49 protein-coding genes (1 of these 49 only partly in view) are annotated in these 57,093 nt (G+C 69.3%); 22 read left to right on the forward strand and 27 right to left on the reverse strand.

The annotated features are described in order from the left end of the window. The 6 genes from bamA to lpxB all read left to right on the forward strand — a co-directional run. A partial coding sequence (gene bamA, locus NVS83_RS13370; protein WP_258739781.1) for an outer membrane protein assembly factor BamA occupies window positions 1–1,141 on the forward strand: 1,141 nt, incomplete at its 5' end. Between the two features lie 90 nt (window positions 1,142–1,231). Then, the gene (gene lpxD, locus NVS83_RS13375) at window positions 1,232–2,305 is read left to right on the forward strand and encodes a UDP-3-O-(3-hydroxymyristoyl)glucosamine N-acyltransferase (protein WP_258739782.1); all 1,074 of its coding nucleotides are present in this window, start codon (window positions 1,232–1,234) and stop codon (window positions 2,303–2,305) included. Continuing rightward, complete coding sequence (gene fabZ, locus NVS83_RS13380; RefSeq protein ID WP_258739783.1) at window positions 2,302–2,787, forward strand: 3-hydroxyacyl-ACP dehydratase FabZ; 486 nt, start codon at window positions 2,302–2,304, stop codon at window positions 2,785–2,787. Before lpxD ends, fabZ begins: the two co-directional genes overlap by 4 nt. After that, window positions 2,787–3,614 (forward strand): acyl-ACP--UDP-N-acetylglucosamine O-acyltransferase, encoded by an 828-nt coding sequence (lpxA, locus tag NVS83_RS13385; protein ID WP_258739784.1) that lies wholly within the window; start codon window positions 2,787–2,789, stop codon window positions 3,612–3,614. The genes fabZ and lpxA overlap by 1 nt, the downstream gene beginning before the upstream one ends. Next, window positions 3,589–4,479 (forward strand): LpxI family protein, encoded by an 891-nt coding sequence (locus NVS83_RS13390; protein ID WP_258739785.1) that lies wholly within the window; start codon window positions 3,589–3,591, stop codon window positions 4,477–4,479. The genes lpxA and NVS83_RS13390 overlap by 26 nt, the downstream gene beginning before the upstream one ends. Further along, window positions 4,476–5,657 carry a lipid-A-disaccharide synthase gene (gene lpxB, locus NVS83_RS13395; RefSeq protein ID WP_258739787.1) on the forward strand — a complete coding sequence of 394 codons (1,182 nt, stop codon included), beginning with the start codon at window positions 4,476–4,478 and terminating at the stop codon, window positions 5,655–5,657. Before NVS83_RS13390 ends, lpxB begins: the two co-directional genes overlap by 4 nt. Window positions 5,658–5,742: 85 nt before the next feature. On the opposite strand, the gene gltA is transcribed toward lpxB, so the two are convergent. Together gltA and gltX are read right to left on the reverse strand one after the other, a co-directional pair. Further along, a complete protein-coding gene (gene gltA / locus NVS83_RS13400; protein ID WP_258739788.1) occupies window positions 5,743–7,053 on the reverse strand; it encodes a citrate synthase in 1,311 nt (436 codons plus the stop codon). Between the two features lie 234 nt (window positions 7,054–7,287). Further along, window positions 7,288–8,724 carry a glutamate--tRNA ligase gene (gltX, locus tag NVS83_RS13405; protein ID WP_258739789.1) on the reverse strand — a complete coding sequence of 479 codons (1,437 nt, stop codon included), beginning with the start codon at window positions 8,722–8,724 and terminating at the stop codon, window positions 7,288–7,290. 151 nt (window positions 8,725–8,875) lie between these two features. On the opposite strand from gltX, the gene NVS83_RS13410 reads away from it, so the two are divergent. Beyond that, window positions 8,876–11,284 carry a ComEC/Rec2 family competence protein gene (locus NVS83_RS13410; RefSeq protein ID WP_258739790.1) on the forward strand — a complete coding sequence of 803 codons (2,409 nt, stop codon included), beginning with the start codon at window positions 8,876–8,878 and terminating at the stop codon, window positions 11,282–11,284. A 589-nt stretch (window positions 11,285–11,873) separates the two neighbouring features. On the opposite strand, the gene lexA is transcribed toward NVS83_RS13410, so the two are convergent. Continuing rightward, entirely contained in the window at window positions 11,874–12,569 is a 696-nt protein-coding gene (gene lexA, locus NVS83_RS13415) for a transcriptional repressor LexA (RefSeq protein ID WP_258734260.1), read from the reverse strand. Between the two features lie 194 nt (window positions 12,570–12,763). Here lexA and atzF point away from each other — a divergent pair, with 194 nt between their 5' ends. Continuing rightward, window positions 12,764–14,587 carry an allophanate hydrolase gene (gene atzF / locus NVS83_RS13420; protein ID WP_258739791.1) on the forward strand — a complete coding sequence of 608 codons (1,824 nt, stop codon included), beginning with the start codon at window positions 12,764–12,766 and terminating at the stop codon, window positions 14,585–14,587. Between the two features lie 25 nt (window positions 14,588–14,612). On the opposite strand, the gene NVS83_RS13425 is transcribed toward atzF, so the two are convergent. From NVS83_RS13425 to NVS83_RS13465, 9 genes are all read right to left on the reverse strand, one after another. After that, window positions 14,613–15,278: a GntR family transcriptional regulator gene (locus NVS83_RS13425; RefSeq protein ID WP_258740109.1), complete on the reverse strand. Its 666-nt coding sequence runs from the start codon at window positions 15,276–15,278 to the stop codon at window positions 14,613–14,615. A gap of 169 nt (window positions 15,279–15,447) precedes the next feature. Beyond that, on the reverse strand, window positions 15,448–15,846 hold the full coding sequence (gene hpxZ / locus NVS83_RS13430) for an oxalurate catabolism protein HpxZ (RefSeq protein ID WP_258739792.1): 399 nt from the start codon (window positions 15,844–15,846) through the stop codon (window positions 15,448–15,450). Window positions 15,847–15,923: 77 nt separating this feature from the next. Next, the gene (locus tag NVS83_RS13435) at window positions 15,924–17,141 is read right to left on the reverse strand and encodes a molybdopterin molybdotransferase MoeA (RefSeq protein ID WP_258739793.1); all 1,218 of its coding nucleotides are present in this window, start codon (window positions 17,139–17,141) and stop codon (window positions 15,924–15,926) included. 24 nt (window positions 17,142–17,165) lie between these two features. Beyond that, window positions 17,166–17,654 carry a cyclic pyranopterin monophosphate synthase MoaC gene (gene moaC, locus NVS83_RS13440; protein ID WP_258739794.1) on the reverse strand — a complete coding sequence of 163 codons (489 nt, stop codon included), beginning with the start codon at window positions 17,652–17,654 and terminating at the stop codon, window positions 17,166–17,168. Between the two features lie 14 nt (window positions 17,655–17,668). Next, window positions 17,669–18,484: an indole-3-glycerol phosphate synthase TrpC gene (gene trpC / locus NVS83_RS13445; protein WP_258739795.1), complete on the reverse strand. Its 816-nt coding sequence runs from the start codon at window positions 18,482–18,484 to the stop codon at window positions 17,669–17,671. Between the two features lie 11 nt (window positions 18,485–18,495). Beyond that, the gene (gene trpD / locus NVS83_RS13450) at window positions 18,496–19,515 is read right to left on the reverse strand and encodes an anthranilate phosphoribosyltransferase (RefSeq protein ID WP_258739796.1); all 1,020 of its coding nucleotides are present in this window, start codon (window positions 19,513–19,515) and stop codon (window positions 18,496–18,498) included. Between the two features lie 17 nt (window positions 19,516–19,532). Beyond that, window positions 19,533–20,141, reverse strand: a complete 609-nt coding sequence (locus NVS83_RS13455) for an anthranilate synthase component II (protein WP_258739797.1) — start codon at window positions 20,139–20,141, stop codon at window positions 19,533–19,535. Window positions 20,142–20,302: 161 nt separating this feature from the next. Then, on the reverse strand, window positions 20,303–21,832 hold the full coding sequence (gene trpE / locus NVS83_RS13460; RefSeq protein ID WP_258734252.1) for an anthranilate synthase component I: 1,530 nt from the start codon (window positions 21,830–21,832) through the stop codon (window positions 20,303–20,305). 12 nt (window positions 21,833–21,844) lie between these two features. After that, entirely contained in the window at window positions 21,845–23,770 is a 1,926-nt protein-coding gene (locus tag NVS83_RS13465) for a peptidylprolyl isomerase (protein ID WP_258739798.1), read from the reverse strand. A gap of 186 nt (window positions 23,771–23,956) precedes the next feature. Here NVS83_RS13465 and tpiA point away from each other — a divergent pair, with 186 nt between their 5' ends. The 4 genes from tpiA to NVS83_RS13485 all read left to right on the forward strand — a co-directional run bounded on the left by tpiA (window position 23,957) and on the right by NVS83_RS13485 (window position 27,858). Beyond that, window positions 23,957–24,712, forward strand: a complete 756-nt coding sequence (tpiA, locus tag NVS83_RS13470) for a triose-phosphate isomerase (protein ID WP_258739799.1) — start codon at window positions 23,957–23,959, stop codon at window positions 24,710–24,712. Window positions 24,713–24,841: 129 nt separating this feature from the next. Then, the gene (gene secG / locus NVS83_RS13475; RefSeq protein ID WP_258734249.1) at window positions 24,842–25,237 is read left to right on the forward strand and encodes a preprotein translocase subunit SecG; all 396 of its coding nucleotides are present in this window, start codon (window positions 24,842–24,844) and stop codon (window positions 25,235–25,237) included. 106 nt (window positions 25,238–25,343) lie between these two features. After that, the gene (gene pyrG, locus NVS83_RS13480; protein WP_258739800.1) at window positions 25,344–26,972 is read left to right on the forward strand and encodes a CTP synthase; all 1,629 of its coding nucleotides are present in this window, start codon (window positions 25,344–25,346) and stop codon (window positions 26,970–26,972) included. A gap of 28 nt (window positions 26,973–27,000) precedes the next feature. Then, on the forward strand, window positions 27,001–27,858 hold the full coding sequence (locus tag NVS83_RS13485; RefSeq protein WP_258739801.1) for a VOC family protein: 858 nt from the start codon (window positions 27,001–27,003) through the stop codon (window positions 27,856–27,858). 96 nt (window positions 27,859–27,954) lie between these two features. On the opposite strand, the gene NVS83_RS13490 is transcribed toward NVS83_RS13485, so the two are convergent. Both NVS83_RS13490 and NVS83_RS13495 read right to left on the reverse strand, forming a co-directional pair. After that, window positions 27,955–30,624, reverse strand: a complete 2,670-nt coding sequence (locus NVS83_RS13490) for a glycosyltransferase (protein ID WP_374115063.1) — start codon at window positions 30,622–30,624, stop codon at window positions 27,955–27,957. 200 nt (window positions 30,625–30,824) lie between these two features. Beyond that, the gene (locus NVS83_RS13495; protein ID WP_258734245.1) at window positions 30,825–31,301 is read right to left on the reverse strand and encodes a hypothetical protein; all 477 of its coding nucleotides are present in this window, start codon (window positions 31,299–31,301) and stop codon (window positions 30,825–30,827) included. A gap of 257 nt (window positions 31,302–31,558) precedes the next feature. Here NVS83_RS13495 and NVS83_RS13500 point away from each other — a divergent pair, with 257 nt between their 5' ends. Then, window positions 31,559–33,181 (forward strand): glycoside hydrolase family 17 protein, encoded by a 1,623-nt coding sequence (locus tag NVS83_RS13500; protein ID WP_258739803.1) that lies wholly within the window; start codon window positions 31,559–31,561, stop codon window positions 33,179–33,181. On the opposite strand, the gene NVS83_RS13505 is transcribed toward NVS83_RS13500, so the two are convergent. After that, window positions 33,141–33,521 carry a hypothetical protein gene (locus NVS83_RS13505; RefSeq protein ID WP_258734243.1) on the reverse strand — a complete coding sequence of 127 codons (381 nt, stop codon included), beginning with the start codon at window positions 33,519–33,521 and terminating at the stop codon, window positions 33,141–33,143. The genes NVS83_RS13500 and NVS83_RS13505 overlap by 41 nt on opposite strands. Before the next feature lie 121 nt (window positions 33,522–33,642). Here NVS83_RS13505 and glmU point away from each other — a divergent pair, with 121 nt between their 5' ends. Further along, window positions 33,643–34,992 (forward strand): bifunctional UDP-N-acetylglucosamine diphosphorylase/glucosamine-1-phosphate N-acetyltransferase GlmU, encoded by a 1,350-nt coding sequence (gene glmU, locus NVS83_RS13510; protein WP_258739804.1) that lies wholly within the window; start codon window positions 33,643–33,645, stop codon window positions 34,990–34,992. 107 nt (window positions 34,993–35,099) lie between these two features. Next, window positions 35,100–36,926, forward strand: coding sequence for a glutamine--fructose-6-phosphate transaminase (isomerizing) (gene glmS / locus NVS83_RS13515; protein WP_258739805.1), 1,827 nt, complete (start codon window positions 35,100–35,102; stop codon window positions 36,924–36,926). Between the two features lie 39 nt (window positions 36,927–36,965). Here the strand turns inward: glmS and NVS83_RS13520 are convergent, their stop codons facing one another. From NVS83_RS13520 to NVS83_RS13555, 8 genes are all read right to left on the reverse strand, one after another. Continuing rightward, entirely contained in the window at window positions 36,966–37,691 is a 726-nt protein-coding gene (locus tag NVS83_RS13520) for an amino acid ABC transporter ATP-binding protein (protein WP_258734240.1), read from the reverse strand. Continuing rightward, window positions 37,669–38,328 carry an amino acid ABC transporter permease gene (locus NVS83_RS13525; RefSeq protein ID WP_258739806.1) on the reverse strand — a complete coding sequence of 220 codons (660 nt, stop codon included), beginning with the start codon at window positions 38,326–38,328 and terminating at the stop codon, window positions 37,669–37,671. Before NVS83_RS13525 ends, NVS83_RS13520 begins: the two co-directional genes overlap by 23 nt. Before the next feature lie 10 nt (window positions 38,329–38,338). Then, on the reverse strand, window positions 38,339–39,022 hold the full coding sequence (locus tag NVS83_RS13530) for an amino acid ABC transporter permease (protein ID WP_258734238.1): 684 nt from the start codon (window positions 39,020–39,022) through the stop codon (window positions 38,339–38,341). A 78-nt stretch (window positions 39,023–39,100) separates the two neighbouring features. Continuing rightward, a complete protein-coding gene (locus NVS83_RS13535) occupies window positions 39,101–39,889 on the reverse strand; it encodes a transporter substrate-binding domain-containing protein (RefSeq protein WP_374115071.1) in 789 nt (262 codons plus the stop codon). 18 nt (window positions 39,890–39,907) lie between these two features. Beyond that, window positions 39,908–40,693 carry a GntR family transcriptional regulator gene (locus NVS83_RS13540; RefSeq protein WP_258739808.1) on the reverse strand — a complete coding sequence of 262 codons (786 nt, stop codon included), beginning with the start codon at window positions 40,691–40,693 and terminating at the stop codon, window positions 39,908–39,910. A gap of 116 nt (window positions 40,694–40,809) precedes the next feature. Continuing rightward, the gene (locus NVS83_RS13545) at window positions 40,810–41,124 is read right to left on the reverse strand and encodes a hypothetical protein (RefSeq protein WP_258739809.1); all 315 of its coding nucleotides are present in this window, start codon (window positions 41,122–41,124) and stop codon (window positions 40,810–40,812) included. Window positions 41,125–41,200: 76 nt separating this feature from the next. Then, a complete protein-coding gene (locus NVS83_RS13550) occupies window positions 41,201–42,553 on the reverse strand; it encodes an MFS transporter (protein ID WP_258734234.1) in 1,353 nt (450 codons plus the stop codon). 171 nt (window positions 42,554–42,724) lie between these two features. Continuing rightward, window positions 42,725–42,868 (reverse strand): hypothetical protein, encoded by a 144-nt coding sequence (locus NVS83_RS13555; RefSeq protein ID WP_258734233.1) that lies wholly within the window; start codon window positions 42,866–42,868, stop codon window positions 42,725–42,727. 699 nt (window positions 42,869–43,567) lie between these two features. On the opposite strand from NVS83_RS13555, the gene oxlT reads away from it, so the two are divergent. After that, entirely contained in the window at window positions 43,568–44,866 is a 1,299-nt protein-coding gene (gene oxlT / locus NVS83_RS13560; protein ID WP_258739810.1) for an oxalate/formate MFS antiporter, read from the forward strand. An 81-nt stretch (window positions 44,867–44,947) separates the two neighbouring features. Here oxlT and NVS83_RS13565 read toward each other — a convergent pair whose 3' ends face one another. From NVS83_RS13565 to NVS83_RS13575, 3 genes are all read right to left on the reverse strand, one after another. Beyond that, the gene (locus NVS83_RS13565; protein ID WP_258739811.1) at window positions 44,948–45,754 is read right to left on the reverse strand and encodes a carbon-nitrogen hydrolase family protein; all 807 of its coding nucleotides are present in this window, start codon (window positions 45,752–45,754) and stop codon (window positions 44,948–44,950) included. Further along, window positions 45,754–46,809 carry an agmatinase gene (speB, locus tag NVS83_RS13570; RefSeq protein ID WP_258739812.1) on the reverse strand — a complete coding sequence of 352 codons (1,056 nt, stop codon included), beginning with the start codon at window positions 46,807–46,809 and terminating at the stop codon, window positions 45,754–45,756. The genes NVS83_RS13565 and speB overlap by 1 nt, the downstream gene beginning before the upstream one ends. Window positions 46,810–46,936: 127 nt before the next feature. Beyond that, the gene (locus NVS83_RS13575) at window positions 46,937–47,683 is read right to left on the reverse strand and encodes an alpha/beta fold hydrolase (protein WP_258734229.1); all 747 of its coding nucleotides are present in this window, start codon (window positions 47,681–47,683) and stop codon (window positions 46,937–46,939) included. A gap of 212 nt (window positions 47,684–47,895) precedes the next feature. Here NVS83_RS13575 and NVS83_RS13580 point away from each other — a divergent pair, with 212 nt between their 5' ends. From NVS83_RS13580 to NVS83_RS13590, 3 genes are all read left to right on the forward strand, one after another. Continuing rightward, window positions 47,896–49,284, forward strand: a complete 1,389-nt coding sequence (locus NVS83_RS13580) for an ethanolamine ammonia-lyase subunit EutB (RefSeq protein ID WP_258739813.1) — start codon at window positions 47,896–47,898, stop codon at window positions 49,282–49,284. Between the two features lie 8 nt (window positions 49,285–49,292). Continuing rightward, entirely contained in the window at window positions 49,293–50,081 is a 789-nt protein-coding gene (gene eutC, locus NVS83_RS13585; RefSeq protein WP_258739814.1) for an ethanolamine ammonia-lyase subunit EutC, read from the forward strand. Between the two features lie 107 nt (window positions 50,082–50,188). Next, entirely contained in the window at window positions 50,189–51,532 is a 1,344-nt protein-coding gene (locus NVS83_RS13590; RefSeq protein WP_258739815.1) for a nucleotide sugar dehydrogenase, read from the forward strand. Here NVS83_RS13590 and NVS83_RS13595 read toward each other — a convergent pair. After that, window positions 51,522–52,550: a polysaccharide lyase family 20 protein gene (locus tag NVS83_RS13595; RefSeq protein WP_258739816.1), complete on the reverse strand. Its 1,029-nt coding sequence runs from the start codon at window positions 52,548–52,550 to the stop codon at window positions 51,522–51,524. The two genes, NVS83_RS13590 and NVS83_RS13595, sit on opposite strands and share 11 nt — an antisense overlap. Before the next feature lie 122 nt (window positions 52,551–52,672). Between NVS83_RS13595 and NVS83_RS13600 the strand changes: the two genes are divergently transcribed. The 3 genes in view from NVS83_RS13600 to NVS83_RS13610 are tightly spaced (at most 38 nt apart) and all read left to right on the forward strand, a layout consistent with a single transcriptional unit that may run on beyond the window. Next, window positions 52,673–55,438, forward strand: coding sequence for an ABC transporter transmembrane domain-containing protein (locus NVS83_RS13600; protein WP_258739817.1), 2,766 nt, complete (start codon window positions 52,673–52,675; stop codon window positions 55,436–55,438). 38 nt (window positions 55,439–55,476) lie between these two features. Next, the gene (locus NVS83_RS13605; protein ID WP_258734223.1) at window positions 55,477–55,935 is read left to right on the forward strand and encodes a Crp/Fnr family transcriptional regulator; all 459 of its coding nucleotides are present in this window, start codon (window positions 55,477–55,479) and stop codon (window positions 55,933–55,935) included. Between the two features lie 15 nt (window positions 55,936–55,950). Further along, window positions 55,951–57,093 carry the 5' portion of an adenylate/guanylate cyclase domain-containing protein gene (locus NVS83_RS13610; RefSeq protein ID WP_258739818.1) on the forward strand. Its footprint extends 582 nt past the window's final position, so the window shows 1,143 of its 1,725 coding nt (coding positions 1–1,143); the start codon lies at window positions 55,951–55,953; the stop codon falls past the right edge of the window.

Here is a 57,093-nt window from a genome sequence, read left to right on the forward strand (position 1 = left end):
CGAGGACCAGCCGACCGGCGAGTTCTCGGTCTCCGGCGGCTACTCGACCACGGACGGCTTCATCGGCGAGGTGTCGGTCTCGGAGAAGAACTTCCTCGGCCGCGGCCAGTATGTCCGCCTCGCGGGCCAGCTCGGCGAGAACGTCGAGGGCGCCGACTTCAACTTCACCGAGCCCTACTTCCTTGACTACCGTGTCGCCGCCGGCTTCGACCTGTTCTGGAAGAACACCAACGAGACCTCGTACAGCCCGTACGAGACCTCGACGGCGGGCGGCACGCTGCGTGTCTCCCTGCCGCTCACCGACGAGCTGACCCTGGGGCTGCGCTACACGCTGTCGACCAAGGAGATCTCGGTCTCGCCGACCGACGAGTACTACAACCACATCTCCTGGGCGATCCTTGAGGTCAACAACGATCCGGCGCTCACTTCGCTGGTCGGGTACACGCTGTCCTACAACATGCTCGACAATAATCTCGAGCCGACAAGCGGTTACCTGCTCGAGCTGAAGCAGGACTTCGCCGGCCTCGGGGGTGACGTCAACTACATCCGGTCGACCTTCGACTCGCGCTGGTACCTGCCGGTCTATGGCGACGCCGTGCTCATGCTGCGCGGCCAGGCGGGCAACATCGCCTCCTGGGGCGGCGAGGACCTGCGCATCCTGGACAACTTCTTCAAGGGTCCGGACCTGGTGCGCGGCTTCGAGCCGAACGGCATCGGTCCGCGCGACCTTGCCTCCGGCATCGACGGTTCCGATCCGGACGCGCTGGGCGGCACGCTCTACTGGGGCACGACCGCGGAGCTGCAGTTCCCGCTCTCCTTCCTGCCGAAGGAGCTGGGGTTGAAGATGGCGGTGTTCGCGGATGCCGGTTCGCTCTGGGACTATCAGGGTGACACCACCTTCACCAACATTGCGGGCTGGCAGGACAACCTCACGGACTGCAGCACGATCCAGGGCTCGAAGACCCAGGGCCTGAACAATGTCTGCGTGGCCGACAGCGACATGGTCCGCTCCTCGGTCGGCGTCAGCCTGATCTGGAAGTCGCCCTTCGGTCCGCTGCGCTTCGACTATGCCTGGGCGCTGACCAAGGAAGACTACGACCAGACGCAGGCTTTCCGCTTCAGCGGCGGCACCCGCTTCTGATATAGACTGAGCCCGTACGGGAAGCGCGCGGCGGTCCGGACCTTCCGGGCCGCCGGTTCGTTTGAGCAACAGGGCGACACCCCAGCAGGCATGAACGATCCGGTCTTCCATTCCGCCCCGGCGCCGCTCGCGATCCGCGAGATCGCCGCGCTCGTCGGCGGCACGATCGCCGAGGGCGCCGACGCCGGGTGCCTCGTCTCGGGGCTGGCGACGCTGGAGGAGGCGGGGCCGTCCGACCTCGCCTTCATGGATGGTGCGCGCCACGTGCCGGACCTGCAGCGCTGCCGCGCGGGCGCCTGCCTGGTGGCGGAGCGCTTCGCGGGCCATGTGCCGCAGGGCACGGCCGCGATCGTCGTCGCCAAGCCCTACGCCGCCTTCGTCGCGCTCGCCCGACATCTCTATCCCGACGCGCTGCGACCCGGCTCGGTGTTCGGCCAGCCGGGCGTCACGGCCGGTGCCATGGTGCACCCGCGCGCGCGGCTCGAAGCGGATGTGACGGTCGATCCCGGCGCGGTGATCGGCCCGGAGGCCGAGATCGGAACCGGGACCGTGATCGGCGCCGGCGCGGTGATCGGCCCGGGCGTGCGCATCGGCCGTGACTGTTCGATCGGCGCCGGCGTCAGCCTGATGCACGCGCTGCTCGGCGACCGCGTCATCCTGCATCCGGGCGCGCGGATCGGCCAGGACGGCTTCGGCTATCTCGGCGGCGCCGGCGGCCACGCCAAGGTGCCGCAGATCCGCCGCGTGATCCTCCAGGACGACGTCGAGATCGGCGCCGGCACGACGATCGACCGCGGCGGCCTGCGCGATACGGTGATCGGCGAAGGCAGCAAGATCGACAATCTGGTGCAGATCGCGCACAACGTCGTCATCGGGCGGCACTGCGTGGTGGTCTCGCAGACCGGCATCGCCGGCAGCGCCACGCTGGGCGACTTCGTCGTGCTGGGCGGGCAGGTCGGCGTGATCGGCCATGTGCGCATCGGCGACGGGGCGCGGATCGCCGCGACAAGCAATGTGAAGGACGACGTCCCGCCGGGCGTCGAATGGGGAGGCTCGCCCGCCAGGCCGATGCGCGAGTGGTTTCGCGAGGTCATGGCCATCCAGCGTCTGGGGCGCGGCGAGAAGCCGTGGGGCGGACGGCAGGAGGCACGTGAAGGCGAATGAACATACAGTCCGACATCACTCTCGGATCCGCGGACATCCTGCGGATCCTGGCGGCGCTGCCGCATCGCTACCCGTTCCTGATGGTGGACAAGATCGTGGACATCGACGGTGACCGGCGGGCGGTCGGCGTCAAGAATGTCTCGGCCAACGAGCCGCATTTCCAGGGCCACTTCCCGGACAATCCGGTGATGCCCGGCGTGCTCATCCTCGAGGGCATGGCGCAGACCGCCGGCACCATCTGCCTGCTGAACCGCGAGGCCGACGGGCCGCCGTCGCTGGTCTATTTCATGACCGTGGACAAGGCGAAGTTCCGCAAGCCCGTGGTGCCGGGCGACGTGCTCGAATATCACATGACCCAGATGACCAAGCGGCGGAACATGTGGTGGTTCCGCGGCGAGGCCAAGGTCGACGGACAGACCGTCGCCGAGGCCGAGGTCGGTGCCATGATCGCGCAGGACGCGCAGGGACAGGCAAGGAAATAATGAGCAGCTCCGCGAAGGTCGACCCCACCGCTCGCGTCGAGGACGGCGCGCGTCTCGCCGAGGGGGTCGAGATCGGGCCGTTCTGCACGGTCGGCGCCGACGTGGTGCTGGAGGCGGGCGTGAAGCTCATCTCCCACGTCGCCATCGCCGGCCACACCACGGTGGGCGCGGGCAGCACGGTCTATCCCTTCGCCTCGCTCGGCTTCCCGCCGCAGTCGGTGCACTACAAGGGCGAGCCGAGCCGGCTGGTCATCGGCCGCGACTGCACCATCCGCGAGCATGTGACGATGAACGTCGGCACCGCCGGCGGTCACATGGAGACGCGGGTCGGCGACGGCGGCTTCTTCATGGTCGGCTGCCATGTCGCGCATGACTGCAGCGTCGGCGCGAAGGCGATCTTCGCCAACAACGCCACCCTCGCAGGGCATGTGAGCGTGGGCGACAACGTGTTCCTCGGCGGGCTTTCCGCCGTGCACCAGTTCGTGCGCATCGGCGACGGCGCCATGATCGGCGGCATGTGCGGCGTGCATTTCGACGTCATTCCGTTCGGCCTGATGATGGAGGGCCATCCGGGCCTGCGCTCGCTCAACTACACCGGGCTGAAGCGGCGCGGCCTCTCGCTGCAGCAGCGCCGCCAGCTCCAGGGCGCCTATCGCGAGCTGTTCTACGGCAAAGGAACGCTCGTCGAGCGGACCGACCGCGTCGCGGAGCTCTTCGCCGACGACGCCAATGTGATGAGCATCGTCGAATTCGTCCGCGGCGCCGGCAAGCGGCGCCTGACCGTGCCCGCCGATGCGGAACATGTCGCCGAGCCCGAAGCTGCCTGAGGCGGCGGGGTCCGCGGACGGCCCGCTCGCCATCATCTGCGGCGGCGGCGCCTTTCCGCTGGCGGTGGCCGAGGCCGCCCGCCGGGCGGGGCGCGAGGTGGTGCTGTTTCCCGTGCGCGGCTTCGCCGGGCCCGAGGTCGAGGCCTGGCCGCATGTGTGGATCCACATCGGCCGGTTCGGCCAGCTCACCGCCGAGATGCGCCGGCGTGGCTGCCGCGACGTGGTGATGATCGGCAATGTGCTGCGCCCGCGCATCCGCGACATCCGGCTCGACTGGGCGACCTTCTGGCTGCTGCCGAGCGCCTTCCGCATGCTGCGCGGGGGCGACGACCATCTCCTCACCAGCCTCGGCCGCTTCTTCGAGGAGGCGGGATTCCGCCTGCTCGGGGCGCATGAGGTGGCGCCGGAGATCCTGCTTCCTGCCGGCCGGCTCGGCCGCGTGGCGCCGGGCGCCGAGGCGATGGCGGACATCGTGCTCGGCTGCCGGGTGCTGGACGTCACCGGGCCGCTCGATATCGGGCAGGGGCTGGTGGTGATGAACAAGCACGTGGTGGCGATGGAGGCGGCCGAGGGTACCGACCTCATGCTCGCCCGCGTGGCGGAGCTGCGCGCCAATGGCCGCATCAAGATGCCCGCGCCCTGCGGTGTGCTGGTGAAGCGCCCCAAGGCCGGGCAGGACCGGCGCTTCGACCTGCCTTCGCTCGGCGTGCGCACGGTCGAGGGGGTGGCGCGCGCGGGGCTGGCGGGCATCGCGGTCGAGGCGGGCGGCGTCATCGCAGCCGAGGCCGGAGCGCTGATCGCCGCTGCCGACGCGGCGGGCCTGTTCGTCTACGGCGTCGCGCCGGGGGCGGAGGTGGCGCCTTGACGGGCGCCGGCGAGGCCGGCCGGCCGCTCGACGTGTTCGTGGTCGCGGGCGAGGAATCCGGCGACGCGCTCGGCGGGGGCCTGCTGGCCGCGCTGCGGTCGCTGCGCCCAGAGGCGAGGTTTCGCGGCGTCGGCGGTGCCCGCATGCAGGGCGAGGGGCTGGTGCCGCTCTTTCCCATGGAGGACATCACCGCCATGGGCTTCGCGCAGGTGATCGGCGCGTTGCCGCGCATCCTGCGCCGCATGGGCGAGGTCGTCGACGCCATCGTCGCCCGCCCGCCGGACGTGCTGGTGCTGATCGACGCGCCGGACTTCACGCACCGCGTCGCGCGCCGGGTCCGCGCCCGCCTGCCTCACCTGCCGATCGTCAAATATGTCGCGCCGACCGTATGGGTCTGGCGGTCTGGGCGCGCGCGAGCGATGGCGCCCCATGTCGACCGGGTGCTGGCGCTGCTGCCGTTCGAGCCGCAGGTGATGCACGATCTTGGCGGGCCGCCGACCACCTATGTCGGCCATCCGCTGCTCGGCGAGCTCGAACGGCTGCGCCCGCAGGGGGCGGAGGCCGAGCGCCGGGCGGCCGATCCGCCGGTGGTACTGGTGCTCCCGGGCAGCCGCCGGGCCGAGCTGTCGCGGCTGGGGGCCACCTTCGGCGAGGTGCTGGCGCGGCTGCATCGAGAGGTGCCGGACGCCGAATTCGTGCTGCCGACCCTGCCGCGCCGACTGGCGCAGGTCGAGGAGATGGTCGCCGGCTGGCCGCTCGCGCCCCGCATCGTCACGAGCGACGAGGAGAAGCTGGCGGCCTTCCGCATCGCCCGCGCCGCGCTCGCCGCCTCCGGCACGGTGACGCTGGAACTCGCCCTGGCGGGCATCCCGACGGTCGCCGCCTATCGCGTGCCGCGGCTGGAGGGCTGGATCGCGCCCTATATCCTCAAGGTGACGACCGCGATCCTGCCCAACCTGATCCTCGGCGAGAAGGCGGTGCCGGAATATCTGCAATGGTACATCGACCCGCCGGCCATGGCGGCGCAGCTCGCGCGGCTGGTTCAGGATGGGGAGGAGCGCGAGGCGCAGCTCGCCGCCTTCGCCCGGCTCGACGCGATCATGGGGCTGGGCGGCGATCCGCCGAGCCTGCGCGCCGCGCGGGCGGTGCTCGAGACGCTGGTCCAAGCCAGAAAATGAAAAACCCCGCCGTCCGGATGGAGGGCAGGGTTTCCCGAGAGGCGAGCGATGCCCGGCGCGATCGCTGGGTCCCGCGCGTTTGGTCCTACTTGCGGCGCGCCATCGCCACGTAGTCGCGATGCGTCGAGCCGGTGTAGAGCTGGCGCGGGCGGCCGATGCGCTGGCTCGGATCCTCGATCATCTCCTTCCACTGGCCGATCCAGCCCACGGTGCGGGCGAGGGCGAACAGCACGGTGAACATGGAGGTCGGGAAGCCGAGCGCGCGCAGCGTGATGCCCGAATAGAAGTCGATGTTCGGGTAGAGCTTGCGCTCGACGAAATACTCGTCCTGCAGCGCGATGCGCTCCAGCTCGATGGCGATGTCGAGCAGCGGGTCGTCCTTGATGCCCAGCTCGCCCAGCACCTCATGCGTGGTGTGCTGCATGATCTTGGCGCGCGGGTCGTAGTTCTTGTACACGCGATGACCGAAGCCCATCAGGCGGAACGGGTCGTTCTTGTCCTTGGCGCGGTTGATGAATTCGGGGATGCGCTCGACCGAGCCAATCTCGCCGAGCATCTTCAGCGCCGCTTCGTTGGCGCCGCCATGGGCCGGGCCCCAGAGGCAGGCGATGCCGGCCGCGATGCAGGCGAAGGGGTTGGCACCGGAGGAGCCGGCGAGGCGCACCGTCGAGGTCGAGGCGTTCTGCTCGTGGTCGGCGTGCAAGATGAAGATGCGGTCGATGGCGCGGGAGAGGATCGGGTTCGCCTTGTACTCCTCGCACGGTACCGAGAAGCACATGTTGAGGAAGTTGGAGGCGTAGTCGAGGTCGTTCTTCGGGTAAACGAAGGGCTGGCCGATGGAGTATTTATAGGCCATCGCCGCCAGTGTCGGGATCTTCGCGATCATGCGGATCGAGGCGATCATCCGCTGCTGCGGGTCCGAGATGTCGGTCGAGTCGTGATAGAAGGCCGACAGGGCGCCGACCGAAGCCACCAGCACCGCCATCGGATGCGCGTCACGGCGGAAGCCGTGGAAGAAACGGTTCATCTGCTCGTGGACCATCGTGTGGCGGGTCACACGATAGTCGAAGTCGGCTTTCTGCGCCGCGGTCGGCAGCTCGCCGTAGAGCAGGAGGTAGCAGGTCTCGAGGAAGTCACCGTTCTCGGCGAGCTGTTCGATCGGGTAGCCGCGATAGAGCAGGATGCCCTGGTCGCCGTCGATATAGGTGATCTGGCTCTCACAGCTCGCGGTCGAGGTGAAGCCCGGATCGTAGGTGAACATGCCGGTCTGGCCGTAGAGCTTGCCGATGTCGACGACGTCCGGCCCGACCGTTCCCTTCAGAATGGGCAGATCCCAGCTTTCGTTGCCGACCGTAAGAGTCGCTGTTGTCGCCGAAGTACCGTGACTGGCGTCCATGCGGGATCTCCCTTGAATTTGTGGAACCGATTGACGGAGCGCGTCTTGCGTGTGCCGCGCCGGACCGCTCGGCCTGAAGCGTTGGAAGCGGGGTTGCTTCGTCGCGACTTGGCATGGAAGTCGTAACGGTTTCGAACCGTGCTCGCAAGCGCAGCGAAGTGCAGCCCTGACGGTGCGGCGGCACCGTGTCCGTGCCGCCTTGCACCGTTCGCATATGCACCATGCGCCATACGCTTAGGCCGCGTCGGCGGCCTTCGTCTGGTCGGCGATGCGGGCCAGGGACTCGTCCTTGCCGAGCACTTCCAGCACGTCGAAAATGCCCGGAGAAGTGGTGCGCCCGGTCATGGCGGCGCGCAGCGGCTGGGCGATGGCGCCGAGCTTCACGCCCTTCGCCTCGGCCACCTGGCGCACCGCGGCCTCGGTGCCGCCGGCGGTCCATTCCCCGAGCTCGGCGAGGCTGGAGGCGGTGGCGGCCAGCAGCCGGCGCGCCTCGTCGGTGAGCAGCGCGGCGGCCTTGGGCTCCATGTCGAAGGGGCGCGATTTCCAGATATAGGCGGCGCTGTCGATCAGCTCGACCAGCGTCCTGGCGCGCTCCTTGAGCCCCGGCATGGCGGCGAGGAGCTGGGCGCGCTTCTCCGCCGTCAGGGCGGCGGCGATCTCGGTGCCGTTCGGCAGGTGCGGCAGCAGCTGGTCGATGGCCGCCATCAGCTCGTCGTCCGGCGTCGAGCGCATGTAGAGGCCGTTGATGCTCTCCAGCTTGGCGAAGTCGAAGCGCGCGGCGGAGCGGCCGACATGGTCGAGGTCGAACAGCGTGCTCATCTCCTCGGTCGAGAAGATCTCCTGGTCGCCATGGCTCCAGCCGAGCCGCACCAGATAGTTGCGCAGCGCGGCGGGCAGGTAGCCCATGGCACGGTAGGCGTCGACGCCGAGCGCGCCGTGGCGCTTGGAGAGCTTGGCGCCGTCCGGCCCATGGATGAGCGGGATGTGCGCCATCTTAGGCACGCTCCACCCCAGCGCATGGTAGATCTGCGTCTGGCGCGCAGCATTGGTGAGGTGGTCGTCGCCGCGGATGATGTGGGTGACGCCCATGTCGTGGTCGTCCACCACCACCGAGAGCATGTAGGTGGGCGTGCCGTCCGAGCGCAGCAGGACGAGATCGTCGAGCTCCTTGTTCTGGAACACGACGCGGCCCTGGACCAGATCCTCGATCACGGTCTCCCCCTCGACCGGCGCCTTCAGGCGGATGGCGGGCTTTGCCCCCTCGGGTGCCTCGGAAGCGTCGCGGTCGCGCCAGCGCCCGTCATAGCGCGGGGGGCGGCCTTCCTTGCGGGCGGTGTCGCGCATTTCCTCCAGCTCGGCGGCGGTCGCGTAGCAGGGATAGGCGCGTCCGTCCCGCAGCATCTGCTCCACCGCCTCGCGGTGCCGCTCGGCGCGGGCGAACTGGTAGATGACGTCGCCCGACCAGTCGATGCCGAGCCATTTCAGCCCGTCGATGATGGCCTCGATCGCCTCCGGCGTGGAGCGCTGGCGGTCGGTGTCCTCGATGCGCAGCAGCATCCGGCCGCCTTTGGCCCGGGCATAGAGCCAGTTGAACAGCGCGGTGCGCGCCCCGCCGATGTGCAGGAAGCCGGTGGGCGAGGGGGCGAAGCGGGTGACGACGGTCTCGGACATGTCTCTCGTCTCGCGCGCGGTGATCGGCGAGGGATCTCGCCGGGGAACGGGTCGGCATGGCGGGCGCGGACGGTGCGTGTACCATAGGTCTGTGACGGGGGAAAAGGCGCCGCGCCCGGCAGGCGTGCGAGGCGCGACGACGTGACGGGGCATGGGGACGGGGAGCGGCTCGGAAGAGGAAACGGAAGAGGGAACGGCAGGGCGGGCGCGCCCCGGGCGCGCGCGGGCGCTTGCCGTCGCCTCCGCGCCTCGCGTCCCCGCGCTCACGGCCGCCGGCGCCGCGCCGGGCCTGCCATGGCTGCGGCTGCTGGGCGGGCAGGCGGTCGGCGAATGGGTGCTGCTCGAGCTCGACGACCGCCGCGGCTTCCTGTTCTTGCCCGTCGCCTTCGCCACCGGCATCGCGCTGTATTTCGGCGCGGCGCGCGAGCCATGGGCCTATGCCGGGCTGGTGCCGGCGGGGCTGTTCGGCGTGTTCGCCGTGCTTGCCCGCGCCCGGCCCTTCGCCTTTCACCTCTGCGTGCTGCTGGCGACCATCGCCGCCGGCTTCGCCGTGGCGAGCCTGCAGGCGCGTCGGATCGCCCATCCGGTGCTGGCGCGCACGCTCCAGGCGGTGGAGGTGAGCGGCTTCGTGGAGGCGGAGGAACGCCGCGCACGCGGAAGCCGCATCACGCTGCGGGTGACCCATCTCGGCCGCGAGATCGCCGATCCGCCAGAGCGGGTGCGGGTGAGCCTCGCCTCGGGCGATCCGCCGCCGGTGGGCGCCCATGTGCGCCTGCGCGCGACGCTCGGGCCGCCGCCGGGGCCGGCCTATCCGGGCGGGTTCGACTTCGGCCGCGCGATCTGGTTCGAGGGCATCGGCGCCACGGGCTACGCGCTTGGCAAGGTGCAGCTCGTGCCCGGCCCCGAGCCGCCCGCGGGGCTCGCCTTCGCCGCCTGGCTGGAGCGCAGCCGCGAGGCGATCGCCGGGCGCATCCGCGCGGTGCTGTCGGGCGGGCAGGGCGGGATCGCGGTGGCGCTGGTCACCGGGCTGCGCGACGGCGTGCCGGAGACCGTCGAGGAGAACATGCGCGTCTCCGGCCTGTCGCACATCCTCTCGATCTCCGGGCTGCACATGGCGCTGGTGGCGATGACGGTGTTCTTCCTCGCCCGCGCGCTGCTGGCGCTGCCGCCCGAGCTGGCGCTGCGCTACCCGATCAAGAGCTGGGCCGCGGTGCCGGCGCTGTTCGCCGCCACTTACTACCTGCTGCTGTCCGGCGCGCATGTGCCGACGCAGCGCTCCTATGTGATGACGCTGCTGGTTCTGCTTGGCGTGATGATCGGCCGGCCGGCGCTGACGCTGCGCACGCTGGCGATCGCGGCGCTGGTGGTGATGGTGCTCACGCCCTGGGCGATCCTCGACCCCGGCGCGCAGATGTCGTTCGCCGCGACGCTGGCGCTGGTGGCGGCCTATGAGAGGTGGGGCCAGCGGCTGATGGCGCCTTCGGGCACGACGGCGCGGCGCTGGACGCTGCGGCCGGTGCGCTATGTCGCGGCGCTGGCGCTGACCTCGCTGGTGGCGGGGCTCGCCACCGCGCCCTTCGCCGCTTTCCATTTCCAGCGCCTCGCTCCCCTGAGCCTGCTCGCCAACCTTGCTGCCATGCCGGTGGTGTCCTTCATCGTCATGCCGATGGGGCTGCTCGGCTCAATGCTGATGCCGTTCGGCTGGGACGGCCCGGCCTGGCGGGCGATGGGCTGGGGCCTCGACCTGATGATCGGCATCGCGGATTCGGTCGCCGCGCTGCCGGGTGCGGATCGCGGCATCGCCGCCATGCCGATGGCGAGCCTCATCCTTCTCAGCCTCGCCCTGACCTGCCTGTGCCTGTTGCGCACGCGGCTCGTTCTCGCGGGACCGCTGCTGGCCGGTGCCGGGGCATGCGTCTTTCTGCTGGCACGGCCGCCGGATCTCTATGTCGATTCCCGCGCCCGCACCGTGGCCGTGCGCGGGCCGGACGGCGCGCTCTCGCTGATGGGCACCCCCTCGACGCGGATCGCCGAGCGCTTCGAGGTGGCGCAATGGCTGAGCGCCGAGGGCGTGCGCGCCGTGCCCGCCGCCGATCTGACGCAGGCAGCCCGCTGCGACGCGCAGGGCTGCACGCTGGCGGGTCCCGATGGTGCTCTCGTCACCTACTCGCGCGAGCGCGGCTCGCTCGCCGAGGACTGCCTGCGGGCCGAGATCGTGGTCACGCCCTTTGAGCCGCCGGCGGACTGTGCGGCGACGGTGATCCATATCGATGCATGGCACCAACTCGGCGGGGTGGCGGCGACGCGGACGGGGCCGGGGGAGTGGCGCCTTTCGGTGGCACGGCCGGGCGGAGAGGTGCGGCCCTGGCTGCCTCCATCTCCCGAGGCCGGCAATATCCTTCTTGCGCCCGCGCAGGGCGTCGATCCGGCGGGGCTGTCTCCCGGAAGGGGTGCATCGGCCGAGCCGGTCGCGGCCGGCCGAGCCAGTGCGGAAAGTCCGGCGAATGACAGGGGCGGCGCGTTGGATGACGAGCCGGACGATGACGGGCAACGGGAATGACGACCGCGCGCAATGAAGGCCTGCGGAGGCGGGCGCGCTGAGAGGCCCCGGAGGAATGCCTATCGAGAGCCCATGTGCGCTTGGGGTCCGCGCGTACCGAGACAATCGACTGAGCCGCGCACGAGGCGGGGGCGAAGGATCGGCGCCAGCCGGGTTCGACTCCGCAGCGCCTGCGGCGCTGTCTTGTTATCCGCCTCCCGAGGCCAAGCTGCCGCCGGAGACCAGACTGCCTCCCCGAGACCACAGGTTGCCTCCCGAGGCCAGGCCGCCGCGGGAGACAAGGCTCGCGCCGGAGGGTATGTCCACCACCCTCGCTCGCGACGTCGCGCGCCTCGCCGAGGGATCGGCTCAGAGCAAAACTGCCGAGAACCGCGATCCTTCCGCGACCAGCAACATTCCAGCCGGCCGCTCGAGCCGTTCGGAGCTTCACCAGTGAGTTCGTGCACATCCGCCCGTCAGCTCTGGCAGGTAACCCCGTTACAAATGCCGCTTCCAATCTGACCAGCCGGCGCTGCCCATCGATGCCGCTCGCCAAGGCAACCCGCCGGAGGCGCTTCGCGCCGCCGCGGCCCGCCGGCGCGAAGCGCCCTCAGTAGCGCCGGAAAAGCCCTACCAATCGTCCCTGGATGCGAACGCGGTCGGGGCCGAAGATGCGGGTCTCGTAGGCCGGGTTGGCGGCTTCCAGCGCGATCGAATCGCCCTTGCGGCGCAGCCGCTTCAGCGTTGCTTCCTCGTCGTCGATCAGCGCCACGACGATGTCGCCCGTATTGGCGGTGTCCATCCGCCGGATGAGCGCGAGGTCGCCGTCGAGGATGCCCGCCTCGACCATCGAATCGCCGCGCACCTCGAGCGCGAAATGCTCGCCGCCCGCAATCATCTCCGGCGGCATGGAGATGGTGTGGTCGCGCGACTGGATCGCGGAGATCGGCGTGCCGGCGGCGATGCGGCCCATGACCGGGATCGGCACCGAGCGCGACGCGCCATCGTCGCTCGCCGCGGGGCGGGCGCGCCCGAGGCTGCCCTCGATCACGTTGGGCGCGAAGGCGCGCGAGGCCCGTGGCGGCTGCGAATCCTCCGGCAGGCGCAGCACTTCCAGCGCCCGAGCCCGGTTGGGAAGGCGGCGGATGAAGCCGCGTTCCTCGAGCGCCGTGATGAGACGGTGGATGCCGGACTTGGACCTCAGGTCCAGTGCTTCCTTCATCTCCTCGAAGGAGGGCGGAACACCGTCCTGCTTGAGGCGGTCATTGATGAAGCGAAGCAGCTCGTGCTGTTTGCGAGTGAGCATCGATGCCTTCCGTCCGCGCGCCGCAATGAAAACAAATCACGAACAAACACTATCCGTTCTTTTTGTGTTCCACAATCGGTAAATGGATCGCTAATCCGGCACCGTGGAAACGCGGTTTCCTGCTCCTGTATGCAATGGCCTATGTGCTGCTCAAGTGTTATGCATGAGCGCGGGAGCACAGGAAGGACGATACATTGATCGGCACCATCGCGGACATCGTCGCGGCCCACCGTTCCGGGGCGGCGCGGCCGGCGGACACGGTTGCGCGCTGCTTCGAGCTCATCGAGCGTCATGGCGATCCGGCGGTCTTCACCGCGCTCAGCACGCCGCAGGCGATCGCGGCGGCGCTGCGGGCGCTGGAGGGGATCGATCCGGCCGGCCTGCCGCTTTATGGCGTGCCGTTCGCCGTGAAGGACAATATCGACGTCGCCGGCCTGCCGACCACCTGCGCCTGCCCGGACTACGCCTATGACGCGACCCGCGATGCGAGCTGCGTGACGCGGCTGCGCCGGGCCGGGGCGATCGTTATCGGCAAGACCAATCTCGACCAGTTCGCCACCGGGCTGAACGGGACGCGCTCGCCCTACGGCACGCCGCGTAACGCCATGCGGGCGGACCTGGTGCCGGGCGGGTCGAGCTCGGGCTCGGCGGTGGCGGTGGCGGCGGGGCTGGTGCCGTTTGCGCTCGGCACCGACACGGCCGGCTCCGGGCGCGTTCCCGCCGGGCTCAACAACATCGTCGGGCTCAAGCCCAGCCTCGGCCTCGTCTCGACCAGCGGCGTCGTGCCGGCCTGCCGCTCCCTCGACTGCGTATCGGTATTCGCGTTGTCGGTCGAGGAAGCGTTCGCGGTGCTGCGCGCGGCGGGCGGGTCGGACGAGGCGGACCCCTATTCGCGTGCGCTGCCGATCGGCGCGCCGGGGGACTTTCCCGCCCGGCCGCGTATCGCGGTGCCGCGCCGCGCGGATCTGGTCAGCTTCGGCGACCGGCTGGCCGAGCGGGCCTTCGCCGCCGCCGTCGCCCGCATGGAGCGGCTGGGCGCCGAGGTCGAGGAGATCGACATGGCGCCGTTCCACGACACGGCGAAGCTGCTCTATGAGGGCCCCTGGGTCGCCGAGCGCCTCGCCGCAGTGGGCGCGTTCCTGGAATCGCGGCCGGCCGCGTTCCATCCCGTGGTGCGCTCCATCGTCGAGCAGGGACGGGGCCTCAGCGCGGTCGACGCGTTCCGCGGCCAGTACCGGCTCGCCGAGCTGAAGGTGCAGGCGCGCGCGGCGCTGGCCGGTTTTGACGCGCTGATGGTGCCGACCATGCCGACCGTCTACACGGTCGAGCAGATGCTGGCCGAGCCGGTGCGCTACAACAGCAATCTCGGCGTCTACACCAACTTCGTGAACCTGCTCGACATGTGCGCCCTGTCGGTGCCGGCCGAGATCCGGCCGGACGACGCGCCGGCGGGGGTGACGCTGCTGGCGCCGGCGGGGCGCGACGCGCATCTCGCCGCGCTCGGCTCCGGCTTCCATGCGGATACCGGCCTGACCATGGGAGCGACCGGCCGGCGGCTGGGACCGCGCCCGCAGGCGAGGCCGCGTCCGGCACCGGGCTTTCTCGAGCTGGCGCTGTTCGGCGCGCATCTCTCCGGCCTGCCGCTCAACGGGGATCTGGTGGCGGCCGGTGGCGTGTTCCTGCGCAATGCGCGCACCAGCGCCGACTACCGACTGCATCTCCTGCCGGAAGGGCGGGTGCGCCGGCCCGGGCTGGTGCGTGGCCGTCCGGGCTCCGGCGCGCCTATCGCCTGCGAGGTGTGGGCGCTGCCCGCCGAAGCGTTTGGCCGGCTGGTCGCCGCCATTCCCGCTCCGCTCGGCGTGGGGTCGGTGATGCTCGACGATGGCACGGAGGTGAAGGGCTTCCTCATGGAGGCGGCCGCGGCGGCCAATGCGCGCGACATCACGGCGTTCGGCGGCTGGCGGGGCTTTCTCGCCGCCGAGGAGGAACGGCGCGAGAGCCACGCCGTCGGCGGCTGAAAGATATCTGGATTATCGTGTCAGATCAGACGCTTTGAGCGTATTGCTCATAAGCGTCATGAACGATGGCGATGTGGCTGCGCATGGCGGCGATGGCGCCTTCGCGGTCGCCGCGCAGGATCGCCGTCACCACCCGGTCGTGCTCGGTATGCGACAAGCCGAGGCGCCCGAGCGCGCGGAACTGCGCCCGGCGGAAGGGCGACAGGCGCCGGCGGGTGCCGAGGGTGATCTCGATCAGATAGTCGTTGTGGCTGCCGTCATAGATGGTGGTGTGGAACTGGTCGTTCGCCTCGCGATAGGCGTTGAAGTCGCCCTGGCGCATCAACTCGCCCATGGCATCGTGCAGCTTCACAAGTGCGCGGCGCTCGGCCGGCGTCATCTGCAGCGCCGAGAGGCCGGCGCACAGGCCCTCCAGCTCGGCCATGACGTCGAACATGTTCTGCAGGCGCTCGACGCCGGGGCGCGCCACCACCGCGCCGCGATGCGGGCGGGCATCCACGAGGCCGGAGGCGGTGAGCTCGCGCAGCGCCTCGCGCACCGGGGTGCGGGAGACGCCGAAGCGGGTGGCGAGGGCGGTCTCGTCGAGCGTCGTGCCGGGCGGCAGCAGGCCGCGCGTGATCTCGTCGGCGAGCTGCATGCGCAGGCTCTCGGCGCGGGTCACGCGCCCACGACCGGCCTTCGCGGAGAGCATCGGGTCAGCGGGAAAGCGAACGGAAACCACGGACATGAGCGACAGGGTACCCGGCAATGCAGCGAGTCGCTGCCGCGAAAATGCCGCAGCGCCCGATCTTTAGCACGATGAGCGAACAAAATCCGCAAATCGCCGACCGCGCCTTGATATCGCTCACGCCTCTATCGATTCACTCGTCGACGTGGCTTACCTCGTCGATCACGCTGACATGGGCGGCGACCACTTTCCAGCCGCCGGGGGTGCGCATCCAGCTCTGCATCTGACGCCCGACCTTCCCGGGCGCCGTATCGCGCCGGAACAGCGTGGCCGCCACCGCGAAGTCGCGGCCATAGGTGGTGATCTCGGTGCGCTCGAGCTGGCGCATCAGACCGGCCGGCGAGCGGGCGGCGCGGAAGGCGCGGATCGCGCCGATGCCGTAGAGGTTTTCCCCGCCGCCATAGCGGATGGTCGTGTCCGATTCGAAGAACAGGTCGTCGAGCGCCTCGACGTCGTTGGTGACGAGGGCCTGCTCGTAGCGGTCGAAGGCGGCGCGCACCTCGGCGAGCACGTCCGGCAGGTTGATGTCCATCGGCGAAGTCCTCTACTGCGCCGGCCGGCATCGGCTCCTGCGGCGATCGCGCAGCACACAGGCTGAAGGCAGCGCGGTCAATCCTCGAGCGGGAGAATCTGGCACGGCTCGCCGGCCAGGGCGGCGGGCGCGTTCGGGGGCCGCACGAGCAGCACGTCGGCACGGGCGAGGACGCGCAGCATCGAGCTGTCCTGCACCGGCAGTGGGCGCACGACGGGCACGCCGTCCTCCTCGCCGACGATGGCCGCGCGCATGAAGTCCATGCGGTGGTCATTGGCCTTGAGGTCGACACCGAGCCTGGCGGGTTTCAGGGCCGGCTTCGGCGCGACGGCCTCGCCCTGCAGTGCCCGCAGCAGCGGCACGAGGAAGAGAAGTGCGCAGACATGGGCGGAGACCGGGTTTCCCGGCAGCCCGACCACCAGCGTGCCGGCGGGCGAGCGGCCGAACATCAGCGGCTTGCCCGGGCGCAGCGCGATCTTGTGCACGGCGAGCTCGACGCCCTGCGCGGTCAGCGCCGGGGCGACGAGATCGTGGTCGCCGACAGAGGCGCCGCCGGTCGTCACCAGCACGTCGATCCCGCTCGCCAGCGCCGCGTGCACGCCTTCCTGCGTCGCCGCCATGGTGTCGGGCAGAATGCCGAGATCGGCCACCTCGGCGCCGGCACGGCGGGCAAGGGCACCGACCGAATAGATGTTGGACAGGATGACGTTGTGTGCCGCCGCCCCGGCGCCCGGCCGCACCAGCTCGTCGCCGGTGGAAAGGAGGCCGACGCGCGGCCGGCGGATGACTGCCAGCTCGGCGACGTCGGCGGAGGCGGCGAGGGCGAGGTCGCGGGCGCGCAGGCGATGGCCGGCCGGGAGCAGCGTCTCGCCGGTCGCGAAGTCGCCGCCGGCGCGGCGGATATGTCGGCCGATGGTCGCGGCCTCGGTGACGGTGACCGCGTCGCCCTCGCGCCTCGTGTCTTCCTGGATCACGACGGCGTCGGCGCCCTCGGGCATCACCGCGCCGGTGAAGATGCGCACCGCCGCGCCCGGCGTCACCGTGCCGGCGAATGGGCGCCCGGCGGCGGATTCGCCGGTCACGCGCAGCGTTGCGTCGAGAGTCGCGTCGTCCGCGTGAACGGCGTAGCCGTCCATGGCCGAGACGTCGGCGCCGGGCGTGGTGCGGCGGGCGACCACCGGGGCGGCAAGCACGCGCCCGTCGGCGGCGTCGAGCGCGACGGATTCGCTGCCGAGAACCTTGGCGGCGGAAAGCAGGCGCTGAAGCGCCTCCTCGACCGGCATCAGTGCCTTCATGCCGCGATCCTCACGCCGACATCCTCACGCCGCCTGCCAGTGGCCGGAACGGCCGCCGTCCTTCTCGACGAGACGGATCGCCTCGATGCGCATGCCGCGATCGACCGCCTTGGCCATGTCGTAGATGGTGAGGCACGCGACCGAGACGGCGGTCAGCGCCTCCATCTCGACGCCGGTCTGGCCGGTCGTGCGCACCGTCGCCCGCACCTTGAGGCCCGGCAGGCCGGCATCGGGCTCGATCTCGACCGCGACCTTGGACAGCAGCAGCGCGTGGCAGAGCGGGATCAGCTCATGTGTGCGCTTGGCCGCCATGATGCCGGCGAGGCGGGCGGTGCCGATCACGTCGCCCTTCTTGGCGTTGCCGCTCTCGATCAGCGCGAGCGTCGCCGCTTCCATCACGACGCGGCCCTCGGCGACGGCGATGCGGTCGGTGACGGCCTTGTCGCCGACATCGACCATGTTCGCCGCGCCGCTGGCGTCGATATGGGAGAGGGCGGGGCGCTCCTCGCTCATGGCGCGCGCCTTCCTCAGCCCGCCGCGCGGGCGAGCGGGGCCGGCGCCAGCAGCTCGGCGGTCGCCGCCGCCACGTCGGGCTGGCGCATCAGGCTCTCGCCCACGAGCACGGTGCGGATGTCGACCAGCGCGAGGCGCGCGACGTCGTCCGGCGTGAAGATGCCGCTCTCGCCGACGATCACCCGCTCGGCCGGCACGCGCGGGGCGAGGCGCTCGGAGGTCTCCAGCGTCACCTCGAAGGTCCGCAGGTTGCGGTTGTTGATGCCGATCATCCGGCCCGGCAGGGCGAGGGCGCGGTCGAGCTCGGCATCGTCATGCACCTCGACCAGCGCGTCCATGCCGAGGCCCTCGGCGGTCTCGATCAGGTCGCGCGCCAGCGCGTCGTCGACCGAGGCCATGATGACGAGAATGCAGTCCGCGCCCCACGCCCGCGCCTCGAACACCTGGTAGGTGTCGTGCATGAAGTCCTTGCGCAGCGCCGGCAGCGAACACGCGGCGCGGGCACTGGTGAGGAATTCAGGCGCGCCCTGGAAGGAGGGGCCGTCGGTGAGCACGGAGAGGCAGGCCGCACCGCCCGCCTCATAGGCCCGTGCATGGGCCGGCGGATCGAAGTCCGGCCGGATCAACCCCTTGGACGGGCTCGCCTTCTTGATTTCGGCGATCAGCGCGGTGGCGCCGGAGGCGATGCGCGCCTCGATCGCGGCGAGGAAGCCGCGCGGCGCATCGGCCTGTTCGGCGCGGGCGCGGATCTCGGCCGGCGGGACGGCGCGCTTGGCGGCGGCGATCTCCTCCAGCTTGTAGGCCTCGATGCGCTTGAGAATATCGGCCATCGGCGCCTCCCTCACTCCGCGATCGCGGAGACCGCGACGAGGCGGTCGAGTGCCGCCTCGGCATGGCCGCCCCTGAGGCTGGTGCGGGCGATCTCCAGCGCGTCGCCGAGCGTGTCGGCCTTGCCGGCGACCACCAGCGCGGCGGCGGCGTTCATCAGCGCGACGTCGGCATAGGCGCTCGGCTGGCCGGCGAGGACGGCGCGCAGCGCGGCCGCGTTCGCCGTGCCGTCGCCGCCCTTCAGCGCGGCGGAGGTGGCGCGTTCGAGGCCGAATTCCTCGGGCGTGATCTCGAAGCTGCGGATCTCGCCATCCACGAGTTCGGCGACATGGGTCGGGCCGGTGGTGGTGATCTCGTCGAGCCCGTCCGAGCCGTGCACCACCCAGGCGCGGGTCGAGCCGAGCGAGCGCAGCACCTGGGCGATCGGCTCGACCCAGTTGCGGGAGAACACGCCGACCATCTGGCGGGTGACGCCGGCCGGGTTCGACAGCGGGCCGAGCAGGTTGAAGATGGTGCGGGTGCCGAGCTCCACGCGGGTGGGCCCGACATGCTTCATCGCCGGGTGGTGGGCGGGCGCGAACATGAAGCCGATGCCCGCCTCGGCGATGCAGCGCGCGATCTGCTCGGGTGTCAGGTCGAGCCGGACACCGAGCGCCATCAGCACATCCGCCGCGCCGGACTTGGAGGACAGCGCGCGGTTGCCGTGCTTGGCGACCGGCACGCCGGCACCGGCGACGATGAAGGCGGCGCAGGTCGAGATGTTGTAGGAGCCCGAAGCGTCGCCGCCCGTGCCCACCACGTCGACCGCGCCTTCCGGCGCCTCTACCCGGAGCATCTTGGCGCGCATGGTGGTGACCGCGCCGGCGATCTCCTCCACGTCCTCGCCGCGCACGCGCAGGCCCATGAGGATGGCGCCGATCTGCGAGGGCGTCGCCTCGCCCGACATCATCACGTCGAAGGCGAACGCCGCCTCGGCCCGGGTCAGCGTGGCGCCGGTGGCGATCTTGCCGATGACGGCCTTCAGGTTTTCCATGCTCTCCCCGCGTTGCTTCAGGCGGCCCGCGAGCGGCGCGGGCCGGAGTTCCACGCCCGCGCCAGGTCGAGGAAGTTCTTCAGGATGGTGTGCCCGTGCTCGGAGGCGATGCTCTCGGGGTGGAACTGCACCCCGTGCACCGGCAGCTCCTTGTGCGACAGGCCCATGATCAGCCCGTCATCGGTCTCGGCGGTGATGCCGAGCGAAGCGGGCAGGGTCTCGCGCCGGACGATGAGCGAGTGGTAGCGCGTCGCCTTGAACGGGCCGTTGATGCCGCGGAACACGCCCTCGCCCCGGTGGCGCACCTCCGACAGCTTGCCGTGGAGCGGCAGCGGCGCGCGGATCACCTCGCCGCCGAACACCTGGCCGATCGCCTGGTGGCCGAGGCAGACGCCGAATACCGGCACGCCCTCGCTGGCGGCGCGGCCGATCAGCTCCAGGCAGATGCCCGCCTCGTTCGGCGTGGCGGGACCGGGGGAGATGACGATCGCCTCGGGCTGGAGCGCCAGCGCCTCGTCGGCGGTGAGGGTGTCGTTGCGGCGCACGTCCACCTCGGCGCCGAGTCCGCCGATATAGTGGACGAGGTTCCAGGTGAAGCTGTCGTAATTGTCGACGAGAAGGATCATCGCGCGTCCATCCGCCGGTCTTGGGCCGGCATGAAAAGCTCTAGGGTGTTGACCGGCGCCGGGTCAAGCCGCGTGCTCGGATCGAGCGGGCCTGCCTCGCGCCGGGCGGCGAGGGGAGTGTCGCCGGCTTCACCATCGCTCGTGGCGCGCGCGCTCCATGCTCACTGCCCCCGCGCCGCCCGGGCGGCGAAGCGCACCGCTTCCTCGCCGGCGCGGAACAGCGCCTTGGCCTTGTTGACGCATTCCTGCAGCTCGCTCTCCGGCACCGAGTCGTAGACGATGCCGGCGCCGGCCTGCACGTGCATCTGGCCGTCCTTTACGACGGCCGTGCGCAGCACGATGCAGGTGTCCATCTCGCCGTCGGCGCCGAAATAGCCGATGGCGCCGGCATAGATGCCGCGCTTGTCGCGTTCCAGCTCGTCGATGATTTCCATCGCCCGCACCTTGGGCGCGCCCGAGACCGTGCCGGCCGGGAAGCCGGCGGCGAGCGCGTCCAGCGCGTCGCGGCGCGGGTCGAGGTCGCCCTCGACGTTGGAGACGATGTGCATCACCTGGCTGTAGCGCTCGATGAGGAAGCTGTCGGTGACGTGCACCGAGCCGATCGTCGAGACCCGGCCGACATCGTTGCGCCCGAGGTCGAGCAGCATCAGGTGCTCGGCGCGCTCCTTGGGGTCGGCGAGGAGCTCGTCCTCCAGCGCCTTGTCCTCATGGGGCGTGGCGCCGCGCCGGCGGGTGCCGGCGATCGGGCGGATGGTGACGGTGTCGCCGCGCAGCCGCACAAGGATCTCCGGGCTGGAGCACACGATGGCGAAGCCGCCGAAGTTGAAATAGACTAGGAACGGCGCCGGGTTGATGCGCCGCAGCGCCCGGTAGAGCGAGAAGGGTGGCAGGGTGAAGGGCGCGTCAAAGCGCTGGGACAGCACCACCTGGAAGATGTCGCCGGCGCGGATGTACTCCTTCGCCCGCTCCACCATCGCCCGGTAGGTTTCCGGCGCGGTGTTGGACACCGGCGCCACCGCTTCGTGGAAGGCGTCCTCCGGCGGCAGGTTGGGCAGCGCGCTGTCGAGCGCGGCGACCACCACCTCCAGCCGCTCGCGCGCGGTCTCATAGGCGGCGAGGGCGCCCACGCCCTCCTGCGGGCGCACCGGCGTCACCACGGTGATCTCGTCACGCACCGCGTCGAACACCACCATCACGGTGGGGCGCACGAAGATGGCGTCGGGCACGCCGAAGATGTCGGGCTTGGCCTGCGGCAGGCGCTCCATCTGCCGCACCATGTCGTAGCCGAGATAGCCGAACACGCCCGCCGCCATGGGCGGGGCGCCGGCCGGCAGGTGGATGCGCGATTCCGCGACCAGCTTGCGCAGCGAGACCAGCGGCTTGTCGGGGCAGGGCTCGAATCCGTCCGGCGCGAGGCAGTCCGGGAACCGGGCCGCCTCGCGGTTGATCTCGGCGCGGTCGCCCTGGCAGCGCCAGATGACGTCCGGCTCGATGCCGATCATCGAGTAGCGCCCGCGCGTGGCGCCGCCCTCGACCGATTCGAGCAGGAAGCTGTTCGGCTTCTCGCCGGCGATCTTGAGGAAGGCCGAGACCGGGGTCTCGAGATCGGCGATCAGCGTGGTCGTGACCACCTGGGCTTCGCCGCGCTCATAGGCGGCGGCGAAGTCCGCGACGTCGGGATGGGGATGCATGGATGCGGATCCTCAGTCGACCGCGTCCGCGCCGACGATCTGGTCGAGCGCCGTCCGGTTGATGCGCGCGCCGAGCTCGGACTGGAGCGCGACCAGATATTCGGTCATCAGGTCGTTCTCCATGCCCTGCCGGATGTCGCTCACCAGCTTCTCGTCCGGCTTGGCGCCGGCCGGGATGTCGACGTTGAGCACCTTGAACAGGATCCGGCTGTCGCCACCCTCGGCCATGGCGCTGCCGACATCGCCCTTGGGCGTGTCGAACACGGCGTCGAGGATCTCCTGCGGGATGCCGTCGGCGGCGCGCCCGCGCTTCAGCCCGTTGGCGGCGCGCAGCTCCAGCCCAGCATCGGTCACCGCGATGTCGAACGAGGTGCCGGCGGCCACCTTTGCCTTGATGTCCTCGACCTTCTTGTCGAGTTCCTCGGCGGTCTTGTCGTCCTTCCAGCGCTCCAGCACCAGGGGCTTGGCCTGCTCGAAGGTGCGGTCGGCCGGCGGTGTCACCGAATCCACTACGTACCAGACGTAGCCGCCCGGCTGGCCACTCGGCTGGGCACCGGGCTGGGCGGCGTTCTGCGGCAGGCGGATGGGGTCGTTGTCCGCGCCGACATCGGCGGCGAAGGCGCCGCGCAGCACCTCGGCCCGGCCGGGGATGGAGGCGACCGGCTGGTTGTCCGGCGTGCGCCCGTCCGCGTCGGTCTCGATGGTGACGAGCGGCACGCCGATCTTCGACGCGATCTCGGAGAGCTGGGCACCGCTGGCGCGGTCGTCCTCGATGTCGTCATATTTCAGCCCGACCGCGCGGGCGGCGGCGTCCATCTGCAGCTTGGCGCGGATCTGGTCCGCGACCTCGGAAAGCGGCTGGATGTTGGACGGGGTGATGGTGCCGACATGGACGATCACCGGGCCGAAGCGGCCCGCGATCACGCCGCTGGTGCCGTCGGCCGGCAGCGCGAAGGCGGCGTCGGCGATGGCCGGGTCGACGATGTCGGTCTTGGCGACGGTGCCGATATCGATGTCCTTGGCCGACAGCTTGCGCTCGGCGGCGATGTCGACGAACGACGTGCCGGCCTCGATCCGCGCCGCCGCCGCCTTGGCCTCGTCCTCGTTGGGGAACACGATCTGCTGGACGTCGCGGCGCTCGGGTGTGCCGTAGTTCGCGAGGTTGGCGTCATAGTCCGCCTTGACCTCGGCGTCGGTCACCTTCTGGGTGGCGACCAGCGCCTGCGGGGTCAGCGCCAGCACCTCGATCTTGCGGAATTCGGGCGCCTTGAATGCCACCTTGCGCTTGTCGAAGAAGGCCTGCAGGTCGGCGTCGCTGGGGGCGGCGAGCGCCGGCAGCGAAGCCTTGGTCAGCATGGCGTAATTGACCGAGCGTTCCTCGTTCTGGTAGCGCGCGACCGCATCCTTCATCACCTGCGGCACCTCGATGCCGCCGCCGAGCGACTGGATGAGCTGCTGGCGCAGCGCGAAGCGGCGCTCGGTGTCGACGAAGCGGGCCTCGGTGAAGTTGTTGGCGCGCAGCAGGCGGTCGAAATAGGCCGGGTCGAACGCGCCGGACGGGCCGAAATAGGCCGGGTTCTCCTGCACGCGGCGGGCGATCTCCGAATCCGACAGGGCGAGGCCGAGCCGGTTCGCCTCGTCGTCGAGGGCGGCCTCGGCGAGGCGCTCGTTTAGCACCTGGTCGGGAATGCCGAGCGCGCGCGCCTGGTCGGGCGAGATCCCGCGCTTGAGCTGCTGGCTGAGGCGCTGCAGGCGGTCCTGATAGAGCTGGCGGAACTCGGGCACAGTGATTTCCGTATCCCCGATGGTGGCCAGCGTCTGGCTGCCGAATCCGCGGAACACATCGGCGATGCCCCACACGCCGAAGCTCACGATAAGAAGGGCCATGAGGATCTTGGCGATGAGTCCGGAAGCGCTCTTGCGCAGAGTCTGCAGCATCTTGGTTCTCGTTGGCGGGCGCCGAAAAGGGGCAGGCGCGCGAAAGGCGCGCATCATAGGGAGGGCTCTTTCAGGCTGCAATGTCGCATCTGCGGCCATTTGCCCGTGCCGTTCGGGTCTGTTACGCGAGGGCAGCCTGTTTGAGGTGTTGATTGACGTATTTGAGGTGAAGGAGCGCTTGGCAGCATGACGACGCGTCGCCCCCTGGTCGCCGGCAATTGGAAGATGAACGGCCTGAAGGCCTCCGTCCCGGAATTCCGACGTATCGTGGAGGGCTATGACGCCGCTCTTCGCGCCCGCACCGATCTCATGGTCTGCCCGCCGGCGACGCTGCTCGCCGGCTTCGCCGCCGCCGAGCCCGCCTCCCCGGTCGGCCTCGCGGGCCAGGACTGCCATCCCGCCGCGAGCGGGGCGCATACGGGCGACATCTCGGCCGAGATGCTCGCCGACGCCGGCGCGGGCGCGGTGATCGTCGGTCATTCCGAGCGCCGCGCCGACCATGGCGAGAGCGACGAGCTGGTGCGGGCCAAGGCGGAGGCCGCGCGCCGGGCGGGCCTCCTCGCCATCATCTGCGTCGGCGAGACGCGCGAGGTGCGCGAGGCGGGCCGGGCGCTCGACGTAGTGCGCGGCCAGCTCGCCGGCTCGGTGCCGGATGGGGCAGACAGCGAGAACACCGTCATCGCCTATGAGCCGGTCTGGGCGATCGGCACCGGCCTCACCCCGACCATCGACGAGATTGCCGAGATGCACGGCGCCATGCGTGCGCACCTCAAGGAGCGCTTCGGCGCACAGGCGGACCGGATTCGCCTGCTCTATGGCGGCTCGGTGAAGCCGGAGAATGCTGGGGAAATTCTCGCCGCCGCCGATGTCGACGGCGCCCTGGTGGGCGGGGCGAGCCTCGAGGCGACGTCTTTTCTTAGCATCGCGCGCGCCTATCTCTAGGGCTCGACCGGGGGCGTGCGCATGGCGCCGCGCCCGGGTGCTGGAAACGCCGGACGCAATCGTGTAGGAACGCGCCCGACATTTGCGGCGGGCCGGGCCGACCCGCCGCCTATTCCTTGAAGGCATAAGATGCAGACCGTAATCATCGTCATCCATCTCATGGTGGTGCTCGCCCTCATCGGCGTGGTGCTGATCCAGCGCTCCGAGGGCGGCGGGCTCGGCATCGGCGGTGGTGGCGGCGGAGGCGGCGGCTTCTTCAGCGCGCGCGGCACGGCCAACGTGCTGACCCGCGCGACCGCGATCCTCGCCGCGCTGTTCTTCATCACCAGCCTTTCGCTGACCATTCTGGCCGGCTGGGGTCGCGGGCCTTCGACCATCTTCAACACGCCCGCCGCCACCACGCCGGCAGGCACGCCTGCCTCGCCCAGCGCTCCCGCGCCGGGCGGCAGCGTGCTCGACCAGCTCAAGGGCGCGCAGCCCGCACCCACGGCGCCGGCCGCGCCGCAGGTTCCGCAGTCGCAGTGATCGCGCGCGGCTTACGAGCCGCGTCGAGCTTACCCACAGGCGAGAGTCCGCTCTGATCGCGCGGGCTCTCGTCGAATCGTTTTTTTGCAGTTAGAAACCGAATTCCATGGCGCGCTATATTTTCATCACCGGCGGCGTCGTGTCCTCGCTCGGCAAGGGCCTCGCTTCCGCCGCTCTCGGTGCATTGTTGCAGGCCCGTGGTTACAAGACCCGGCTGCGCAAACTCGACCCCTACCTCAACGTCGATCCGGGGACGATGAGCCCCTATCAGCACGGCGAGGTTTTCGTCACCGACGACGGGGCCGAGACCGATCTCGACCTCGGCCACTACGAGCGCTTCACCGGCCGTCCGGCGACCAAGCAGGACAACATAACGACCGGGCGCATCTATCAGGACATCCTCGCCAAGGAGCGGCGCGGCGACTATCTCGGCGCCACCATCCAGGTGATCCCGCACGTCACCAACGCCATCAAGGACTTCGTCCTGTCCGGCAACGAAGGCTACGACTTCGTGCTGGTGGAGATCGGCGGCACGGTGGGCGACATCGAGGCGATGCCGTTCCTGGAATCGATCCGCCAGATCGGCAACGAGCTGCCGCGCAAGCACTGCATCTATGTCCACCTGACGCTGCTGCCCTTCATCCCCTCCGCCGGGGAGCTGAAGACCAAGCCGACGCAGCACTCGGTGAAGGAGCTGCGCTCGATCGGCATCGCACCGGACATCCTGCTCTGCCGCACCGACCGCGAGATCCCGCGCGAGGAGCGCCGCAAGCTCGGCCTGTTCTGCAACGTGCGCGAAAGCGCGGTGATCGAGGCGCGCGACGCCGACAACATCTACGCCGTGCCGTCCGCCTATCACGAGGCGGGGCTGGATACCGAGGTGCTGGCCGCGTTCGGCATCGAGCCGGCGCCGGAGCCGGACCTGACGCGCTGGAAGCGGGTCGAGGCGGGCATCCGCAACCCGGAAGGGGCGGTGACCATCGCCATCGTCGGCAAGTACACCGGCATGAAGGACGCCTACAAATCGCTCATCGAGGCGCTGGCCCATGGCGGGCTCGCCAACAATGTGCGGGTCAATCTCGACTGGATCGAGAGCGAGATCTTCGAGCGCGAGGATCCCGCCCCGTTCCTCGAGCATGTGCACGGCATCCTGGTGCCGGGCGGGTTCGGCCAGCGCGGCGCCGAGGGCAAGATCCGCGCGGCGCAGTTCGCGCGCGAGCGGCAGGTGCCCTATCTCGGCATCTGCTTCGGCATGCAGATGGCGGTGATCGAGGCGACGCGGAACCTCGCCGGCGTCACGGGCGCCAACTCGACCGAGTTCGGCCCGACCACCGAGCCCGTGGTCGGCCTGCTCACCGAGTGGCTGCGCGGCAACGAGCTGGAAAAGCGCGGCATCGGCGGCGATCTCGGCGGCACGATGCGGCTCGGCGCCTATCCCGCCGCGCTTGCCGACGGCAGCCGGGTGGCGGAAATCTACGGCTCGACCAAGATTTCCGAGCGCCATCGCCACCGCTACGAGGTCAATCTCGGCTATCGTGAGCGGCTCGAGGCGTGCGGCATGCGGTTCTCCGGCATGTCGCCGGATGGGCTGCTGCCGGAGATCATCGAATATCCGGACCACCCGTGGTTCGTCGGCGTGCAGTTCCATCCGGAGCTGAAATCGCGTCCGTTCGAGCCGCATCCGCTGTTCGCCTCCTTCGTGGGCGCCGCCGCGGTGCAGAGCCGGCTGTTCTGACTTTCCCGTCTGGCCCCAGGAGGCGCCGTTGATTCGCGGTCTCGATCACGTCGTGCATGTGGTGCGAGACCTCGAAGCCGCGGGTGCGTTCTACGGCGCGCTCGGCTTCACGGTCGGCGCGCGGAACCGGCATCCGTGGGGCACCCACAACCGGCTGGTCCAGCTCCCCGGCTTCTTCGTCGAGATGCTGGAAATCGCCGAGCCCGCCGCCATTCCTCCGCACGGGGAGGGGCGCTTCTCCTTCGGCGCCTTCAACCGGGACTTCCTGGCCGAGGTCGGGCAGGGGCCGTCCATGCTGGTGCTGGAAGGCCGCGATCCGCTGGCGGAGAAGGAAGTGTTCGACCTTGCCGGCTTCGGCGGGTTCGAGATCTTCGACTTCGCCCGCCGGGGCACGCGGCCCGACGGGTCAGAGGTCGAGGTCGCCTTCTCGCTGACCTTCGCGCGCGATCCGGCCGCGCCCCGTGCGGGCTTCTTCACCTGCCTGCAGCGCTACCCGGAGAATTTCTGGGCGCCGGCGCTCCAGCGCCATGCGAACAGGGCGAGCGGCATTGCCGGCGTGGTGCTGACAGCGGCCGAGCCTGCCGCCCATGCCGCCTTCCTCTCAGCCTTCCTCGGCACCGATCCGCGCCGCGCCGTGGACGGCTGGTACGTGGCCCATACGCCGCGCGGCGACGTCGAGGTGATGAGCCCCGAACTCTATGCCGAGCGCTTCGGCGTGGCCGCGCCGGCCGACGCCACGCTCCGCCTCGCGGCGCTGCGCTTTGCCGTCGCCGATGCGGGGGCGGTCCGTGCATCCGCTTCGGCGGCGGAGCCGATGGAGGGCGTGACGGTGGTGGGGCCGGAGGAAGCGTTCGGCGCGGCGCTGGTGTTCGAGACCGTCTCCTAAGGACGGCTCAGCCGCGCGGGATCGACGAAACAAAAAGGCCCGGAACAGGTTCCGGGCCTTTTTTCATGTCGGTTGCCGGGGCGGCGCCGGAGGCGCTCAGGAGCGCACCTTCTCCGGGATCGGCGCCTCGCTCGCCCCGATGCGGCCCGGCAGCAGGGCACGCGCCCGCTCGCGCATGGCCAGCCAGGGCTCCACGGCGTTGAGCGACGAGCCTTCCAGCCAGCCGATCACGGCAGCGGAGAGGAAGGGCAGGCTCTGCACCGCCAGCGCGAAGGCGAACAGGTTCACCTCAACCACCGCGTGCCAGTTGGTCATGCGCAGGCCGATGGCCGAGAGCAGCAGCCCGCCGCCGATGATCGCCTCCGGCAGGGCCGGGAAGGCGCGGGCAGCGCCGGCGAGCCAGCTTCCCTTGGCCGTGCGGGCGAAGCCGAGGTCCTTGTAGCGGAAGCTGTCATAGACCGCCTTGGCGACGGTGAACTGCACCGCCATCGCCGCGAAGGCCGCGCCGAGCATGCGCACCGGCGTGGTGGCGACGCGCAGCCGGTACAGCGCGATGAAGTGCAGGATGTAGATGCCGAAGCAGAACAGGATCGGCATGGTGAGGATGCGCTGCGGCACAGCGATGCCGAGGCCGAGCACCACCGGCACCCAGAGCAGGCTGAGGATCGCCACCAGCGCGCCGATGCTCTCCGAGCCGAGCCAGCTCACCCAGCCGATAGCGAATTCGCGGCGCTGGGCGGAGGTGAGGCGCGTGCCGGCGTTCGGCAGCATGCGGCGCCAGTGCTTCTTGACGATCTGCATGCCGCCATAGGCCCAGCGGTGGCGCTGCTTCTTGAACGAGGCGAAGTCGTCCGGCAGCAGGCCCCAGCCATAGCGGGTGTTGGTGTAGAGGCTCTTCCAGCCGCGCTCGACGATCGACAGGCCGAGGTCGGTGTCCTCGCAGATCGTGTCGCTCGACCAGTCGCCGGCCTCCATCATGGCGGCGCGGCGCATCAGGCACATGGTGCCGTGCACGACGATGGCGTCGTGCTCGTTGCGCTGGACCATGCCGATGTCGAAGAAGCCGGCATATTCGGTGTTCATCGCCTCGTGCATGAGGCTGCGATGGGCGTCGCGGTGGTCCTGCGGCGCCTGCACGATGCCGACCGTGGGGTCCTCGAAGGCCGGCACCAGGTCGCGCAGCCAGTTCGGGTCGACCACGTAGTCGGCGTCGATCACGCCGATGATCTCGGCGTCGGCCGCGGTCTGCTGCATGCCGACGCGCAGCGCGCCCGCCTTGAAGCCCGCGACCTTGGGCAGGTTGACGAACTTGAAGCGCTCGCCGAGCTCGCGGCAATAGGCCTCGATCGGCTCCCAGAAGGCCGGGTCCGGCGTGTTGTTGATGATGACCAGGCACTCGAAGTTGGGCCAGTTCAGCCGCGCGATGCCGTCCAGCGTCTGCTTCAGCATCTCCGGCGGTTCCTTGTAGGCCGGGATGTGGATCGAGACCTTGGGCGCGCGCGGGGGGGCGCCGGGCGCACGGGCGGGCAGGGCGGCGTGCGCCGGGCGCAGCAGCCGGCGCGGGGCGCGGCCGAAGGCGATGGTGGCAAGCTCCTCCACCCGGTGGAGCATGACGATCACCAGCGGTACCAGCAGCAGCAGGCTGATGACGAAGGTCACCTTGTTGCCGCCGACCACGTAATGGGTCAGCCAGTGGTCGGCCACGGTGGCGAGCCATGCGCCGACGAGATTGCCGGCCCCGACCATCACCAGCGCCTGCGTCAGGGTGAGGCGGGCGAAGCGGAAGACGGGTATCGAGAAGGCGATGCCCAGCAGCAACGCGATGGCGGCCGTAGCACCGTAGGTCGACGGGGCGACCGGGCCGGCGAGCGGGAATTTCAGCTCGCGATTGGCGTCGAGAATGCCCCAGTACTGGCCGACGCTGCCCTCGAAGCTCTTCCACGGCGCGTCGAACGCCTCGATGAGGTTGTACTCGATGCCGAGCGCGTCGGCGCGCGAGGCGAAGGTGCGGATGACCTTCGCCTGCTCCAGCTCGCCGGGCATCGCCGCGTCGCGATTGTAGCCCGCGCTCGGCCAGCCGAACTCGGCGATGACGATGCGCTTGCCGGGATAAGCGGCGCGCAGGCGCTCATAGATGTTGATCGCCCGGTCGACCACCTGGTCGGCGGGCACGCCCTCCCAGTAGGGCAGGATATGGGCGGCGATGAAGTCGACCGCCGAGACCAGCTCGGGATGGTCGAGCCAGACGTCCCACGTCTCGCCGGTGGTCACCGGGACGTTGGTCTGGCTCTTCACCTTGCGGATGATGTCGATGAGCTCGTCGGGCGTCTTTTCCGCGCGCAGGATCGACTCGTTGCCGACCACGATGGCGTTGACGTTCGAGTTCTTGCGGGCCGCCTCGAGAGCGTTGTCGATCTCGAGCTTGTTGCGCTTCTCGTCCTTGTCGATCCACGCGCCGACCGTGACCTTCAGCCCGTCCTCGGCGGCGAGCCGGGCGACGTGCTCGAGCCCGCCGGTCGAGGCGTAGGTGCGCACCGCCTTCGTATAGGGGGCGACGGCGTCGAGGTCGGAGCGGATCTGCGCATCCGTCGTGGCCTGGCCCTTATCGGGATTGGCGTCCCGCCCATAGGGCGCGAACGACATGCTGGCAAAGCGATCGGGAATGGCGGGGGCTGTCACCTCCTCCCGCATCGCCAGCCAGATAAAGGCATGCACGGACGTGACTACCGCAACTGCAGCGGCAGCGACACGAACAGCGGGACGCATGAGCACAACCCACAAATACGAGTGAGGTAACGGGTGATGTATAGTCCAAATTTAACGCAGTTGCAGCACGAACTTGCAGAGGTCACCAACGGCATGGGGGTGCCGCCGGACGAGACACCTGCACGTCCGTAACGTCTTGAAGCGGATATTTGTTCCGGTCTGTGGCGCAGACATGTCGCGGCGTGGGCCGCGACATGATTTCATTGCGCTGCGGGAGCGGCAGGCGCGGGGGGCGGAGGAGCCGGCGCGTCGGGGTTCACCCAGCACGCATGCGCGCGTTCCGACAGGCGCTCGGGCGACTTGGAGTCGATGTTGCCCTGCCGAACCAGGCAGCGGAACGCGATCTTCAGATGTTCCGTCGGGCAGCCGAAGCGCTCGTACAGGTCCATGTGGCGGCGGGCGGTGTCGATGTCGTCCCGCCACAGCAGCATGGTGATGCGCCGCCCGCTCCACACGCATTCGGGCAGGCCGGCATTGCCGGGAAGCTTTGCCGCCTCCGCATATTCCTCGATGGAGCGGCGCTGCGCCTCCTCCTTCGCCTGTTCCTCGGGCGACTTCTGCTCGGCCTGCTTGGGCTCCGAGGAGGAGCCTTGCGCATGGCCGATGGCGGCCGGCGCGGCTGCAAGGACGAGGCCGCCGAGTGCGACGACGGCGAAGGTACGGAGCGGGCTCAACATGATTGGAAACGTCACGCGCGAGGGGTAAGGCAAAGGGTGAAGCTCTTGCTGGGACAGACTAGGTGAAGCCCCTGAATTTGTCAGCATGACGGCGCGCTTCGGCGCACGCTTCCCGGGGCACCGCCACCGCCCATTTCGTCGCAGCTTCTCACTGATGACGTTATCTGCCCCTCATTTTGGTCGACTAGCACTTTGCACTGCGGCATGTGACAACATGGCCGCCCGACAGGGCGCCGCTGTTCCCGGAGAGTTCCCGTATGCGTCTTCCCCTTGCGCTCGCCGCTGCCGTCTGTGCGGTGATCGTGGCTGTGTGGGCCTGGCTCGGCCATCCGGTGCCGGCGCCGCCGTCTCCGCTTTCGGCCGGCGAGAAGCTGCCCTGCGTCTCCTACGCGCCGTTCCGTCCCGGCCAGTCGCCCTTCAGCGAGGGGCTGGTGGTGCCGGCCGAGCAGATTGACGACGATTTCGCCCGCCTGTCCAAGATCACCCAGTGCGTGCGCACCTATTCGACCGAGATGGGGCTCCACGTTGTGCCCGAGCTCGCCCGCAAGCATGGCATGACCGTGCTTCAGGGCATCTGGCTCGGCCGCGACCCGAAGAAGAACCAGGTCGAGATCGACGCCGGCATCAAGGCGGCGCAGGAGAATCCGGACGTTGTTAAAGCTGTGGTCGTGGGCAACGAGGTGCTGCTGCGCGGTGAGCTCTCGGCGACGGATCTGGCCGGCATCATCCGCGAGGTGCGCGAGAAGGTGCCCCCCGAGGTCAAGGTGACCTATGCCGACGTCTGGGAGTTCTGGGAGCGCAACCGCGAGCTCTCCAACGCCGTCGACTTCGTCACCGTGCACATCCTGCCGTTCTGGGAGGACATTCCGGTTGCGGCCGACAAGGCGGTGAAGCACATCGCCGACATACGCGAGCATGTCGGCGAGGTCTTTCCGGGCAAGGACATACTGATCGGTGAGACCGGCTGGCCGAGCGCGGGCCGCATGCGCGAGGGCGCGCTGCCTTCGCCCTCGAACCAGGCCAACGTGGTCCAGCAGCTTCTCGCCCTCGCCAAGGAGCGCGGCTACCGGGTCAACGTCATCGAGGCGTTCGACCAGCCGTGGAAGCGCGCCTCGGAAGGCACGGTGGGCGGCCATTGGGGCTTCCTCGACGCCTACACGCGCGACTTCAAGTTCACCTGGGGCCAGCCGGTCTCCGATCATCCGCACTGGATCGGCCAGTCCGCCGTCGGTGTCGCCTTCGCGGCGCTGATCTTTGCGGTGGCGGGCATGGCGCATCGCTGGGCGGGCGAGGGGCGCATGCGCAGCCGGCGCTGGTGGATGGTGGCGGGCATCGCGCTGTTCGCGGGCCTGATGTACGGCCGGCTGATCGCGACCATTCCGGTCGAGAGCCTCGACTGGGGCGGTTGGACGCGCGGCATCGCCCTGCTGGTGCTGGCGGCGATCGTGCCGCTGAGCTGCGCCCTGGCCATCGGCGCGCAGGCGCGGCTGGTGACGGTCTCGCTGGCGCTCAACCCGGCCATGGCGCCGGAGAGCACCGGGCTAGAGAAATGGCTCGCCTGGCTGCTCGTCGCCTCCATCGTGCTAGCGGTGCAGATCGCCTTCGGCCTGGTCTTCAACCCCCGCTACAAGGATTTCCAGTTCGCCGGGCTGACGCCGATCATCATGGCGTTCTTCTGCTATGCGCGGGTGGTGCCCAAGCTGCGCGGCGGCGAGAGGCGGCTGGCGGAGCGCATGGCGGCGGCCGTCTTCCTCGGCAGCGGCATCTACATCGCCTTCAACGAGGGCTTCGCCAACTGGCAGGCGCTGTGGACCGGCGCGCTGCTGATCGTCTTCGCGCTCACCCTTTCACGCGTCGCCAGGGCCGGGCCAAGGAGATGAGCAGCAGGCCGGCGGCGAGCGAGGCGAGGTTGTTGTTGTAGAGCACCACGCCTGCCGCCGACGCCATGACGCCGATGATGAACACGGCCACGCTCGGGCGGATGAACTGGATGATCGCGGCGACGATCGCGGTGATTCCGAACACGGAATAGCCGAACATCTCGATCACCAGGCTGCGCGCCTGGCAGGTGCTCGTCTCCACGCCGATGCAGGCGAGGCCGACGGCGGACTGCTCCACCAGCGCGTAGCGCATGTAGATCGCCCAGCCCAGCGCGAAGCCGCCGAGCAGGATGATGAGCTGGGTCGTCTTGGACCCGGGATGAAAGCTGCGTCGTGCCAAGGCGGTGGTCCTTCTCGCTCGCTTCTGCATGGCACGGCGTGCCGCAGCGATCAACGCGTGCTTTCGGGGAACGGTTGCCTGCGCTAAACAGCGGCGCTCAATTTCGGGGAGAGACAACACGATGCGCAGCCTTCTGGTGATCGTTCTCGCGGCAGGCGAGGGGACGCGGATGCGCTCGGACCGGCCCAAGGTGCTGCATGCGCTGGCCGGCCGCACCATGCTTTCCCACGTGCTCGACACGGCGATGCAGGCGGGCGCCGCGCATCTCGCCGTGGTGGTCGGCCCCGGCCACGACGCCGTCGCCGCCGAGGCGCGCCGTACGGCGCCGGAGGCGGAAGTGTTCGTGCAGGCCGAGCGTCGCGGCACGGCCGACGCGGTGCTGGCGGCGCGGGCAGCGATCGAGCGCGGCTTCGACGACGTGGTGGTGATGTATGGCGACACGCCGCTGGTGCGTCCGGCGACGCTGACCGGGCTGCGTACACCGCTGGCGGACGGGGCCGGGGTCGCGGTGCTCGGCTTCCGCCCGGCGGACCCGACCGGCTACGGGCGCCTGTTGACCAGCGGGGGCGAGCTGTTCGCCATTCGCGAGGAGGAGGACGCGACCGCCGAGGAGAAGGCGATCGGGCTGTGCAATGCGGGACTGATGGCGTTCGACGGGCGGCTGGCGCTCGACCTGTTCGGGCGCATCGGCAATGCCAACGCCAAGGGCGAATTCTACCTCACCGACGCGGTCGAGATCGCCCGCACGCTCGGCCGGCGCGCCGGCTTCCACGAGGCAGCGGTGGCCGAGGTGGCGGGCGTCAACAGCCGCTTGCAGCTCGCGGCGGCCGAGGCGCTGATGCAGACCCGCCTGCGCCGGGCCGCGCTCGGCGGCGGGGCGACGCTGGTGGCGCCGGAGACGGTGTTCTTTTCCTACGACACCAAGGTCGGGCGCGACGTGGTGATCGAGCCGCATGTGGTGTTCGGCCTCAATGTGCGGGTCGAGGATGGGGCGACCGTGCGCTCCTTCACCCATATGGAGGGCGCGCGCATCGGGCCGGGGGCCATCGTCGGCCCGTTCGCGCGGCTGCGCCCGGGTGCGGACCTCGGCAAGGACGTGCATGTCGGCAATTTCGTGGAGATCAAGGCCTCCGAGCTTTCGGCCGGGGTCAAGGTCAACCATTTGTCCTATGTCGGCGACACCAGCGTCGGCGAGCGGACCAATGTCGGGGCGGGTACCATCACCTGCAATTACGACGGCTTCCGCAAGCACCGCACGGTGATCGGCGCCGACAGCTTCATCGGCACCAATACGCTGCTGGTCGCGCCGGTCTCGGTCGGCGAGCGCGCCTATATCGGCACCGGATCGGTCATCACCGACGACGTGCCGCCCGACGCGCTGGCCATCGCCCGGGCGCGGCAGGTCAACAAGCCGGGCCTCGCGGCGCGGCTGCGCGAGCGGCTTTCCGCCGGCCTACTCCCGAAGAAGTAGGCGGCCGGACGCGAAAGGAAGCGACATCCGAATTGATTTCGGTATTGCGGTGACGGCCGGTTAAACGCTGAATCGTACATTGTGCGGCGCACGGAGATCGGCCTGTCATGTGTGGAATCATCGGCATCGTCGGGGTGGCCCCTGTAGCGGACCGTCTGGTCGAATCGCTCAGGCGGCTCGAATACCGCGGCTACGATTCGGCGGGCATCGCCACGCTGGAAGAGGGGCGGCTGGTGCGCCGGCGCGCCGAGGGCAAGCTGCGCAATCTCGAGGCGACGCTGCGCGAGGCGCCGATGGCCGGCCGGATCGGCATCGGCCATACTCGCTGGGCGACCCATGGCCGGCCGAGCGTCTCCAACGCCCATCCCCACGCAACGACGCAGGTGGCGGTGGTGCACAACGGCATCATCGAGAATTTCCGCGAGCTGCGCGACGAGCTCCTCGAGGACGGCGCCAATTTCGAGAGCGAGACCGACACCGAGGTGGTGGCGCATCTGGTCTCGCGCGAGCTGCGCGGCGGGCGCAGCCCGCAGGACGCGGTGGCGGCCGCGCTGCCCCAGCTCAAGGGCGCCTTCGCGCTCGCCTTCCTGTTCGACGGCGAAGACAACCTGATGATCGGCGCCCGCAAGGGCAGCCCGCTCGCGGTCGGCTACGGCCAGGGCGAGATGTATCTCGGCTCCGACGCCATCGCGCTCGCGCCCTTCACCGACACCATCGCCTATCTCGACGACGGCGACTGGGCGGTGCTGACCCGCGACGGCGCGGTGATCCGCAACGCCGCCAATGAGGAGGTCACCCGTCCGGCGCAGAAGACCACGGCTTCCGCCTTCCTGGTCGAGAAGGGCAATTTCCGCCACTTCATGGCCAAGGAGATGCACGAGCAGCCCGAGGTGGTCGCCCACACGCTGGCCCATTACATCGACATGGCCAACGAGACGGTGCAGCTTCCCGCCGACCTGCCGTTCGACTTCGCCCGGCTGGAGCGCGTCTCCATCGCCGCCTGCGGCACCGCCTATTACGCCGGCATCATCGCCAAGTACTGGTTCGAGCGCTATGCGCGCCTTCCGGTGGAGATCGATGTCGCCTCCGAATTCCGCTACCGCGAGGCGCCGCTGCCCGAGAACGGGCTGATGGTGGTGATCTCGCAGTCCGGCGAGACCGCCGACACGCTGGCCTCGCTGCGCTATGCCCGCGCCGAGGGCCAGCACGTGATGGCGGTGGTCAACGTGCCGACCTCCACCATCGCGCGCGAGGCGGACGTGGTGATGCCGACGCTGGCCGGCCCGGAGATCGGCGTCGCCTCGACCAAGGCCTTCACCTGCCAGCTCGCGACGCTGGCGGCGGTCGCGGTGGCGGCCGGGCGCGCGCGCGGCGTGCTCTCGGCCGAGGACGAGCGGGCGCTGGTCCATGCGCTGGTCGAGGTTCCCCGCCTGATGAACGAGGCGCTGAAGCTCGGCCCCGAGACCGAGGCGCTCTCGCGCAGCTTCTCCCGCGTGCGCGACGTGCTCTATCTCGGGCGCGGCACCTCCTATCCGCTGGCGCTGGAAGGTGCGCTGAAGCTGAAGGAGATTTCCTACATCCACGCCGAGGGCTACGCCGCCGGCGAGCTCAAGCACGGCCCGATCGCGCTGATCGACGAGAACATGCCGGTGGTGGTCATCGCCCCGCATGACAGCGTGTTCGACAAGACCATGTCGAACATGCAGGAGGTGGCCGCGCGCGGCGGGCGCATCGTGCTGATCACCGATCAGACCGGCGCCGAGCAGGCCTCGCTCGAAACCGAGGCGACGCTGGTGCTGCCGGACATGGACCCGGCCATCGCGCCGCTGGTCTATGCGATCCCGGTGCAGCTCCTCGCCTATCACACCGCTGTGCAGATGGGCACGGACGTCGACCAGCCGCGCAACCTCGCCAAGTCGGTCACGGTGGAATAGCGCGCGGGGGCGGGACGGCCGGCAAGCGCCGGCCGCTCGTCACAGCATGCCGAGGAACTGCTTCAGCTCCGGGGTCCGCGGTTCGGCGAACACCTCGCCGGGCGGGCCGATCTCGTGCACCCGGCCTTGATGCATGAAGACGACGCGCGAGCACACGTCGCGCGCGAAGCGCATCTCGTGCGTCACCATCAGCAGCGTCATGCCTTCCGAGGCGAGTTCCTTCACCACGGCGAGCACCTCGTTGACCAGCTCGGGGTCGAGCGCCGAGGTGATCTCGTCGCACAGCAGCGCGATCGGCTGCATGGCGAGCGCGCGGGCGATGGCGACGCGCTGCTGCTGGCCGCCGGAGAGCTCGTCGGGATAGGCGTCGAACTTGTGGCCGAGCCCGACCCGCTCCAGCATCTTCTTCGCCATGGCCTCGGCCTCGCCGCGCGGCGTCTTCTTCACCACCATCTGCGAGAGCATGACGTTGCGCCCCGCCGTGAGGTGCGGGAACAGGTTGAACTGCTGGAAGATCATCCCGACCTTGAGCCGCAGCGCCTTGAGATGGATCTCGTCCGGCAAGAGCTGCGCGCCGGCGACGGAGATGGAGCCGTCGTCGATCGTCTCCAGCCCGTTGATGCAGCGCAACAGCGTGGACTTGCCCGAGCCGGACTTGCCGATGATGGCGATCACCTCGCCCGGCTCGACGTCGATGTTGATGCCCTTGAGCACTTCGTTGTCGCCGAAGCGCTTCTTCACTTCAGTGATTTCGATGAGCGACATTGAGCTTCCTCTCGAGGATCTGGCTCGACTTGGACAGGGGCCAGCACAGGCAGAAATAGATGAGGGCGACGATGCCGTAGACCTTGAAGGGCTCGAAGGTCGCGTTGGTGACGATGGTGCCGGCCTTGGACAGCTCCACGAAGCCGATGATCGAGGTCAGCGCGGTGCCCTTCACCACCTGCACCGAGAAGCCGACGGTGGGCGGCACGGCGATGCGCAGCGCCTGCGGCAGGATCACGTAGCGCATCTGCTGCACGTACCCCATGCCGAGGCTGGAGGAGGCCTCCCACTGGCCGCGGGCGATGGCCTCCACGCAGCCGCGCCAGATCTCGGTGAGGAAGGCGGCGCTCCACAGGATCAGCGCCACCCCCGCCGCCAGCCAGGCCGGCACGTCGATGCCGAACAGGCCGAGCCCGAAGAAGGCGAGGAAGAGCTGCATCAGCAGCGGCGTGCCCTGGAAGATCTCGACATAGGCCTTCACGAAGGCGGGGCCGGCGCGGCCCTTGCCGATGCGCATGAACAGCAGCAGCGCGCCGACCATGGCGCCGCCGACGAAGGAGACGACGGAGAGCACGACCGTCCAGCGCGCCGCGAGCAGCAGGTTGCGCAGGACGTCCCAGGTGGTGAAATCGCTCATGACGGCCTCCTCACCGCGCCCGCGACGCGGCGCCGCGCCGGGGGAAGATGGTCCAGCCGACACCGCGCAGGAGCTGGCGCAGCAGCACCGCCAGCGCGAGGTAGATCAGCGTGGTGACGAAATAGGCCTCGAAGGCGCGGAAGGTGCGCGACTGGATGAAGTTCGCCGCGAAGGTCAGGTCCTCGGCCGCGATCTGCGACACCGCCGCCGAGCCCAGCATGACGATGACGATCTGCGAGGAGAGGGCGGGCCATATGCGCTGCAAGGCGGGAATGAGGATGACGTGCCAGAAGGTCTGGATCCGGCTCATGCCGAGGCTCGCCCCGGCCTCGAACTGGCCCTTCGGCGTCGCCTGGATGCCGGCACGGATGATCTCGCAGCCATAGGCGCCGAGATTGATGACCATGGCGAGATTGGCCGCCTCCAGCTCGTTCATCCGGATGCCGAGCGCGGGCAGGCCGAAGAAGATGAAGAAGAGCTGGATCAGGAACGGCGTGTTGCGGATCATCTCGACATAGGCGGTCACGATCGGGCGCAACCAGCCCGGGCCGAGCGCCCGCGCCCAGGCGCAGGCGACGCCGAGCGAGACGCCGAGCACGCCGCCGACGAGCGTCAGCTCGACGGTGATGCCGATTCCCTTGAGCAGGACCGGCCAGTATTCGAGCAGCCAGCCGAAATCGAACGTGTAGTGCATGCCGGGAACTCCCGCTTGGACGCGCCGCGTGAGGGGCCGGGCCGCCGGCGGCCGCGCGGGCCGCCGGGGCAGGAGGGATCAGAGGTCGGCGGGAAGCTTGGCGCCGAGCCACTTCTCGGAGATGGCGTCGAGCGAGCCGTCCTTCTTGGCGGCGGCGATGATCTCGTTGACCTTGGCCAGCAGGGCCGGCTCGTCCTTGTTGAGGCCGATGTAGCAGGGCGAGTTCTTGATCAGGAACTTGATCTCCGGCTTCTTCGGCGGGTTCTTGGCGATGATCGCCGCCGCCACCACGTTGCCGGTGGCGACGAGGTCGACCTGGCCGGAGAGGAAGGCGGAGATGGTGCCGTTATTGTCCTCGTAGCGCTTGATGGTCACGTCCGAGGGGGCGATCTTGGTCAGCTCCAGGTCCTCGATCGCGCCGCGCGTGACGCCGACGGTCTTGCCCGAAAGGTCCTTGGCGTCCTTCACCGCGACGTCGGCGGGGCCGAATACGCCGTTGAAGAACGGGGCGTAAGCCTCGGAGAAGTCGATCACCTTGGCGCGCTCGGCGTTCTTGCCGAGCGAGGAGATGACGAGGTCGACCTTGTTGGTCTGCAGGTAGGGAATGCGGTTGGCGCTGGTCACCGGCACCAGCTCCAGCTTCACGCCGAGCTTCTCGGCGATGAGCTTGGCCATGTCGACATCGTAACCCTGCGGCTGCATGTCGGAGCCGACGGTGCCGAAGGGCGGAAAGTCCTGCGGCACGGCGATGCGGACCACCTTGTCCTTCTCGATGGTGGCGAGGGCGTCGGCGCTCGCGGGCAGCGGCGCCTGAGTGGCGACCACGGTTCCGGCGAGGAGGGCGAGCAGCCCCCGGCGGTTGAACACAGTGCTCAGCTTCATGTCTCAGTCCTCTTTTCGTGACGAATGGCGATGGGCACGCGGTGCCGCCGGCCGGCGCCCGGAAGGGGCCCGGGCCAACGGCGGATTGGGTGAGGGGATCGAGGGCGGGGCGCCCGCGAAGGTGCTCGGGGTGAGAAGCTCGCGCAGGCCCGCCAGCGGGTCCGGCTTGGCGGTGAGGTCCAGCCCCGCCTCGACCTTGGCGATGTGCTCGTCCATCAGTCGGGCGGCGGTCTCGATGTCGCCGGTCTCGAGCGCGGCGACGATGTCGCCATGGTCGTGGCTCGATTCCTCCGCCTTCTCGGTCGGCTGGTAGAGCATCGAGATCAGCGTGGTGCGGGCCGTGAGGTCGCGGATGATCTCGGTGAGCAGGCGATTGCCCAATGCGTCGGCGAGATGAATGTGGAAATCGCCCAGAAGACAGGCACGCGACTGGACGTCACCGGCATCGATCGCCTCGCGCTCGAAGGCGACGTGCTCCTTGAGGCTGCGCACCACCTCCGGCGGCACGCGCCGTAGCGTCTGCAGCAGGCCGGTCTCGATCACCCGCCGGGTCTGGAACGCCTCGCGCGCCTCCTCGGCGGAGGGCTCGATCACGAACCAGCCCCGCCGGGCGCTAACCTGAACGATTCCGCGGGTTTCCAGCCGCATCATCGCCTCGCGCACGCGGGTGCGCGACACGCCGAACAGGTCGGCGAGCTTCTGCTCGCCGAGCCGCGTGCCGGGATTGATGCGGCCGGCGAGGATCGCCGAGAGGATGGCCTCTTCGATATTGGCGGTGGACGGGTTCATCACGCTTGCTCACAAACTTGTATACAAGTGTTGTAAGCAACCGTTGTGCCAGTTCCGACCGTCCGCATGGGATCGAGCCGGCTTCCGTCGGGAAATCGAGGCTCAGGGGAGGCGGTTCAGGAGCCTGTGGGGATGAACAGGCAGATGGTCGAGGCGTTCGGCTCGCCGCCGAACGAGCAGCGGTGATAGTGCCCGTCGCCGGACGGGTGGACCTTGCTGGAGCTGTAGGGGATGGTCTCGCGGGTGGCGCGGATGAAATAGCCGTTCCGGCGCGCCTCGAAGTCGCGGCTGTCGATCGGGTAGCAGTCGATTCCCGAGCAGCACACCGGCGGGTAGGGCCAGCCGGACGGAGCGTCGTGCCCGCGCGCGGGCAGGGTGGGCAGGCCCACGCACATGGCGAGCCCGACGCCGGCAGCAAGCTTCGGCCGCATCGTGACGCCCTCCCCGGTAGGGAAGAACGCGGCCGGGGGAGATTGGTTCACCCCGGCCATTTCCGATGAGCGTAGCCTAGGCCTCGATGTCGATGTCGCGGGTCTCGCTGCCGAGGAGCAGCGCGATCAGCGTCAGCAGCGCCATGGAGGAGAGATAGACGCCGACCCAGAACGGGCTGCCGCCGCCCCAGCTCCACAGCGCCACCGCGATGAAGGGCGCGACCGCCGCGCCGAGGATCGAGGAGACGTTGTAGGCGATGCCCGAGCCGGTGTAGCGCACATTGGCCGGGAACAGCTCCGGCAGCAGTGCGCCCATCGGGCCGAAGGTCATGCCCATCAGGCTGAAGCCCAGCACCAGCCAGACCATCACGCCGAACGGGCCCATCGCCAGCATCGGCACCCAGAGCAGGCCGAAGGCGAGGATGGCGAGCGTCACCACGATCAGCGTGCCCCGGCGGCCCCAGCGGTCGGCCCAGGGGCCCGACACCATGGTGAAGATGCCGAAGAAGACGACGCCGATGATCATCATCATCACGAAGGTGGTGTAGTCGTAGCCGAGACCGGGCAGCTTCGCGTCGACCGCCGCGCGCCCGTAGCTGAGCGAGAAGGTGGTCATCAGGTAGAACAGCACATAGGTCGCGAGCATGTAGAAGGTGCCGAGCACCACGGCGCGGAAGTGCTCGCGGAACACGGCGGACAGCGGCACCGCGTGCACCTTGCCCGCCTTCACGGTCTTCTCGAAGGCCGAGCTCTCGACCAGGTTCAGCCGCACCCACAGGCCGACCACCACCATCACGATCGAGAACAGGAAGGGGATGCGCCAGCCCCAGCTCAGGAAGGCGTCGGACGGGCGCGAGGGATCCTCGGAAGGCATGATCGCGGCGATGGTCAGGAACAGGCCGTTGGCGAGGATGAAGCCGATCGGCGCGCCGAGCTGGGGGAAGGTGCCGTAGACGGCGCGCTTGCCGGGCGGGGCGTTCTCGGTCGCGACCAGCGCCGCGCCGCTCCACTCGCCGCCGAGCGCGAAGCCCTGCGCGAGGCGCATCAGCACCAGCAGCGCCGGCGCCAGCCACCCGACGCTGGGATAGGTCGGCAGCGCGCCGATGAGGAAGGTGGCGAGGCCCATGGTGAGCAGTGCGCCGACCAGCGTCACCTTGCGCCCGCGCCTGTCGCCGAGATGGCCGAAGAACACCGCCCCGAGCGGGCGCGCCACCATGGCGGCGCCGAACACGGCGAAGGAGGCGAGCAGCGCCGTGGTCTCGTTGCCGGCCGGAAAGAACAGATGTGGGAACACCAGCACGGCCGCGGTCGCGTAGACGTAGAAGTCATAGAATTCGATCGTGGTGCCGATCAGGCTGGCAAGGATGACGCGCGAGCGCGGATTGGCGACGGCGGCGCCGGCAGGCCCGGCGGCAAGAGTGGACGACATGGGACGGATGCTCCGATGGTCGCCTCGCGCGACAGGGGCGTGGGCGACCGATTATTTCTCAGGTCGCCCTTTTAGAGCATCAATTCCGCCGTTGCAGCCGGGCCTTCTCATACTTTAGGTCCAGCGGCGCCGCGCGCGCCACCGGCCTGCGATTGCATCCGGGGGCGCTGATCAGCCCGGCGGATCGACCTTCACCCCCTTCGGACCGACCTCGATCTGCAGGCTGTTCTGGTCGCGCTCGTAGGCCTGATAGGCCAGGACGCCGGCTATCGCAGCCAGGATGACGACGAGGGCGACGAGCATTGTTCGACTCATTCTGTTCTCCTCGCGGGGTGGCGCGGAGAGCGCACGACTAGCCCCAGCGGTACTCGAACGCCGAAACAGGCGCCGGGTTCCGTTTTTCAGCCCGCCGCTGCGACCCGATGTCCCGCCTATGCGCGTGTTGCGGGCGTGAAAAAGCGCCGCCTCCGCAAATGGAAATGCAGACAGTTTCGCATTCGCACGGCGTGCCGGATGGAAAGACCGGAGCGATCGTCCGGGTCATCCTGCGCGATGACGTTGAGATAGGCGCCCCGTCCGTCAAGGTCGGGTCGAAGGCGCCCCTGCGTCAAGTCGGGTCAAGACATCGATCGTTCCAGGGTCATATTTCAAAGTATCGTGAAATATGTCGCTCTTACGTTTGGTAAATCACCAAGTAGCTCTTGAAACGTTCAAGGTGTCCATACGTAAGTATCTCTTGGTATTATGGATATTGCGCACGAAATAGAACGTGATATGGCTATATAATGACTGAATACGCATGACATGCGTGTCCGGATACATGACCAAACGTCAATATATGACGTTCGGTCATCGGGTGGATCGGAGGGGATCCGCCCGATCAAGCCTCCGGGTCACGTCCTGCCATGCGGCGTTTGAAGTGAAACCAGGACGCGCAGGCGTTCGCGCCCCAGCGTTCACGCCCAAGCGGCCTAACCAAGAGCCGTACGGCACCCCACAGGCCGAGGAAATCAAATGCAAGATAACTCAACGACCACGCGCAGCTGGGAGCCCTGGTTCCAGCTCGCCTGCGGCGTCATCTGCATGGCGATGATCGCCAACCTGCAGTATGGCTGGACCCTCTTCGTCGACCCGATCGACCAGGCCCACGGCTGGGGCCGTGCGGCGATCCAGACCGCCTTCACCATCTTCGTGCTGACCGAGACCTGGCTGGTGCCGGTCGAGGCGTGGTTCGTGGACCGCTACGGCCCGCGCATCGTGCTGACCTTCGGCGCGGTGATGATCGCGCTGGCGTGGATCATCAACTCCTATGCCACCTCGCTGGCGATGCTCTATGTCGGCGCGGTGTGCGGCGGCGTCGGCGCCGGCTCGGTGTACGGCACCTGCGTCGGTAACGCGCTGAAGTGGTTCCCCTACCGTCGCGGCCTCGCCGCCGGTGCGACCGCCGCCGGCTTCGGCGCGGGCGCGGCCCTCACCGTGGTGCCGATCGCGCATACGATCGCCAATTCGGGCTACCAGACCGCGTTCTTCTGGTTCGGCATCGGCCAGGGCATCGTGGTGCTGATCGCGGCGCAGTTCCTCTACCCGCCCAAGTTCAAGATCGCCGCGCCCAAGAAGGTGCTGGACCTGCCGCAGAGCAAGGTCGACTACCAGCCCTCGCAGACCGTCACCAAGCCGGTCTTCTGGCTGCTGTACCTCATGTTCGTCATGGTCGCCTCGGGCGGCCTGATGGCGGCGGCGCAGATCGGCCCGATCGCCCACGACCTCGGCGTCGCGAAGACCCCGGTCTCGATCCTCGGCATCTCGGCGGCTGCGCTGACGCTGGCGATCTCGCTCGACCGCATCTTCGACGGCTTCGGTCGCCCGATCTTCGGCTACGTGTCGGACCATATCGGCCGTGAGAACACCATGTTCATCGCCTTCGGCACGGCGGCCTGCATGCTGCTGATCCTGGCGTTCCATGGCGCGAACCCCTACGTGTTCGTGATCGCGACCGCCTGCTTCTTCGGCGTGTTCGGCGAGATCTACTCGCTGTTCCCGGCGACCTGCGGCGACACGTTCGGTTCGCGCTTCGCCACGACCAATGCGGGCATGCTCTACACCGCCAAGGGTACGGCGGCGCTGCTGGTGCCCTTCGCCAGCATCGTCGCGGCGGCCTATGGCTGGTACGCGGTGTTCGCGATCGCGGTCGGCCTCAACGCCGCGGCGGCCCTGATCGCCCTGCTGGTGCTGAAGCCGGTCCGCCGCGCCTTCATCGCGCGCAGCGCGGACGAGGCGCAGGTCCTCTCGGCGGCGACCACGCCGGCCGAGTGATCCAAGACACCATCGACAAGGAAGGGCGCGCCGGTCTTGGGACCGGGGCGCCCTTCGCCTTTTCAGGGGATGCGCTGCGGATCAGGGACGGGCGGTGAGCGAACCGTAGGCGTCGGGCCGCCGGTCCTTCAGATGGCTGTTGAACCGGCGCGCGGCGGCGAGCCGCTCGGGCAGGATGTCGGCGTAGAGGATTTCCTCGCCGTCGCCCGCCAGGACGAGATTGCCGCCATTGGGATCGCCGACGCAGCTCAGCCCGAGATAGTCGAGATCGCCCTCGCTGCCGCAGCGGTTGGCATAGGCGACGAACAGGCCGTTCTCGAAGGCGCGGGCCGGGACGACGAGGTGAGAAACCGCGTCATAGGGCTTCATGTTGGCGGTCGGCACCAGCACCAGGTCGGCACCGGCGAGTGCCAGCGCCCGCACCGCTTCGGGAAACTCGACGTCGTAGCAGATGAGGATGCCGAGCCTCAGCCCGCCGATTTCCGCCACCGCCGTCAGCTCGTCGCCGGCCGCGAACATCGCGCGGTCAAGCGCCGCGAACAGGTGCGCCTTGCGGTAGTTCAGCCTCGGCGCGCCAGTGTGGTCGAGCAGAAGCGCGGCGTTGTGGACGGCACCGTCCTCGCCCCGCTCGGGATAGCCGTAGCACAGGGCGATTCCGTGCCGGCGCGCGATCTCGCCCGCCCGGCGCGCGCTCGGCCCGTCGGCCGGCTCGGCGAGGCGGGCGGCCATGTCGCGCCCGATATTGTAGCCGGAGAGGAACATCTCCGGCGCCAGCAGCAGCTCCGCGCCATTGCCGGCAGCGCGGGCGGCGGCGGCCTCCAGCCGGTCGAGATTGGCGGCGGGCCGGTTGTCCGGGTCTCCCGCCGTCTGCAGCAGCGCGATCCGCATCAGGCGCCGCGTCGCGCCTTGAGCGCGGTCACCGCCATGCAGAGGATCTCGAACAGCATCTGCGCGCCCGCATGGGCGGTGTTGGAGGTCGTGTCGTATTGCGGCGCCACCTCGACCACGTCGCCGCCGATGACGTCGAGCCCGTTGAGGCCGCGGAAGATCTCCAGTACCTCGCGCGTCGTGAGCCCGCCGATCTCCGGCGTGCCGGTGCCGGGCGCGAAGGCCGGGTCGAGGCTGTCGACGTCGAAGGAGACATAGACCGGCCCGGTGCCCAGCACCTGCTTCGCCTTCTCGATGATCGCCGGCACGCCCATGCCGGTGACCTCCTCGGCGTGGATCACGCTCATGCCGCTCTCGTAAGAGAACTCCCACAGGAATTCCGCGCCGCCGCGAATGCCGATCTGGATCGTGCGCTCGGGGTCGAGCGTGCCGTCCAGCACGGCTTTGCGGAACGGGCCGCCATGGTGGAACTTCGCGCCCTCATAGGTGCCGCTGGTGTCGCAATGGGCGTCGATGTGCAGCATGCCCACGGGCCGCTTCTCGCCCACCGCCTTCAGGATCGAGCCGGTGATGGAATGGTCGCCGCCCACCGAGAGCGGAATGACGCCGGCCGCCACCACCTTACGATAGAAGGTCTCGATGTCCTCGTGGCACTGGTCGAGGCTGAAGCGGCTGGTGAAGGGCATGTCGCCGATATCGGCCATCTTGGCGTCGGCGGCGGGCACCATGCCGAGCACGTGCTCATAGGGACCGATGCGCTCGACGGCGCGCACCGCGCGCGGGCCGAGCCGGGCACCGGCGCGGTTGGTGACGCCGAGGTCCATCGGCACGCCGATGAGCGCGATGTCGAGGCCGCCGAAATCCGGCAGGTCCGGCGCGTCGGGCCGGTAGGGGGCGTCGAGCAGCGTCGCGGCGTTGGCCCAGGGCCAGACGCGCCGGTCGCTGCCCTTGAACTGAAGCTCGGCGACCCGCTTGAAGGTGGGGGCGAAGATCATGCTCCCGGGGATGGAGCCGTATTTGGCCCGGAGCCGTTCGAGCTTTTCCTGGTCGGACATCGTCGCCTCGTCTGCTGCAATCCGGCGCCAGACTAGCTGTGCGGCGCACAATGGGGGAGGGGGATTCTGTCCCCTCCCTTCGTCGGATGCCGCTTTCTTTCGAGGCCGCAGGCGATGTCGGCGCCGCTCAGTCGGCGATGTCGAGCAGGACGTCCGCCAGCGCTTCCGGCGCGCTCAGGAACGGCGAATGGCCGGTGTCGAGCTGGTGCACATGCGCGCCCGGCACCGCCGCCTGCATCTCGCGCTGCACCGGCAGCGGCAGGCCGTGGTCCTGCAGGCATTCGATGTAGTGGCGCCGCAGCTTGCCGAAACGGTGCGGGGTGATCGCCGACACCGCGGCGAAGGGCGCATGCGGGGTGACGCGCACGAGGTTCGCCATGGCGCGCTCGATGTCGTGCCGGGTGCAGTCCGAATAGAGCGAGCGGGCGATGAGGTCGGGTTTGCTCAGGTCGAGGCCGAGCCCTTCCTTGCCGAGCCGCAGCATGCCCTGCGTCTCCACGATCGCCGGGTCCTTGAGGTAGGTCGGCGTCATCACGAAGTCGCGGGCGGTCCGCCCGTTCGGGGCCATGAAGCCGGTCAGGTAGACGAGGGCGGCGATGCGCTCGGGCATCTCCTCGCCGAGCCAGCTGCAGGTCGCCCCGCCGACCGAATGGCCGACCAGGATCGCCTTGCCCTCGATCGCCTCCAGCGCCTCGCGCGCCGGCGCGGCATAAACCGCGATGTCGCTCACCGCCGCCGTGGGCGTGGGGTCGAAGCCGTGGCTGGCGAGGTCGGGCGCGATCACCGCATGGCCGGCCGCGCCGAGCAGGTTGGCGACCTTCTGGAAGCAGCCGCCCCAGTGCCAGGAGCCGTGGATGAGGATGAAGGTGGCCATGGTGCGAGTCTCCCGGCGCGGTTCGCGTTATTTGCCCCGCCTCCTAGCTTCCCCCGCGCGGGTCGTCCAGCCTTGGCATGCTGTGCGCCAGCGCAGGGGCGCGCGTGGGCCGGGCCGGCAACTCGGCGTTTGACGGTCCGGGCGGGCGGGTTAGATTTTCAACGGCCGCGCCGACCGCCGCGCGGCGCGAGGCTCATTGCGAAGGGCGCTTCATGGTCTACCGTCAGCTTGCCGGCTCGAACTCCTATGCGTTCCGCGACCTGAAGGAGCTGATGGCGAAGGCGACGCCGGTGCGCTCGGGCGACATGCTGGCGGGCATCGCCGCCTCCTCGGCGGAGGAGAACGTCGCCGCGCGCATGTGCCTCGCCGACGTGCCGCTCAAGGCCTTCCTCGCCGAGGCGCTGGTGCCCTACGAGATCGACGAGGTGACGCGGCTGATCGTCGACAGCCATGACGCCGCCGCCTTCATGGCCGTCGCGCACATGACCGTCGGCGACTTCCGCGACTTCCTGCTGTCGGACGCCGCCGACGCGCCGACGCTCGCCGCGCTCGCCCCCGGCATCACGCCGGAGATGGCGGCGGCGGTGTCGAAGCTGATGCGCAACCAGGACCTGATCGCGGTGGCGAAGAAGTGCCGCGTGGTCACGAAGTTCCGCAACACCATCGGCCTGCCCGGCACCATGGCAGTGCGGCTGCAGCCGAACCACCCCACCGACGATGCCGCCGGCATCACCGCCTCGATTCTCGACGGGCTGCTGTATGGCTGCGGCGACGCGGTGATCGGCATCAACCCGGCCTCGGACAGCGTGCCGGTGCTGGCGGAGCTGCTGAAGCTGGTCGACGACATCATCCAGCGCTTCGAGATCCCGACCCAGTCCTGCGTGCTCACCCACGTCACCACCTCCACCGAGGTGATCAATCGCGGGGTGCCGGTGGACCTCGTCTTCCAGTCGGTCGCGGGCACGCAGGGTGCCAACAGTTCCTTCGGCATCTCGCTCGCGACCTTGCAGGAGGGCTACGAGGCGGCGCTGTCGCTGAAGCGCGGCACGCTGGGCGAGAACGTCATGTATTTCGAGACCGGGCAGGGCTCGGCGCTCTCGGCCGGCGCGCATCACGGCGTCGACCAGCAGACGCTGGAGGCGCGCGCCTATGCGGTGGCGCGCCCGTTCAAGCCGCTGCTGGTCAACACCGTGGTCGGCTTCATCGGCCCGGAATATCTCTATGACGGCAAGCAGATCATCCGCGCCGGTCTCGAGGACCATTTCTGCGGCAAACTGATGGGCGTGCCGCTGGGCTGCGACGTCTGCTACACCAACCACGCCGAGGCCGACCAGAACGACATGGACACGCTGATGACGCTGCTCGGCGCGGCCGGTGTGACCTACATAATGGGCATTCCCGGCTCCGACGACGTGATGCTGAACTACCAGTCCACATCGTTCCACGACCAGCTCTACCTGCGCGACGTGCTGGGGCTGAAGCGCGCGCCGGAATTCGAGGCGTGGCTGCAGTCCATGGGCATCACCGGGCCGGATGGCCGACTGAAGCCGCAGGGGGCGGCGAACCGGCTGCTGTCCGTCATGCCCAACCTCGCCGCGTGAGGGCCGACATGAAGAAGGACGCCTATGTGATCGAGGACGCCTGGGCGAAGCTCGGGCGCGCCACGCCGGCCCGCATCGCGCTCGGGCGCGCCGGGGCAGGGCTGCCGACGCGCGAGGTGCTGCGCTTCGCGCTCGCCCATGCGCGGGCACGCGACGCGGTGCATTCGCCGTTCGACCCGGAGGCGATGGCCCGCGACGTCACCGGCCTCGGCTTCGAGACGGTGGCGGTGACCTCCGCCGCGCCGGCGCGCGAGGCCTATCTGCGCCGCCCCGATCTCGGGCGCCGGCTGTCGGAGGAGGGGCGCGCCGCGCTCGCGCCCTTCGCCGGCACGGCGCTGGACCTCGCCATCGTGATCGCCGACGGCCTGTCCTCGACCGCGGCCCACGCGCAGGCGCCGGCCTTCCTCGCCGCCTTCAAGGCGCGCATCGCCGAGGAGGGCTGGAGCACCGGCCCGGCGGTGATCGCTTCCGAGGCACGGGTCGCGCTCGGCGACGAGGTCGGCGAGATCCTCGGCGCCCGGGCGGTGGTGGTGCTCATCGGCGAGCGGCCGGGCCTGTCCTCGCCGGACAGCCTCGGCCTCTACCTCACCTTCGCGCCGAAGGTCGGGCGCACCGACGCCGAGCGCAACTGCATCTCGAACGTGCGCGGGGCGGGGCTTTCGCACGAGCACGCCGCCTTCAAGCTCGCCTGGCTGCTGAAGGAGGCACTGGCGCGCCGCCTCACCGGCGTGAGCCTCAAGGACGAGAGCGACCTCTTGCTGGTCGCCGGCCATCCGCCGGCGCCGCGCATCGGGTGAACGCGAAAAATCCGCCGCCCGCGGGCGTTGTGCGGCGGCGACGGCGAGGCTAGACCAGCCGTCGAGCTCCCGCGCCCCACCGCGCCCTTCTCCTTCCGAGTGTCCCGATGACCGCTGCAGCCGACCCCGCCGCCATTCTCGAAGCGCGCATCGCGGCGAAGGAGGCGAGGATCGGCGTCATCGGCCTCGGCTATGTCGGCCTGCCGCTGGCGCTGGTGGCGGTGGAGGCCGGCTTCCCGGTCGTCGGCTTGGACATCAACCCGCGCCGCGTGGCGGAGATCGCGGCTGGCCGGCAGGTGATCAAGTACATCCCCGCGACGCGCATGGAGGCGGCGCTCGCCACCGGGCGCTTCGAGGTGACGGAGGATTTCGCCCGGCTCGGCGACTGCGACGCCATCATCGTCTGCGTGCCGACGCCGCTGACCCGCCAGCGCGAGCCGGACCTCTCCTTCGTGGTGGACACCGCCCGTGCCATCGCCCGCGCGCTGCGCCCCGGCCAGCTCGTGGTGCTGGAATCGACCACATGGCCGGGCACCACGGTCGAGGTGGTGAAGCCGATCCTCGAGGAGGCCGGCCTCGTGGCGGGGCGCGACGTGTTCCTCGCCTTCTCGCCGGAGCGCGAGGACCCGGGCAATGCCAGCTTCTCGACCGCGACCATCCCGAAGGTCGTCGGCGGCGACGGCGAGGTGGCCGGTGCGCTCGCGCAGGCGCTCTACCGCCCGCTGGTCTCGCGCGTGGTGCCGGTGTCCTCCACCCAGGTCGCCGAGGCGGTGAAGCTCACGGAGAACATCTTCCGTTCGGTCAACATCGCGCTGGTGAACGAACTGAAGACCGTCTACGGCGCGATGGGCATCGACATCTGGGAGGTGATCGAGGCGGCGGGCACCAAGCCGTTCGGCTTCATGCCCTTCTATCCCGGCCCGGGGCTGGGCGGGCACTGCATCCCGATCGACCCGTTCTACCTCACCTGGAAGGCGCGCGAGTTCGACATCGAGACGCGGTTCATCGAGCTCGCCGGCCAGATCAACACCCGCATGCCCTATCACGTCGTCGACCGCCTCGCCGAGGCGCTGGACATGCAGGGCGGGCGAGGGCTCTCGGGCGCGCGCATCCTGGTGCTGGGCGCCGCCTACAAGAAGAACGTCGACGACGTGCGCGAGAGCCCGGCGCTGAAGCTGATGGAACTGATCGACGAGCGCGGCGGGCTGTGCGAGTTCCACGACCCGTTCGTGGCCGCCCTGCCGCCGACGCGGCGGCACCAGCGCCTCTCGGGCAAGCGCTCGATCGATCTGACCGCCGAGGGCATCGCCGGCTTCGACGCGGTGCTGGTGGCGACCGACCATGACGAGGTGGACTATGCGCTCGTCGCCGCCCATGCGCGGGTGCTGGTGGATACCCGCAACGTGTTCGCCCGGTTCGGTCTCGCGCCGGCGGGGCTCGTCAAGGCGTAGCGCTGGTGACGCCGCCCGCGCTGGCGGTCACCTGCGCGCAGACCTTCTCCGGCGCCACGTCGGTGCAGTTCGGGCCGCGGCGGAAATCGTCGTAGTAGATGCGCCACTCCCCGTCCTGGCCGGCTCGGTAGGGGCCGAACTTGAAGTACATGTGGCTGCCGAGCCCGTCGCCCTTGTGGCCGATCGTGCCCTCGACGGTGGCGACCCAGGCGCCGTTGGCGAGGATGTCGATCCGCCCGTCGCCGTTCGGGCCGGGCTTCACCTGGAACACGAAGTCGATCCAGCCGGAGGTGAGGGCAGGGATCTCGCCGCCGCGGGCCGTCACCCGCTGGTCCCGGGTGCAGCCGGTGAAGCCGGCGGCCTTCGCCGTCTCGGTGCTGGTGCCGCCCGCGCCCAGCGCCACGAGGCTGCGGAACTGCGAAAAGCTGTCCGGCGTCGAGGCCGGCGTGTCGCCGGGCTGGCAGCCGGTCGCCTTGAACGTCGCCTGGTCGGTGTCGACGGTGACGGCGATGCGCCCGTCGATCATCCGCAGCGCCAGCAGCGGGCTGAAGTCGCCATCGGCGCCGGGATCGATCTCCCGCTTCCACTGCGCCATCACATAGCGGTGCCGCTCGGTGGGGATGGGCTGCGCCATCTGCATGGAGAAGGCGTACCAGACCGGCTCGCCATAGAGCACCAGCACCTCGGGCTTCTCCCACACCTCGGCGCGCTCGCTGCACAGGCCGTTGACCTGCTTGCACTGCGAGCGCACGGAGAGGTCGATCGCCTGCTTGCCGGAACGCACGACCTCGCTCTCGAAGGTGTAGGAGCCCGCGCCCTGCTCGCGGTTCTTCTTGTAGAAAAGCCCGCCGCCGGGGGCGAAGGTGGTGTCCTCGAATCCGTCGAACAGCACCATGTCGCGGCCGTCGGTCGGCTCGGCGCCGGCCTGCTGGGCGCCCGCCGGCGCGGCAAGGGCGGCGAGCGCGGCGGCGCAACAGACAATGGTCGTCGCGGCGCGCCGCGGGAGGAATCTCGTCATGCCGCTAGGTCCCGCGATCGTGTTAATATCGTCTTCGTGTGGTGAGCCGGCGTGCGTTCGAGCCGATCAGTTCCTATGTAGGTCGGTCGATCCTAATCTCCGCGTCCGAAAGGCGTAAAGGCTTGTACGTCAACTTCTTCCGTTACGTCTGGCAGCACAGCCGGCGCGAGCAGATCATCGTGCTGTTCTACGTCGTGGCGTCGCTGCCCTTCTACTGGTGGTCGCTCGATGTGCCCAAGCGCATCGTCAATGAGGCGATCCAGGGCAGCGTGTTCTCGCATGGCCAGGACAAGGCCCTGCTGTTCAAATTCACCGTTTCTCTGCCGAACTTTCTGGGCGGCTACAGTTTCGACCTCAGCGACGGCTGGATGCTGTCGCAGCTTCCCTATCTGCTTGCGCTAAGCCTGCTGTTCCTCGTGCTGACCCTCATCAACGGCTGGTTCAAGTACGTCATCAACATCCGCAAGGGCATTCTCGGCGAGCGCATGCTGCGCCGCCTGCGGTTCGAGCTGTTCTCGATGGTGATGCGCTTCCGCCCGGAAGACGTGCGCACCACCAAGTCCGCCGAAGTCACCTCGATGATCAAGGACGAGGTGGAGCCGATCGGCGGCTTCTTCGGCGAGGCGTTCATCACGCCGGCCTTCCTCGGCACCCAGGCGATCACCGCCATGGCGTTCATCCTGGTCCAGAACATGTGGCTGGGCACGCTGGCGCTGTCGCTGATCGTGGTGCAGGGCATCGTCATTCCGCATCTGCGCCGCGAGCAGATCCGGCTCGGGCGGATGCGCCAGCTCGAATCGCGCGTGCTGGCCGGGCGCATCGGCGAGATGATCGAGGCGGCGCCCGCGCTCCACGCCTATGGCGTCACGCGCTACAGCGGGGCCGAGATCGGCCAGCGGCTCGGCACGCTGTTCGACATCCGGCTGCGGCTCTACCGGCGCAAGTTCGCGGTGAAGTACCTCAACAACCTGCTGGCCCAGCTCACGCCCTTCATCTTCTACACGCTGGGCGGCTATCTCGCGCTTCAGGGGCGGCTCGACATCGGCCAGCTCGTGGCCGTGATCGCCGCCTATCGCGACCTGCCGACGCCGATCAAGGAGCTGATCGACTGGGATCAGCAGCGCAACGACGTGACGGTGAAGTACGAGCAGGTGGTCGGCGCCTTCGCCAAGGACTTCCTGCTCGACAACGAGCCCGAGGAGGACCCGACGCCGGTCGCGCCGGATGCGCCGATCACGGCGGTCGGGTTGCGCGTGGTGAGCGGGCGCGGGCTGGTGCAGATCGACCGCATGTCGGCCGCCATCAGCCGGCCGGGACGGATCGCCATCGTCGGCCCCGCGGGCAGTGGGCGCGACATCCTGCCGAAGGTGATCGGGCGCCAGATCACGGACTATCAGGGCAGCATCACGCTGGGCGGGCACGAGCTCTCCAGCATGTCCGACCGTATGGCGAGTGCGACCATGCTCTACGTCTCGGGCGAGCCCTACATCATGTCCGGCACCATCCGCGACAACCTCGTCCTCGCGCTGCGCCGCGCCCTGCCGACGCCGGAGGACCCGAAGAGCGCCTTCGATCGCTACTGGCGCGACGAGGCGCTGAAGACCGACAACCCCGTGGTCTCGCCGGACATCGACTGGGTCGACTATGGCAGCCTCGGCCTGTCCGGGCCGGACGAGCTCGATGCCGCCATCATCCAGGCGCTGCGGGTGGTGGACGGCTATGACGACATCTTCCGCGTCGGCCTGTCGAGCCGGCTCGGCAGCGACCTTGCGCCCGACGTCGCCGAGCGGATGCTGAACGCGCGCGGCGCGATCCTCGCCCATTACGCCGAGCTCGGCATCGCCGACTATGTGGAGTCGTTCCAGCCCAAGCGCTTCAACACCAACGCGACGATCGGCGAAAACCTGCTGTTCGGCGTTTCCATCGGCCAGCGCTTCACGCCGGAGAACCTGCCTTACGATCCGTTCGTGCGCTCGATCATCTCGGCGGAGGCGCTGTCCGGGCCGCTGACCACGATCGGCCTGAAGATGGTCGAGACGGTCGCCGAGGCGTTCCAGGGCCTCGCCGCCAACAACCCGCTGCGCGAGCGCTATTCCTTCGTCGACGACGCCGAGCTGAACGAGCTCTGGCCGAAGGTGGAATCCTCCTGGCAGCGCGGCCAGCGCCGGCAGTTTCCCGCCGAGGTGCGCGACAAGCTGATCGGCTACGCGCTGATGTATGTGGAGCCGCAGCACCGCCTCAACCTGATCGACGACCGGCTGGTTGAGCGCGTGCTGCGCGCGCGGCGCAGCTTCCGCCAGTTCCTGCCGGCGCAGGACACCGGCGAGATCGAGTTCTACGACACCAAGAAGCTGATGCCGGGCGCCACCATCCGCGACAACCTGCTGTTCGGCCGCATCCGCTACGGCAAGGCGCATGCGCGCGACCGGCTGGTCGCGGGGGCGGCGGAGGTGCTGACCGAACTCGGCCTCGAGTCCTTCGTGGTCTCCAAGGGCCTCGATCAGGAGGCCGGGCCGGGCGGCCGGCTGCTCTCCGCGCCGCAGCGCGCCACGGTGCAGCTCGCGCGCGCCACGTTGCGGCACCCCGATATTCTCATTCTCGACGACGCGCTCTCTAGCTTTGGCGCATCCGAGGCGCATATGATCATGAACAACATCTTGGAGGCCATGGCCGGGAAGACTGTCATCGTCACGCAATCGAATGACGACGATGTATCGGCGTTCGATCAGGTGCTGACATTCGAGGGAGCGAAGCTGGTCGGGACCGAGCGTGCTGCACCTGCCGCCGAACCCGCCGACGAGGCGGTGGAAGCGGCCGACGAAGCCGCCGGTCCGGCGGAACCGATGCCCGAGAGGGCGAACCCAACCCATCAGGAGGCGATGAAATGACCATTGAGGACGAAGTCCGGTCGCTTCAGAAATTCCGGATGTTTCACAAGGTGGAAAGCGGAAAGCTGAAGCTTCTGGCGATGATCAGCGACCGGGTGGTGTTCCAGCCCGGCGAGGTCATCTACGAGCAGGACGCGCCGTCCGACGCGGTCTACATCGTGCTTGAAGGCCAGTACAAGGTTTCGCTGCACACGGCGGCCGGAACGATCGACTTCGCCCAGCACGTGCGCGGCGCCCTTCTCGGCGAGGCCGGCGTGCTCTGCGACCAGAGGCGCATGGTGACCATCACCGCGGAGACCTCGGTGGTCGCGCTGAGGGTCGACCGGGAGGATTTCCTCCAGCTGCTGGAGGAATCCCAGCCGTTCAATCACGCGGTCATGCGCGAGCTCGGCCGCCAGATCATGGATCTCAACAACATTTGCGCCCAGCTCGTGCAAAGGCTGCCGCATGGTGCGGCGGGCGTTGACGCGAGCGTTTCCGTCGCGGCGCCGCACTGACGTGGTCCCATGCCCATGACGTCGACGAGGCAGGAGGATCTGAGGAGCCCATCCGGCGGCCTGAACGATCTTCCATGGGGCTGCCTGGCCCGGCAGTGGTCGGGCTTCGTGCTGTTCGCCTTCGTCCTGACCCATCTCTTGAACCACGCGATGGGCATCTTCGGCGTCGACGCCATGCAGTACGCCCAGCAGTGGCGCTGGCTGATCTGGCGTTCCTGGCCCGGCACCTTCCTGCTCTACGGCGCCGTGCTGACGCATGTGACGCTCGCCGGCTACCGCATCGTGCTGCGGCGCACCTGGCGCATGCCGCCGGACGAGATGTGGCAGATCATCTCCGGCCTCGCCATCCCGCTGCTGGCTGCCGGGCACGTGCTGCAGACGCGCGTCGCCGCCTCCATGTTCGGCGTCGACATCAGCTATGGCGCGGTGCTGCAGCAGCTCTGGCCCGCCGTCATCTTCTCGCAGAGCCTCTTGATCGTGGTCGCCTGGAGCCATGGCGTCATCGGCCTGCACCACGCCCTGCGCTACCAGACCTGGTACCGCGCCTGGCGCCTGCCGGCCTACATCCTCGCCGTCATGGTCCCCTTCCTCGCCTTTGCCGGTTTCGTCGCCGCCGGCCGCGAGGCCTCCCGGCTGCCCGCGCTGACGCGCACCTACGAGCAGACGCTCGGCCTGCAGGAAGTCGGCATGGTGGTGAATGCGGGCGTCGCCGGCTTCGCCTTCGGCTTCGTCGGCCTGATCGGCCTGTTCTACCTGCGCCGCCGGGTCGGCTCGACCGTGACCATCACCTACCGCGGCTACGGCCCGGTGGACGTGCCGGCCGGCACCTCGGTGCTGGAGGCGAGCCGCGCCCATCACATTCCCCATCCCTCGTCCTGCCGGGGGCGCGGGCGCTGCGCGACGTGCCGGGTGCAGGTCATCACCGGCAGCGAGCACATCGCCGAGCCGTTCGGTGCCGAGCGGGCGATCCTCAACAGCATCTCCGCCCCGAAGAACGTCCGGCTCGGCTGCCAGATCCGCCCGGCCCGCGACATCAGCGTGCGGGTGCTGATGCCGGTGCTCGGCCGCCACGTCACCTCGGACCAGGACGCGGAAGCGCTCGAATGGGCGATGGAGCGCGAGGCCACCGTGCTGGTGCTGGACCTGCGCGCCTTCGCG

Source organism: Ancylobacter mangrovi (assembly GCF_024752335.1).
Lineage (GTDB): Bacteria > Pseudomonadota > Alphaproteobacteria > Rhizobiales > Xanthobacteraceae > Ancylobacter > Ancylobacter mangrovi.

Coding starts and splice junctions, on each gene's coding strand:
- lpxD (WP_258739782.1), top strand. CDS start 1,232: ATGAACGATCCGGTCTTCCATTCCGCCCCGGCGCCGCTCGCGATCCGC.
- fabZ (WP_258739783.1), top strand. CDS start 2,302: ATGAACATACAGTCCGACATCACTCTCGGATCCGCGGACATCCTGCGG.
- lpxA (WP_258739784.1), top strand. CDS start 2,787: ATGAGCAGCTCCGCGAAGGTCGACCCCACCGCTCGCGTCGAGGACGGC.
- NVS83_RS13390 (WP_258739785.1), top strand. CDS start 3,589: ATGTCGCCGAGCCCGAAGCTGCCTGAGGCGGCGGGGTCCGCGGACGGC.
- gltA (WP_258739788.1), bottom strand. CDS start 7,053: ATGGACGCCAGTCACGGTACTTCGGCGACAACAGCGACTCTTACGGTC.
- gltX (WP_258739789.1), bottom strand. CDS start 8,724: ATGTCCGAGACCGTCGTCACCCGCTTCGCCCCCTCGCCCACCGGCTTC.
- NVS83_RS13410 (WP_258739790.1), top strand. CDS start 8,876: ATGGGGACGGGGAGCGGCTCGGAAGAGGAAACGGAAGAGGGAACGGCA.
- lexA (WP_258734260.1), bottom strand. CDS start 12,569: ATGCTCACTCGCAAACAGCACGAGCTGCTTCGCTTCATCAATGACCGC.
- NVS83_RS13425 (WP_258740109.1), bottom strand. CDS start 15,278: ATGCTCTCCGCGAAGGCCGGTCGTGGGCGCGTGACCCGCGCCGAGAGC.
- hpxZ (WP_258739792.1), bottom strand. CDS start 15,846: ATGGACATCAACCTGCCGGACGTGCTCGCCGAGGTGCGCGCCGCCTTC.
- NVS83_RS13435 (WP_258739793.1), bottom strand. CDS start 17,141: ATGAAGGCACTGATGCCGGTCGAGGAGGCGCTTCAGCGCCTGCTTTCC.
- moaC (WP_258739794.1), bottom strand. CDS start 17,654: ATGAGCGAGGAGCGCCCCGCCCTCTCCCATATCGACGCCAGCGGCGCG.
- trpC (WP_258739795.1), bottom strand. CDS start 18,484: ATGGCCGATATTCTCAAGCGCATCGAGGCCTACAAGCTGGAGGAGATC.
- trpD (WP_258739796.1), bottom strand. CDS start 19,515: ATGGAAAACCTGAAGGCCGTCATCGGCAAGATCGCCACCGGCGCCACG.
- NVS83_RS13455 (WP_258739797.1), bottom strand. CDS start 20,141: ATGATCCTTCTCGTCGACAATTACGACAGCTTCACCTGGAACCTCGTC.
- trpE (WP_258734252.1), bottom strand. CDS start 21,832: ATGCATCCCCATCCCGACGTCGCGGACTTCGCCGCCGCCTATGAGCGC.
- NVS83_RS13465 (WP_258739798.1), bottom strand. CDS start 23,770: ATGCTGCAGACTCTGCGCAAGAGCGCTTCCGGACTCATCGCCAAGATC.
- tpiA (WP_258739799.1), top strand. CDS start 23,957: ATGACGACGCGTCGCCCCCTGGTCGCCGGCAATTGGAAGATGAACGGC.
- secG (WP_258734249.1), top strand. CDS start 24,842: ATGCAGACCGTAATCATCGTCATCCATCTCATGGTGGTGCTCGCCCTC.
- pyrG (WP_258739800.1), top strand. CDS start 25,344: ATGGCGCGCTATATTTTCATCACCGGCGGCGTCGTGTCCTCGCTCGGC.
- NVS83_RS13490 (WP_374115063.1), bottom strand. CDS start 30,624: ATGCGTCCCGCTGTTCGTGTCGCTGCCGCTGCAGTTGCGGTAGTCACG.
- NVS83_RS13495 (WP_258734245.1), bottom strand. CDS start 31,301: ATGTTGAGCCCGCTCCGTACCTTCGCCGTCGTCGCACTCGGCGGCCTC.
- NVS83_RS13500 (WP_258739803.1), top strand. CDS start 31,559: ATGCGTCTTCCCCTTGCGCTCGCCGCTGCCGTCTGTGCGGTGATCGTG.
- glmU (WP_258739804.1), top strand. CDS start 33,643: ATGCGCAGCCTTCTGGTGATCGTTCTCGCGGCAGGCGAGGGGACGCGG.
- glmS (WP_258739805.1), top strand. CDS start 35,100: ATGTGTGGAATCATCGGCATCGTCGGGGTGGCCCCTGTAGCGGACCGT.
- NVS83_RS13520 (WP_258734240.1), bottom strand. CDS start 37,691: ATGTCGCTCATCGAAATCACTGAAGTGAAGAAGCGCTTCGGCGACAAC.
- NVS83_RS13525 (WP_258739806.1), bottom strand. CDS start 38,328: ATGAGCGATTTCACCACCTGGGACGTCCTGCGCAACCTGCTGCTCGCG.
- NVS83_RS13530 (WP_258734238.1), bottom strand. CDS start 39,022: ATGCACTACACGTTCGATTTCGGCTGGCTGCTCGAATACTGGCCGGTC.
- NVS83_RS13540 (WP_258739808.1), bottom strand. CDS start 40,693: ATGAACCCGTCCACCGCCAATATCGAAGAGGCCATCCTCTCGGCGATC.
- NVS83_RS13545 (WP_258739809.1), bottom strand. CDS start 41,124: ATGCGGCCGAAGCTTGCTGCCGGCGTCGGGCTCGCCATGTGCGTGGGC.
- NVS83_RS13550 (WP_258734234.1), bottom strand. CDS start 42,553: ATGTCGTCCACTCTTGCCGCCGGGCCTGCCGGCGCCGCCGTCGCCAAT.
- NVS83_RS13555 (WP_258734233.1), bottom strand. CDS start 42,868: ATGAGTCGAACAATGCTCGTCGCCCTCGTCGTCATCCTGGCTGCGATA.
- oxlT (WP_258739810.1), top strand. CDS start 43,568: ATGCAAGATAACTCAACGACCACGCGCAGCTGGGAGCCCTGGTTCCAG.
- NVS83_RS13565 (WP_258739811.1), bottom strand. CDS start 45,754: ATGCGGATCGCGCTGCTGCAGACGGCGGGAGACCCGGACAACCGGCCC.
- speB (WP_258739812.1), bottom strand. CDS start 46,809: ATGTCCGACCAGGAAAAGCTCGAACGGCTCCGGGCCAAATACGGCTCC.
- NVS83_RS13575 (WP_258734229.1), bottom strand. CDS start 47,683: ATGGCCACCTTCATCCTCATCCACGGCTCCTGGCACTGGGGCGGCTGC.
- NVS83_RS13580 (WP_258739813.1), top strand. CDS start 47,896: ATGGTCTACCGTCAGCTTGCCGGCTCGAACTCCTATGCGTTCCGCGAC.
- eutC (WP_258739814.1), top strand. CDS start 49,293: ATGAAGAAGGACGCCTATGTGATCGAGGACGCCTGGGCGAAGCTCGGG.
- NVS83_RS13590 (WP_258739815.1), top strand. CDS start 50,189: ATGACCGCTGCAGCCGACCCCGCCGCCATTCTCGAAGCGCGCATCGCG.
- NVS83_RS13595 (WP_258739816.1), bottom strand. CDS start 52,550: ATGACGAGATTCCTCCCGCGGCGCGCCGCGACGACCATTGTCTGTTGC.
- NVS83_RS13605 (WP_258734223.1), top strand. CDS start 55,477: ATGTTTCACAAGGTGGAAAGCGGAAAGCTGAAGCTTCTGGCGATGATC.